This window comes from Pectinatus frisingensis (assembly GCF_014076555.1).
In the GTDB taxonomy this organism is placed as follows: Bacteria; Bacillota; Negativicutes; order Selenomonadales; family Selenomonadaceae; genus Pectinatus; species Pectinatus frisingensis.
In genome coordinates, this window is sequence record NZ_CP045424.1 from 560,172 (window position 1) to 617,842 (window position 57,671).

At 37.4% G+C, this 57,671-nt stretch carries 49 protein-coding genes, 1 tRNA gene and 2 pseudogenes (2 of these 52 cut by a window edge); 33 read left to right on the top strand and 19 right to left on the bottom strand.

The genetic code is table 11. The features are described 5' to 3' along the window. The 15 genes from F8M42_RS02720 to hypE form a co-directional block, all read left to right on the top strand. Window positions 1-143 carry the 3' portion of an anaerobic glycerol-3-phosphate dehydrogenase subunit C gene (locus tag F8M42_RS02720; RefSeq protein ID WP_182187857.1) on the top strand. Its footprint begins 1,072 nt before the window's first position, so only the last 143 of its 1,215 coding nucleotides appear in the window; its start codon lies beyond the left edge, outside the window; it ends in the stop codon at window positions 141-143. A 153-nt stretch (window positions 144-296) separates the two neighbouring features. Then, entirely contained in the window at window positions 297-1,292 is a 996-nt protein-coding gene (gene dhaK / locus F8M42_RS02725; protein WP_182187858.1) for a dihydroxyacetone kinase subunit DhaK, read from the top strand. A gap of 42 nt (window positions 1,293-1,334) precedes the next feature. Next, a complete protein-coding gene (gene dhaL / locus F8M42_RS02730; RefSeq protein ID WP_182187859.1) occupies window positions 1,335-1,955 on the top strand; it encodes a dihydroxyacetone kinase subunit DhaL in 621 nt (206 codons plus the stop codon). Between the two features lie 17 nt (window positions 1,956-1,972). Beyond that, a complete protein-coding gene (gene dhaM, locus F8M42_RS02735) occupies window positions 1,973-2,365 on the top strand; it encodes a dihydroxyacetone kinase phosphoryl donor subunit DhaM (RefSeq protein WP_182187860.1) in 393 nt (130 codons plus the stop codon). 270 nt (window positions 2,366-2,635) lie between these two features. After that, window positions 2,636-3,760, top strand: coding sequence for a hydrogenase small subunit (locus F8M42_RS02740; RefSeq protein ID WP_182187861.1), 1,125 nt, complete (start codon window positions 2,636-2,638; stop codon window positions 3,758-3,760). Window positions 3,761-3,768: 8 nt separating this feature from the next. Next, window positions 3,769-5,649, top strand: a complete 1,881-nt coding sequence (locus F8M42_RS02745) for a nickel-dependent hydrogenase large subunit (RefSeq protein WP_182187862.1) — start codon at window positions 3,769-3,771, stop codon at window positions 5,647-5,649. A 12-nt stretch (window positions 5,650-5,661) separates the two neighbouring features. Then, window positions 5,662-6,423: a Ni/Fe-hydrogenase, b-type cytochrome subunit gene (gene cybH / locus F8M42_RS02750; RefSeq protein WP_182187863.1), complete on the top strand. Its 762-nt coding sequence runs from the start codon at window positions 5,662-5,664 to the stop codon at window positions 6,421-6,423. Window positions 6,424-6,436: 13 nt separating this feature from the next. Next, window positions 6,437-6,679 (top strand): hypothetical protein, encoded by a 243-nt coding sequence (locus tag F8M42_RS02755; protein ID WP_182187864.1) that lies wholly within the window; start codon window positions 6,437-6,439, stop codon window positions 6,677-6,679. Window positions 6,680-6,747: 68 nt separating this feature from the next. After that, entirely contained in the window at window positions 6,748-7,089 is a 342-nt protein-coding gene (gene hypA, locus F8M42_RS02760) for a hydrogenase maturation nickel metallochaperone HypA (protein ID WP_182187865.1), read from the top strand. Further along, on the top strand, window positions 7,089-7,760 hold the full coding sequence (gene hypB / locus F8M42_RS02765; protein ID WP_182187866.1) for a hydrogenase nickel incorporation protein HypB: 672 nt from the start codon (window positions 7,089-7,091) through the stop codon (window positions 7,758-7,760). Before hypA ends, hypB begins: the two co-directional genes overlap by 1 nt. Next, window positions 7,760-8,242 carry a HyaD/HybD family hydrogenase maturation endopeptidase gene (locus F8M42_RS02770; RefSeq protein ID WP_182187867.1) on the top strand — a complete coding sequence of 161 codons (483 nt, stop codon included), beginning with the start codon at window positions 7,760-7,762 and terminating at the stop codon, window positions 8,240-8,242. Before hypB ends, F8M42_RS02770 begins: the two co-directional genes overlap by 1 nt. Continuing rightward, window positions 8,226-10,532: a carbamoyltransferase HypF gene (hypF, locus tag F8M42_RS02775; protein ID WP_326832817.1), complete on the top strand. Its 2,307-nt coding sequence runs from the start codon at window positions 8,226-8,228 to the stop codon at window positions 10,530-10,532. Before F8M42_RS02770 ends, hypF begins: the two co-directional genes overlap by 17 nt. Then, entirely contained in the window at window positions 10,532-10,756 is a 225-nt protein-coding gene (locus F8M42_RS02780; protein WP_182187868.1) for a HypC/HybG/HupF family hydrogenase formation chaperone, read from the top strand. The genes hypF and F8M42_RS02780 overlap by 1 nt, the downstream gene beginning before the upstream one ends. Continuing rightward, complete coding sequence (gene hypD / locus F8M42_RS02785; protein ID WP_229711413.1) at window positions 10,743-11,840, top strand: hydrogenase formation protein HypD; 1,098 nt, start codon at window positions 10,743-10,745, stop codon at window positions 11,838-11,840. Before F8M42_RS02780 ends, hypD begins: the two co-directional genes overlap by 14 nt. Next, window positions 11,830-12,837 carry a hydrogenase expression/formation protein HypE gene (gene hypE / locus F8M42_RS02790; RefSeq protein WP_182187869.1) on the top strand — a complete coding sequence of 336 codons (1,008 nt, stop codon included), beginning with the start codon at window positions 11,830-11,832 and terminating at the stop codon, window positions 12,835-12,837. Before hypD ends, hypE begins: the two co-directional genes overlap by 11 nt. A 71-nt stretch (window positions 12,838-12,908) precedes the next feature. Here the strand turns inward: hypE and F8M42_RS02795 are convergent, their stop codons facing one another. The 4 genes from F8M42_RS02795 to alsS form a co-directional block, all read right to left on the bottom strand. Further along, complete coding sequence (locus F8M42_RS02795; RefSeq protein WP_182187870.1) at window positions 12,909-14,795, bottom strand: type I glutamate--ammonia ligase; 1,887 nt, start codon at window positions 14,793-14,795, stop codon at window positions 12,909-12,911. Between the two features lie 455 nt (window positions 14,796-15,250). Then, window positions 15,251-16,021 (bottom strand): SDR family NAD(P)-dependent oxidoreductase, encoded by a 771-nt coding sequence (locus tag F8M42_RS02800; protein WP_182187871.1) that lies wholly within the window; start codon window positions 16,019-16,021, stop codon window positions 15,251-15,253. 139 nt (window positions 16,022-16,160) lie between these two features. Beyond that, window positions 16,161-16,886 carry an acetolactate decarboxylase gene (gene budA / locus F8M42_RS02805; RefSeq protein ID WP_182187872.1) on the bottom strand — a complete coding sequence of 242 codons (726 nt, stop codon included), beginning with the start codon at window positions 16,884-16,886 and terminating at the stop codon, window positions 16,161-16,163. A gap of 31 nt (window positions 16,887-16,917) precedes the next feature. After that, window positions 16,918-18,630 (bottom strand): acetolactate synthase AlsS, encoded by a 1,713-nt coding sequence (alsS, locus tag F8M42_RS02810; protein WP_229711414.1) that lies wholly within the window; start codon window positions 18,628-18,630, stop codon window positions 16,918-16,920. Between the two features lie 222 nt (window positions 18,631-18,852). Between alsS and F8M42_RS02815 the strand changes: the two genes are divergently transcribed. The 4 genes from F8M42_RS02815 to F8M42_RS02830 all read left to right on the top strand — a co-directional run bounded on the left by F8M42_RS02815 (window position 18,853) and on the right by F8M42_RS02830 (window position 25,579). After that, entirely contained in the window at window positions 18,853-19,734 is an 882-nt protein-coding gene (locus tag F8M42_RS02815; RefSeq protein WP_182187873.1) for a LysR family transcriptional regulator, read from the top strand. A 131-nt stretch (window positions 19,735-19,865) separates the two neighbouring features. Continuing rightward, entirely contained in the window at window positions 19,866-21,242 is a 1,377-nt protein-coding gene (locus F8M42_RS02820) for an amino acid permease (protein ID WP_182187874.1), read from the top strand. A gap of 516 nt (window positions 21,243-21,758) precedes the next feature. Continuing rightward, entirely contained in the window at window positions 21,759-24,611 is a 2,853-nt protein-coding gene (locus tag F8M42_RS02825; protein WP_182187875.1) for an FAD-binding and (Fe-S)-binding domain-containing protein, read from the top strand. Between the two features lie 266 nt (window positions 24,612-24,877). Further along, window positions 24,878-25,579 carry a type 1 glutamine amidotransferase gene (locus tag F8M42_RS02830; protein WP_182187876.1) on the top strand — a complete coding sequence of 234 codons (702 nt, stop codon included), beginning with the start codon at window positions 24,878-24,880 and terminating at the stop codon, window positions 25,577-25,579. A 271-nt stretch (window positions 25,580-25,850) separates the two neighbouring features. Here F8M42_RS02830 and F8M42_RS02835 read toward each other — a convergent pair whose 3' ends face one another. Continuing rightward, complete coding sequence (locus F8M42_RS02835) at window positions 25,851-26,744, bottom strand: LysR family transcriptional regulator (RefSeq protein WP_182187877.1); 894 nt, start codon at window positions 26,742-26,744, stop codon at window positions 25,851-25,853. A gap of 130 nt (window positions 26,745-26,874) precedes the next feature. On the opposite strand from F8M42_RS02835, the gene F8M42_RS02840 reads away from it, so the two are divergent. Together F8M42_RS02840 and F8M42_RS02845 are read left to right on the top strand one after the other, a co-directional pair. Then, window positions 26,875-27,063, top strand: a complete 189-nt coding sequence (locus tag F8M42_RS02840; RefSeq protein WP_182187878.1) for a hypothetical protein — start codon at window positions 26,875-26,877, stop codon at window positions 27,061-27,063. A gap of 14 nt (window positions 27,064-27,077) precedes the next feature. Beyond that, window positions 27,078-27,539 carry a DUF441 domain-containing protein gene (locus F8M42_RS02845; RefSeq protein WP_229711415.1) on the top strand — a complete coding sequence of 154 codons (462 nt, stop codon included), beginning with the start codon at window positions 27,078-27,080 and terminating at the stop codon, window positions 27,537-27,539. 107 nt (window positions 27,540-27,646) lie between these two features. Here F8M42_RS02845 and F8M42_RS02850 read toward each other — a convergent pair whose 3' ends face one another. Continuing rightward, window positions 27,647-28,273: a TetR/AcrR family transcriptional regulator gene (locus F8M42_RS02850; protein WP_229711416.1), complete on the bottom strand. Its 627-nt coding sequence runs from the start codon at window positions 28,271-28,273 to the stop codon at window positions 27,647-27,649. 79 nt (window positions 28,274-28,352) lie between these two features. On the opposite strand from F8M42_RS02850, the gene F8M42_RS02855 reads away from it, so the two are divergent. Both F8M42_RS02855 and F8M42_RS02860 read left to right on the top strand, forming a co-directional pair. Next, window positions 28,353-28,940 carry a cysteine hydrolase family protein gene (locus F8M42_RS02855; RefSeq protein WP_182187879.1) on the top strand — a complete coding sequence of 196 codons (588 nt, stop codon included), beginning with the start codon at window positions 28,353-28,355 and terminating at the stop codon, window positions 28,938-28,940. Further along, window positions 28,940-30,316, top strand: coding sequence for an MFS transporter (locus F8M42_RS02860; protein ID WP_229711417.1), 1,377 nt, complete (start codon window positions 28,940-28,942; stop codon window positions 30,314-30,316). The genes F8M42_RS02855 and F8M42_RS02860 overlap by 1 nt, the downstream gene beginning before the upstream one ends. Before the next feature lie 33 nt (window positions 30,317-30,349). On the opposite strand, the gene F8M42_RS02865 is transcribed toward F8M42_RS02860, so the two are convergent. From F8M42_RS02865 to F8M42_RS02905, 9 genes are all read right to left on the bottom strand, one after another. Beyond that, complete coding sequence (locus F8M42_RS02865) at window positions 30,350-30,949, bottom strand: hypothetical protein (RefSeq protein WP_182187881.1); 600 nt, start codon at window positions 30,947-30,949, stop codon at window positions 30,350-30,352. A gap of 257 nt (window positions 30,950-31,206) precedes the next feature. After that, the gene (gene folP, locus F8M42_RS02870; RefSeq protein ID WP_182188607.1) at window positions 31,207-31,998 is read right to left on the bottom strand and encodes a dihydropteroate synthase; all 792 of its coding nucleotides are present in this window, start codon (window positions 31,996-31,998) and stop codon (window positions 31,207-31,209) included. Window positions 31,999-32,125: 127 nt separating this feature from the next. Further along, the gene (locus tag F8M42_RS02875) at window positions 32,126-32,719 is read right to left on the bottom strand and encodes a cyclase family protein (protein WP_182187882.1); all 594 of its coding nucleotides are present in this window, start codon (window positions 32,717-32,719) and stop codon (window positions 32,126-32,128) included. A gap of 151 nt (window positions 32,720-32,870) precedes the next feature. Then, window positions 32,871-33,878 carry a glycosyl hydrolase family 18 protein gene (locus F8M42_RS02880; protein WP_182187883.1) on the bottom strand — a complete coding sequence of 336 codons (1,008 nt, stop codon included), beginning with the start codon at window positions 33,876-33,878 and terminating at the stop codon, window positions 32,871-32,873. A gap of 42 nt (window positions 33,879-33,920) precedes the next feature. Further along, a complete protein-coding gene (locus tag F8M42_RS02885) occupies window positions 33,921-35,783 on the bottom strand; it encodes a polysaccharide deacetylase family protein (protein ID WP_182188608.1) in 1,863 nt (620 codons plus the stop codon). Next, window positions 35,758-37,608 (bottom strand): glycosyltransferase family 2 protein, encoded by a 1,851-nt coding sequence (locus F8M42_RS02890; protein ID WP_229711520.1) that lies wholly within the window; start codon window positions 37,606-37,608, stop codon window positions 35,758-35,760. The genes F8M42_RS02885 and F8M42_RS02890 overlap by 26 nt, the downstream gene beginning before the upstream one ends. Before the next feature lie 88 nt (window positions 37,609-37,696). Continuing rightward, window positions 37,697-40,390, bottom strand: coding sequence for a polysaccharide deacetylase family protein (locus F8M42_RS02895; protein ID WP_182187884.1), 2,694 nt, complete (start codon window positions 40,388-40,390; stop codon window positions 37,697-37,699). Between the two features lie 26 nt (window positions 40,391-40,416). Further along, window positions 40,417-42,150: a hypothetical protein gene (locus F8M42_RS02900; protein WP_182187885.1), complete on the bottom strand. Its 1,734-nt coding sequence runs from the start codon at window positions 42,148-42,150 to the stop codon at window positions 40,417-40,419. A gap of 50 nt (window positions 42,151-42,200) precedes the next feature. Beyond that, window positions 42,201-43,517: a nucleotide sugar dehydrogenase gene (locus F8M42_RS02905; protein ID WP_182187886.1), complete on the bottom strand. Its 1,317-nt coding sequence runs from the start codon at window positions 43,515-43,517 to the stop codon at window positions 42,201-42,203. Window positions 43,518-44,342: 825 nt separating this feature from the next. Here F8M42_RS02905 and F8M42_RS13590 point away from each other — a divergent pair. Beyond that, window positions 44,343-44,630: a transposase gene (locus tag F8M42_RS13590; RefSeq protein ID WP_196593149.1), complete on the top strand. Its 288-nt coding sequence runs from the start codon at window positions 44,343-44,345 to the stop codon at window positions 44,628-44,630. A gap of 76 nt (window positions 44,631-44,706) precedes the next feature. Then, window positions 44,707-45,471, top strand: coding sequence for an IS3 family transposase (locus tag F8M42_RS02910; RefSeq protein ID WP_229711521.1), 765 nt, complete (start codon window positions 44,707-44,709; stop codon window positions 45,469-45,471). A gap of 276 nt (window positions 45,472-45,747) precedes the next feature. On the opposite strand, the gene F8M42_RS02915 is transcribed toward F8M42_RS02910, so the two are convergent. Then, a tRNA-Arg gene (locus tag F8M42_RS02915) sits at window positions 45,748-45,822 on the bottom strand. Window positions 45,823-46,169: 347 nt separating this feature from the next. After that, entirely contained in the window at window positions 46,170-47,447 is a 1,278-nt protein-coding gene (locus F8M42_RS02920) for a dicarboxylate/amino acid:cation symporter (RefSeq protein ID WP_182187888.1), read from the bottom strand. A gap of 724 nt (window positions 47,448-48,171) precedes the next feature. On the opposite strand from F8M42_RS02920, the gene F8M42_RS02925 reads away from it, so the two are divergent. From F8M42_RS02925 to F8M42_RS02960, 8 genes and pseudogenes are all read left to right on the top strand, one after another. After that, window positions 48,172-49,872: a solute:sodium symporter family transporter gene (locus F8M42_RS02925; protein ID WP_182187889.1), complete on the top strand. Its 1,701-nt coding sequence runs from the start codon at window positions 48,172-48,174 to the stop codon at window positions 49,870-49,872. A gap of 52 nt (window positions 49,873-49,924) precedes the next feature. After that, window positions 49,925-50,539: a cytidylate kinase-like family protein gene (locus F8M42_RS02930; RefSeq protein ID WP_182187890.1), complete on the top strand. Its 615-nt coding sequence runs from the start codon at window positions 49,925-49,927 to the stop codon at window positions 50,537-50,539. A gap of 82 nt (window positions 50,540-50,621) precedes the next feature. Further along, on the top strand, window positions 50,622-51,791 hold the full coding sequence (locus F8M42_RS02935; RefSeq protein WP_182187891.1) for a galactokinase: 1,170 nt from the start codon (window positions 50,622-50,624) through the stop codon (window positions 51,789-51,791). Window positions 51,792-51,947: 156 nt separating this feature from the next. Then, on the top strand, window positions 51,948-52,937 hold the full coding sequence (galE, locus tag F8M42_RS02940) for a UDP-glucose 4-epimerase GalE (RefSeq protein ID WP_182188610.1): 990 nt from the start codon (window positions 51,948-51,950) through the stop codon (window positions 52,935-52,937). Between the two features lie 19 nt (window positions 52,938-52,956). After that, window positions 52,957-53,484: pseudogene (locus F8M42_RS02945) on the top strand (UDP-glucose--hexose-1-phosphate uridylyltransferase); the annotation flags it as partial. A gap of 95 nt (window positions 53,485-53,579) precedes the next feature. Beyond that, on the top strand, window positions 53,580-54,821 hold the full coding sequence (locus tag F8M42_RS02950) for an IS256 family transposase (protein WP_182185656.1): 1,242 nt from the start codon (window positions 53,580-53,582) through the stop codon (window positions 54,819-54,821). A gap of 30 nt (window positions 54,822-54,851) precedes the next feature. Then, a pseudogene (locus tag F8M42_RS02955) lies at window positions 54,852-55,826 on the top strand (UDP-glucose--hexose-1-phosphate uridylyltransferase); the annotation flags it as partial. A 23-nt stretch (window positions 55,827-55,849) separates the two neighbouring features. Further along, the gene (locus tag F8M42_RS02960; protein WP_182187893.1) at window positions 55,850-56,869 is read left to right on the top strand and encodes a LacI family DNA-binding transcriptional regulator; all 1,020 of its coding nucleotides are present in this window, start codon (window positions 55,850-55,852) and stop codon (window positions 56,867-56,869) included. Between the two features lie 134 nt (window positions 56,870-57,003). Here the strand turns inward: F8M42_RS02960 and scpB are convergent, their stop codons facing one another. Beyond that, window positions 57,004-57,510: an SMC-Scp complex subunit ScpB gene (scpB, locus tag F8M42_RS02965; RefSeq protein ID WP_182187894.1), complete on the bottom strand. Its 507-nt coding sequence runs from the start codon at window positions 57,508-57,510 to the stop codon at window positions 57,004-57,006. Further along, window positions 57,500-57,671, bottom strand: the final stretch of a protein-coding gene (locus F8M42_RS02970) for a segregation and condensation protein A (protein ID WP_182187895.1). Its footprint extends 566 nt past the window's final position; 172 of the gene's 738 nt are visible here — the last part of the coding sequence; its start codon lies beyond the right edge, outside the window — the gene reads right to left on this strand; the stop codon is at window positions 57,500-57,502. The genes scpB and F8M42_RS02970 overlap by 11 nt, the downstream gene beginning before the upstream one ends.

Consider the following 57,671-nt stretch of genomic DNA (forward strand, 5'->3'; position numbering starts at 1 on the left):
CTAAGCTGTTCGCCAGAATAAAAAATTCACATGCGGATTTAGGTGTTTCAGAATGTGGTACATGCCGTTTGCAAATGGAAAATGGCAGTGGTGTTCATGCTATTCATCCACTTACGGTTTTTAGAAAAGCATATGGTTTGTAAAAGCAAATGAGTTTGAATAAAATAGCATCTTTAAGGTGCTATTTTATTTTTTTATCATTGAGAAAAATAGAAGGTTTTTCTCTTAAATAGTTTAATTATACTATATATAGAATGAACATAGAAAATCGAATTTATTGAGGAGGAGCAGTCAGTATGAAAAAGATCATTAATAATCCGGATAATGTGGTCGAAGAAATGTTAAATGGTATGGTTGTATCACAACCGCAGTATTTAAAGCGTTTAGAAGGTTTTGATGTAGTGGTGCGGGCTGATAAAAAGGATAGTAAGGTAGCATTAGTAAGTGGTGGAGGCAGTGGGCATGAACCATCACATGGCGGATTTGTTGGCAGAGGAATGCTTGATGCAGCAGTAGCAGGAGCAGTATTTACGTCACCTACACCGGATCAGATATATGAAGCAATAAAAGCTGTTGATACAGGAAAAGGAGTTTTGCTGATAATAAAAAATTATAGCGGCGATGTGATGAATTTTGAAATGGCGGCTGAAATGGCAGCTGCTGATGGTATTGAAGTAGAAAAAGTAATCACCAATGACGATGTTGCAGTAGAAAACAGTACTTGGACAACAGGCCGGCGCGGCATAGCGGGTACAGTTCTGGTTCATAAAATTGCCGGAGCTAAAGCAGAAAGCGGTGCAGCATTGGCTGATGTAAAAAAAGCGGCTGAAAAAGTCATTGCCAATGAACGTTCAATGGGAATGGCCATTGAACCGTGTACTGTACCGGCAGCAGGAAAATCAAGCTTTACCCTGGCTGACAATGAGATGGAAATTGGTATAGGTATACATGGTGAACCGGGAACACATCGGGAAAGCCTTAAAACTGCCGATGAAATTGCTCAGCAATTAGTAGATAAAATATTGGCGGAAAATATTTATGGAACAGGCGATGAAGTGGCTGTTTTGGTTAACGGACTCGGTGCAACTCCTTTGATGGAGCTGTATATTGTAAGTGCTAAAGTCCAGGCAATATTAAAGGAAAAGGGACTTAAAATGGTGAAAACATATATAGGCAATTACATGACATCGCTAGAAATGGCAGGCTGTTCAGTGACGTTGTTAAAACTCGACAATGAATTGAAAGAGTTGCTGTTTGCACCGGCAGATACTCCGGCATTAGTACAATTTTAATAAAATAAAAGATTATAATAGATTCAGGGAGGACCGATATTGATGACAACGGCTAAAGAAGCCTTAAGAGTAGTGGGACAGGCTGTTATAGATAAAAAAAGCTATTTGACAGATCTTGATCAGGCTATTGGGGATGGAGATCATGGTATAAATATGGCGCGTGGGTTTGAAAGTGTTTTTAAAAAAATTGCTGTATTGGATGATAATATTGATTTAACCACACTTTTAAAAACTGTTGGAATGGGACTTATTTCCAGTGTAGGCGGAGCAGCCGGTCCGTTGTACGGAACAGCTTTTTTGCGCGCGTCAGGTGTATGCGCGGGTAAAACTGAAATAGATGCAGTAACGGCAAAAGCTATGCTTGATGCGGCAATCAAGGGAATTCAAGATCGCGGTAAAGCTAAAAAAGGTGAAAAAACAATGCTAGATGCTTTAATACCGGCATCTGAAGCGATGGATATTGCCATTAAAGCAGGAAAAACAGAAGTAGAATGTTTAGCAGATGCTGTGCAGGCGGCGCAAAAAGGGGTAGAATACACAAAAACAATTATTGCTACTAAGGGCAGAGCCAGTTATTTGGCAGAACGCAGTATTGGTCATCAAGATCCGGGAGCAACATCATCTACTGTTATGTTGGAGGCTCTTTATAATTATTTGAAATAACTGGAGGAAAAACAATAATGGTAGGTATTGTAATAGTTTCACATAGTGTAAAAATTGCTGAAGGTGTAAAAGAGTTAGCATTGCAAATGGCCCGGAAGGATCAGTTGATCATTGCTGCCGGGGGTACAAATACTGGAGATATAGGCAGTGACCCTATGAAGATACAGGCGGCTATTGAAGCGGCAGATAAAGGTGATGGGGTTGCAGTATTTGCTGATTTGGGCAGCGCTGTAATGAGTGTGGGATTAGCTAAGGAAATGATTGATCCTCAACTGGCTCAAAGAGTTTGTTTAGCAAATGCACCAATAGTTGAAGGAGCGATTGCCGGTGCAGTTGAAGCTGCTATGGGAAGTCCTTTGGAAAAGGTTCTGGAAACGGCATATGGTGCGCGTAATATGGAAAAACAATGAGGTAAATTAGTTATCTGTACACCCCTGGAAAATATAATAACTTTGTTTTCCGGGGGGTATCTTTATATGATACTTTTAATAGTTGAATTGTAATAATTATCTATGACTTAAATATTATCAATAATATAATAATAGGCAGAATTTATATAATTTTACTATTAATGATAAATTTTAAAATTAATTTTGACTAATAAAATAAATAAGAGTTATAATGAAGTCAAATGTAAATTTTAATTTACAATATGGTGTGACATGTTTAGGGGGTTCAACATGGAAAAATATGATTCTATCTGGGACATGTACCAAAAAAAGGGAATGAGTCGCAGAAGTTTTATCAAAGCCTGCTCAGCGATGACGGCCCTGCTTGGTCTTGCCCCGGCAATGCTGCCTAAAGTAGTGAAAGCAGCAGAAAAAAGATTACCGGTTGTTATATGGCTGCACGGACATGAATGTACTGGCTGCAGTGAGTCTTTTTTGCGTTCATCGGCACCGATGACATCTGATGTCATTCTTAATATGATAGCATTGGAATATGATGATACGTTGGGTGCTGCTTCCGGTGAATTTTTTGAAGATCATTTGCAAGAAGTAATGAAGACTTATAAGGGACAGTATATTTTGGCTGTAGAAGGAGCCATACCTGCAGATCCGAGTGGTGGATTCTGTATGGTTGGCGGCAAACCGTTTTTAAATCAAGTAAAAGAAGCTGCCACAGGAGCTGCTGCAATCATTGCCTATGGAACTTGTGCTGCATGGGGTGGAATACAGGCAGCGCGGCCTAACCCGGCGCATGCATTATCGCTTAATGAAATTATTGGAAATAAACCAATAATCAATGTTCCAGGCTGCCCACCTATTCCGGAAGTAATGACGGGAGTAATTGCCCATTACGCAATGTTTGGTAATCTACCGCCGCTCGATAACAAAAACTGTCCAAAACAATTTTATGGAAATCGTATCCATGATACTTGTTATCGCAGGCCATTCTTTGATGCCGGCATGTATGCCAATGACTTCAATGATGCCGGGGCAAGAGCTGGCTGGTGTTTGTATAAACTTGGCTGTCGTGGACCAGAAACCTATGCATCATGTGGTAATATGCGCTGGTGGAACGGACTATCTTATCCTATTCAATCGGGACATGGCTGCATTGGATGCACTAGTAAAAATTTTTGGGATAATGATCCGTTTTATCGTCGTTTACCAGAGTTTGCTGGTTTGGGGTTGGGAAATATCGATAAAATAGGAGCGGCTGTGACTGGTGCTTTGGCAGTAGGGATAACGGCTCATTTGGCGACTTCAGCTGTGCAGAAAAAGAAACGAGACCAAAAGGAATTGGAAGAAGAAAAGAAAAAAGCTGAAGCTGCGGAACGCAGGAGCAGAGGAAAGGATTGATTTGATAAATGAAAAAAGTTATAGTTGATCCAGTTACCCGTATAGAAGGTCATTTACGTTTAGAAGTCGAAGTTGATGAGGCGACAGGCAAGGTAAATGATGCATTGTCCAGTGGAACGGCATGGCGTGGTATTGAAACCATTGTAAAAAATCGTGATCCACGTGATGTGTGGGCGTTCGTACAGCGCATATGCGGTGTATGTACTACAGCGCATGCATTGGCTTCTGTTCGTGCTGTTGAAGATGCACTCAATATAAAAATCCCTAAGAATGCCCATTATATTCGTAACATCATGGCAGCTACACTAACTGTGCATGACCACACAGTTCATTTTTATCATCTGCATGCATTGGATTGGGTGAGCCCACTGGAAGCCTTACAAGCTGATCCTGCTGCTACTGCGGCTTTGCAGGAAACTGTACTCAAAACTTACACAATACCGGTAAAGGGACCTCAGGGGTTTGATTTTAGTGCTTATCCCAAAGAGTATCCAAAAGCATCCGCATCTTATTATAAAGATATCCAGGCCAAAATAAAGCAACTGGTTGACTCTAACCAATTAGGAATTTTTGCTGCTAATTGGTGGGATCATCCGGCTTATAAAGTGTTGCCGCCCGAAGTTCATTTGATGGGGATAGCTCATTATCTTAATATGCTTGACAAACAGCGTGAAATAGTCATACCGCATGTTATCTTTGGCGGGAAAAATCCGCATCCGCACTATGTCGTTGGCGGCATGTCCTGTGCTATATCAATGAATGATATGAATGCACCGGTGAACAGTCAGCGATTGGCAGCTGTTGAGACGGCTATTGCTACGGCACGTAATTTGACGGATTCTTTCTATGTGCCGGATGTATTAGCAATAGCGCATATTCATGCTCAGCATGGCAGCGCAATTGACGGTGGCGGATTATCCAAGGTGCGTGTACTGGGATTTGGAGCTTATCCTGATGAACCATTTGCTACCCATAGGGATTTTGCACCTGAAGCATTAGTACGCTGCGATGGTGTAGTGGAAAATTTTGGTCAGGGAGTGGACAAGGCGGAATATATCCCGCTTACTGGCAAAGACTTAGAAGATAGTGCTGTAGTTACGGAAAGTGCTGAGCATGCATGGTATAAAAATGATGAGGCACTTCATCCTTGGGACGGAGAAACGGATCCTGATTATACCGGTGATGCCAATGGTAATAAAAAGGAATGGGATACATTAGGCAAGGATAAAAAATATTCGTGGGTAAAAACACCAAAATGGCGTGGGAAAGTTTGTGAAGTAGGACCCTTAGCCCGTTATATAATCATTTATACGAAAGTAAAAAAAGGCATCATTCAACCTACCTGGGCGGAACAAATTATGATGACCCAGATCGAAAGTGTATCAAAAATTTTTGGACTGCCACCGGAAAAATGGTTGCCATCAACTGCAGGACGTACTGTTGCCCGTTCTCTCGATGCACAACTGGCATCTATCATGGAAAAATATTTCTTTGATAAGTTAGTAAAAAATATTGGCACAGGTGATACTAATATCGCTAATACATTGAAATGGGAACCATCTTCTTGGACTGATGGAGAATTCAAGGGTGTTGGGCTGTATGAAGCACCGCGCGGCGCATTGTCACATTGGATAGTAATAAAAGATAAAAAAGTGAAGAATTATCAGGCTGTCGTACCGACCACCTGGAATGCTTGTCCACGTGATGATAAGGCCGGACAGGGAGCCTATGAGATGAGCATGATGGATACACAGCTTGCGGTACCGGATAAACCACTGGAAGTGGTCAGAGCTGTGCGTTCATTTGATCCGTGTCTGGCGTGTGCAGCGCACGTATATGACAGTAAAAAGCGGACTTTGAGCATGGTCAATACCGATCCGTATATGTAAGGGGTGGCAAATATGGCGGTGAAACAAAAAGAATTTATTGAAACATCTATACCTGGAGGCAGCCAGCAGCACTTGACCAGATACTATATTTTTAGTCCATTTTTGCGGATTTTTCATTGGACGATGGTACTGTGTATAATAACTTTGTTTGCGACCGGTATAGTTATAATGACACCGATGTCAATGGGAGAGGGGCAGTATGTAACGCTCAATGAATGGCATTTATCGGTTGACTGGATAAGGAACCTTCATTTTACAGCAGGTTTTATTTTGTCGGCAGCATTTTTATTCAGGATATATGGTTACATTATAAATAAAGGTGACAGATTGCTGCCCAGATTTTTTCAGATGAAATTCTGGGATGATTTTATTGAAGTTATGATGCATTATTGTCTGCTTAAATATTCACACAAACAATTTTTGCGCAATCCGATGGCAAGAATGTCTTATGTAGCAATTTACGGATTGATAGTAGTGGAGATTTTTACGGGATTTTCTATGTACTTTCAGGTTAATCCCAATGGGGTAGGTGCATTCTTATTTAGCTGGGTAGCGCTTCCCTTTGGTGAGATGGGACTGCATGTCATTCATCATATTGTAGCCTGGTGTATTTTCCTGTTTGCGGCAATGCATGTTTATATGGTAGTGCGTGCTGATTTTATGGAACGTGAGGGAGAAATTTCCAGTATGATTTCAGGAACGAAGATTTTAGCACATTTACCTGATGATATAAATGATATAAGAGACAGTAATGGTAAAATAATAAAGGGTTGAGGGAGGTTTCATTATGTGTGCAACATGTGGCTGTTCAGGACATGGGAGTGGAACTCAGATACAATTTTTTGTGACTGGGTATAATGGTGATAATGCTAAGATAATTGAAGAAAAACTTTTGGGATTGGCAGGAGTGTTACACGTTCATATTCATGCGCATGATGGTGAAACGACGATCAATTATGATCCGGCCAAAACGCGTTTAAGCGAAATCACGGCTGTTTTTGAACAGAAAGGTTTGCAGGCAGCTATATAAGTTAATAATTATCACAAAAAGCTGCTGCAAAATATTGTAGCAGCTTTTTGTACAGGCAGGCGAAAGATATGCATGAAATGGCAATGGCCCAGGGGATAATGGATATAGTTGAAAGCTATGCCAGGAAAAATGATGCTAAAAAAGTACGGGTAGTATCATTGATAATTGGTGAAATGGCCGGTGTCGTTTTTGAATCTTTGGAGTTTTGTTTTAAGGCACTGGCAGAGGGAACTGTTGCAGAAGATGCTGAATTAAAGTTACACCGGACGCCCTTGCTGGGACAATGTAATGATTGCGGCTGGCAGGGACATATTGTAAAGTACAATTTTTTTTGTCCAAAGTGTAATTCAGCTAAAGTCGATATTATTTCAGGCAGGGAACTGCGTGTCGAATATTTGGAGGTGGATTGATGGAAGTTCCGGTAATGGAAAATATTTTGGGCAGTAATGATAAACAAGCGCTTCAAAATAAAGAAATTTTTGATAGAAATGGAATATTTGTATTAAATTTAATAGGTTCACCGGGGTCAGGAAAGACGTCATTATTAGAAAAAACTATTGGCAGTCTTAAAAATTCATTGAAAATGGCAGTAATCGAGGGAGACTTATTTACTAATAAAGATGCTGATCGTATAGCCGGCTGCAATGTCCCGGTAATACAAATAAATACAAGTGGAGGTTGTCACCTTGATGCCATGATGATAAAAAACGTCATAGGGAAATTGAATCTGGCGCAGCTGGATTTAATAATCATTGAAAATGTCGGCAATCTTGTCTGCCCGGCAGAGTTCAATATTGGTGAAGATAATAAAGCTGTTGTTTTGAGCATTACCGAAGGTGATGATAAACCACTTAAATATCCATTGATTTTCAAGGAAGCAGCAACGGCAGTGCTCAATAAAATTGATATATTGCCATTTACTAATTTTGATATGAAAGCAGCTCGGCATGATATTACCTGCTTGAATCCGGCTGTTAATATTATTGAAACATCATGTCGCACGGATATTGGAATTGATAAATGGACTGAATGGCTTAAAAATGCCGTACAGATAAAACAGAAACGGATAAATGAAAGATAATGGATAAAATAACTATACTGGGTGTTGGCAATATACTTATGCAGGATGATGGCTTTGGCGTGCGGGTTATTGAAAGATTGCAGCAGATGGTTTGGCCGGAAAATATTAAGATAATTGACGGCGGAACTTTGGGGATGGTTTTATTGCCTTATATCGAAGGTACGACAAAATTACTCATTGTCGATGCGATAAATGCAGATGGCAGGGCAGGTGATTTTTTCTGTTATAAGGGAAATGATGTAAATACATATTTTTCTAATAAAATATCAATACATGACCTGGGAATCAACGATTTACTGGCATCGTTAAAAATTACCGGAGATCCCGTACAGGAGATAATAGTAATGGGGGTAAAACCGGCTGTAGTGGAACTTGGCATGGAACTGACAGATGCTGTTGCAAATGAAATGGAATCTACGGTGAATAAAATCATTGATTTGTTGAAACAATGGCAGACAATGCCCATTGCCACGGTCGACTGATATGAAAAGACTGGCAATACGAGTTAGGGGAATAGTGCAGGGAGTTGGTTTTAGACCTTTTGTGTATCGGCTGGCACAGGAAAGTTCAGTCACAGGTTTTGTTTTTAATGATGAAGATGGTGTTTTTCTTGAAGTACAAGGTACAGATGAAATATTACGGATAATGGTGAAAAAAATTCATGATACACCACCACCGGCGGCTTTTGTAAGTGAAGTGGTTGTGAAAGAAAAAAAGCTTGTTGCGGAAGAAAAATCTTTCGTGATAAAAAAAAGTCCGCCGGCAAAAAACAGACAGGTATTTATTTCACCAGATCTGGCTATTTGTGCACAATGCCGTGAGGAAATGTTAAATCAGGACAATCGACGGTATCATTATCCTTTCATTAATTGTACTAACTGTGGACCGCGTTTTTCGATAGTTGAGGATGTTCCTTATGATCGTGCCAAAACTACTATGAGCCCTTTTAATATGTGTGAGTCTTGTCGGGCTGAATATGAGGATCCGCTGGATCGTCGTTTTCATGCACAACCTAATGCTTGTGCTATCTGCGGTCCTCACTATGAATTATTAAATAATAATGGGAAATTATTGACGCGTGATAACGAGACATTATTGCAGAAAACATATAATTTGATTAAGGCTGGTAAAATAGTTGCCATAAAGGGAATAGGCGGTTTTCATCTTGTTTGTGATGCCTATAATGAGGCTGCTGTATATAAATTGCGCAGGCGAAAAAATCGATTTGATAAAGCTTTGGCAGTGATGGCCGGTTCGATTAGTATGGTCAGGAAAATTTGTGAAATAAATCCTCTTGAGGAGATATTGTTAAAAAGCCCGGCAGCACCAATTGTATTATTGCGCAAAAGAAATAAATATGATCTGGCAGAGTCTGTCGCACCAAATAATGTATATCTTGGTGTAATGCTGCCGTATGCACCTGTACACTGCCTGCTTTTACAGGCTGAGGATGTTTTTGTAATGACTAGTGCGAATATAAGTGAGGAACCGATAGCCTATTTAAATGATGATGCCGTTGACCGACTAAAAAATATTGCCGATTATTTTTTATTGCACAATCGTCGGATTAATATGCGGGTGGATGATTCTGTCTTGCGTATTATTGGTAATAAACCTTCCTATATAAGACGCAGCAGAGGATTTGCTCCAACACCGTTAAGATTTCCTTTTAACAAAAATAATTTGTCAGTTTTAGCTGCTGGCAGTCAGCTAAAAAATACTTTTTGTTTGTTGAAAGAGGATAAAGCTTTTTTGAGTCATCATATAGGGAATTTGGCCAATAGTGCGGCTAATAATGCTTATAAAGCTGCAATAGCGCATTATGAGAAAATTTTTGCCGTAAAGCCTCAAATTGCTGCCTGCGATCTGCATCCGGAATATTTTTCCACTAAATATGCATGCAGTCTGAATTTACCATTGATAAAAGTTCAGCATCATCATGCCCATATAGCATCTGTACTGGCGGAAAATACTATTAAGGAGAAGGTTATTGGCATTGCTCTTGATGGTACCGGTTATGGAGATGATGGAAAACTGTGGGGAGGAGAAATTTTCCTTTGTGATTGTTTGTCTTATGAACGTGTTGCACATTTTTCTTATTTACCGTTGCCCGGGGCAGTTGCAGCTATAAAAGAACCGTGGCGTATTGCAGCGTTTATTATGGACAAACTTTATGGAAGCACTGCTGTGAACGTACCCTGTGGTCTGTGGAATCTGGTTCCGGATAACTGGCAAACGGCTGTGCAGATTGCCAGACAGCAATTTAATTCACCCTTGAGTTCAAGTGCCGGCAGATTATTTGATACGGTTGCGGCATTATTGGGGATAAGAGGTAAAATAAATTATGAAGGACAGGCGGCTATTGAGTTGGAGCAGCTTGCAGCCGATAGTAATGGCATTGTTTTCCCGTATGATATAAGTTTGCATCGTCAGTATGAAATAGATTTTTTACCGGTTTTTGACGCAATGCTGCTAAGTAATATGACTCTGCCTCAAAAAGCGATGTCGTTTCATATGACAATGGCAGATGCCGTTATACAAATGGCAGAAAAAATTAAAGAAGAAACCGGAATAGATGAGGTGGTTTTATCGGGCGGGGTATTCCAAAATATTACGTTATCAAGTTTAGTAATAAAATCATTACAGAAGAGATTCACCGTATATATAAATAGAAAAGTTCCGACTAATGATGGTGGTTTATCATTTGGGCAGGCAGCTGTTGCCTGTGCAGTTATTAATGAAAACAGGACTAAAGAAATGGGGCGATATTAATGTGTCTGGCTGTTCCAGCAAAAATCATGAAGAAAGATAATGCTATGGCGACGGTTGAGGTCGAAGGAATACGGCGCAAGATAAGTTTGATGTTGCTGCCGGAAGCGAATCAGGGAGATTTTGTATTAATGCATGCCGGATTTGCAATTCAGATAATTGATGCGGCAGAAGCTGAACTAACAATGCAATTATTGAAAGAGGCAGCGCAAAATGATGATGCCTGAAGAAAGTAGAAGGGCAGCGGCATTTTTTATCAACCAAATAGATGTTCTGATAAAAAAACCGGTGCGTTTCATGGAGGTATGCGGTACACATACTGTATCTATTTTTCGTTCAGGGATACGGCAGCTTCTGCCGGAAAAAGTGGATCTTGTTAGTGGTCCAGGCTGTCCTGTTTGTGTGACACCTAATGATTATATGGATATGGCAATCGCTTATGCTAAAAGAAAAGATACAATTATTGCAACTTTTGGTGATATGCTAAAGGTGCCAGGCACTAGTTCCAGTTTAAATGAGGCTAAGGCACAAGGAGCCGATGTACGGATAATTTATTCACCGCTTGACGTTTTACAAATATCTCAGGAAAATCCACAAAAACAAATCATATTTCTTGCAGTGGGATTTGAAACAACGGCACCACTTACGGCGGTGACGGTACAAACAGCCATGGCACAGCATATCAATAATTTTTTTATTCTATCATCACATAAATGGACGAATGCTCCTATTGATGCACTGCTTAGTGACCCGCAGATAAAAGTCGATGGATTTTTATTACCCGGACATGTATGTGTAATAACCGGAGAAAAACCATTTGATTTTGTTGCTGATAAATATAGGAAACCGGCTGTTGTGACAGGTTTTGAAGCGTTGGATATTTTACGGGCTGTGTATATGCTGGCAAGGCAGGTCAGTACTGGACAGATACAAATAGAAAATGCGTATAAACAGGTGGTTAAACCAGAAGGAAATCGCGTGGCCCAGTCAGTTATCAAAGAAGTTTTTGATAGTGTACCGGCAAAGTGGCGCGGTTTTGGTACAATAGAAGCATCAGGAATGATACTTAAGGATAAGTATGCTCAATATGATGCCTTGCAGCAAATACCGGTAGAAAAAGAAATATCACGAGAAAATCCGGCTTGTCGCTGTGGTGAAATATTAAAAGGGTTGATAAAACCGACACAGTGTCCGCTGTTTAAAAAAACCTGCACTCCGGATAAACCGGCCGGTGCATGTATGGTCTCTGTTGAAGGAACTTGTCATGCATGGTATAAATATGGACAAGGAAGGTATCATTATGGACGATAGTTTTATTACAATGGCACATGGTGCAGGCGGTTTGAAGAGCCGTGAACTGGTAGAAAAAATGATGCTGCCGGCATTTGATAATAAATATTTGCGCCAGATGCATGATGGGGCAAAGCTTTTGTTAAAAAATAATATTGCTTTTACAACCGATTCGTATGTCGTAAAACCATTATTTTTTCGTGGCGGAAATATTGGTAAGTTAGCTATTTGCGGGACGGTCAATGATTTATCAATGACCGGAGCAATACCTCGTTATTTGTCGGTCGGTATGATAATTGAAGAGGGGTTCCCTATGGTTGATTTACAGACTATTGTCAATACGATGAAGAAAGCAGCTCAGGAAGCAGGAATATATATTGTGACCGGTGATACTAAAGTAGTCGATAAAAACAGCGGGGATGGTATCTTTATTAATACGGCCGGTGTTGGTGAATTAATTGAAGGCAGTAATATTGCGCCGCAGAATGTACGCCCGGATATGGACATAATAGTCAGTGGTTATCTGGGAGATCATGCTGCATCGGTAATGGCAGTAAGGCATGGCTTAGAATTGCCGGACAATATTAAAAGTGACTGTGCACCGCTTAATGGATTAGTAAAAGAAATACTTCAGGCAGCACCGCAAGTCGCTGTGATGCGTGATGCTACCCGTGGCGGAGCGGCGGCGGTACTTAACGAAATAGCTGGGCAGGCGCAGGTGGGTATTATAATCGATGAAGAAAAAGTTCCGGTGAGAAAAGAAGTCAGGGGTTTTTGTGATATATTGGGATTCGATCCATTGTATTTGGCTAATGAGGGGAAATTGATTGCCTTTGTTAATAAGAAAGATACTCCTATAGTATTGCAGACTATGCATAAAAACAAATATGGTAAAAATGCCTGTATGATAGGGACAACCAATGATAAGAGCTGTGGAGAGGTCGGCCTGCGTACAATTATCGGTGGAATAAGAATTGTTGACATGCCGGCTGGCGAACAAATACCAAGAATATGTTGAGATTGAATTCAATAAAAAAGACAAAAGCAACAGGTTTTATCCTGTTACTTTTGTCTTTTTTATTTATAAAATTAAATCATGTTCATTTTGTAAGCGGCATAAAGTGCTTTTAATTCTTCCATTTTATCATACATTTCAATCTGCAGACCGGAAGCCGTAGCAAAATCATTTTCATTTAATGCTTTGATCAAAAGGGTAAACAATGATTTTTCATCAATGCTGTCCTTGGCAAGATAACAACGGATGTCATTGATTTTATTCCAGTTATAAGCATCTTGGTCAGTTACATAATTGGAGGCAATTTCTTTACAGGTACTTACAATTGCCCGGTTTTCCGGAATTATACGACTGATAAGTTCAGTTTTCCAGCGAACGAGTTCACCGGCAACGAAAGCATCAACAATCTGGTCACATAATGCATTGGCTGAAGTGACAACAGAGCGTTTTTCAGGATAATTTTTAAGAGCCTGCATATTTTCCCAGACAGTAGCAGGGGGAACAGAGAATAAATGATCACGTTCTTCTTGACTGTAGTCTTCAAATACATCTTCTTCACTGCGATAAGCACGATCTTTTTCTAAATAACCGGCAGCTTCACCTGCTTCTTTGGACAATTCGGCGAGCAATGCGTCAGTGGTTTTATTTACAGCGTATTTTACACCGTCTAAGATGGCTGAGTAAATAGCAGCCAAAGCGATATAAGTATTAGTATAAGGATTGCAGGCACGCAATTCAAAACGTGTAGCCATCGGACTGTTGATGTCACGTACAAGGCCTGCTAAAATTGTGCGGTTACGTGAAGGAATAGCCGGATTGTGCCCCAGTGAGGTGACTATGCAGACCGGTGCTTCAAAACCGGGTTTTAAACGATTTAAAGAATCATTGGTGGATGATACAAATGGATTTATTACTTCATAGTTTTTCAAAAGGCCCATGATGGCACCATAGCCGATAGAACTCATGAAGTCTTTTGTCATTTCTTTAGGGGAGAAAAGATTGATAACTTTACCGCTTTTTAATTTTGCAGCCATACCGATATGAGTGTGTTCACCATTACCGGCAAGTCCAATCATTGGTTTTGCTTTGAAATTTACTTCCAGACCATTGGCGCGGAATACTTCTTTAGCTAATGTACGGACTAATAATTCATTGTCGGCTGCTTGTACGGCATTTGCAAATTTCCAGTCAATTTCAATCTGTTCGCAAACATGGCTAAGGTTGCCGTTGGAGTCCATCTGGCCTTTCATGCCGCCGACTTCCTTATGTCCCATTTCTGGTTCCAGACCATAGTATTGCATAGCGAGGATTGTCTGTTCCAAAGCTGAACGAACTGCACCGCGTGTACGTTGCCAGTATTGTTCCTGCATGACCTGAGAAGCGCTCATTTCAGGGATATCTGCTTCCTCAAGCGGTGTCTTGACCCAAAATTCAAGTTCAGTCGCAGAAGTGAAGATAATATCTTCAACATCGCTGCCTTTGATATGTTCAAGGCCGGATATAGTATCATGAGCAGCAAATAGTGCCATAATTTCTTTTTTTGCAAATGCTAAAGTATCAGTTAGTACAGCGCGTGAATCTACACGTTTGCCTTCATGAATGAGAAAAGCCGGAATGCGCAATGTACCGATTGGTTTTTCTGCTTCTTCATCAAAGTTTTCCATGTTATAGTCGATAAACCAGTTTACAGATGGATCAATGGGCATATCAACTTTAGCATTGTTCAAAGTTGCGATATTAGTCAATACCACCGAAGAACCATCAGTCTGGACTGCTGAACCTTCATAGAATTTATCTATGTCGTCCAGGAAAATTTGTACAGGAATTTTTTCATCGGTATCATTACCTGCCAAATCAATCCCAACTAATGAAACAAATTTGATTTCTGGGTGTTCTTTTAATTTGCTGAGAATGTCCTCTTTTTTAGAATTAGCGGGGATAACAAAAAGTAAATCATCCATAAGAAAACCACCTTTAAATTTTAAAAATTTAAGCAATAAAAAAACCACATGAATAAACCAATCCCTCATGATACATGTAGAAATTAGGTAATCATATGGCTCCATTGCCTTGTTAACATCTTTACGTTCATATATTAGCATATCTGCATACTTTTGTCTAGGGGGTTATCATATATTTTAAACGTAATTGCTAAAAAGTCATAATAATATAAGAAAAAATATAAAATATACTAATTATATTAAAAAAATAAATTGCTGTACCGATAAACATTATAAAATTGACACTTTTAATGATATAAACCATGTTAATTATTTATTAAACCTGTGGTTGAGTATTTTAATAAAAAATCTATCAGATAATGGTATACAGTCTGGAATCTAAAATTTTTTTAAGTAGAATTAAACGTTTTTGTATTGTATTATATGGAAGGTATTATAAATTTGCTTTGTAATGATTATAACTTCCTGACAATGTTCCAACCATGCATCATTATACTAAAAGGAATGAATTTGGCGATAAAATGATGTATTGTACAAATAATACCTGGTGTGGAAACGCTGTGATCTCTTTTGGCATCACGCAAAGCTTTAATCGCAATTTTTTGACAGCGTGAAGCAAAGATAAATCGTTTTATATAAGTATTGTCGGTAGTTTTTTGAGCAGTGTCAATAAAATTAGTATCTTTTATCCAGTAAGGACATACGGCTGTGACCGATATGTGACGTGTAGTAAGTTCAATTTGTAATGCTCGGCTATAATAATAAAGAAAAACTTTACTTGCAGCATAAATATTGAAATAAGGAAGTGGCTGGAAAGCTGCGGTTGAACAAATTTGAAGTATATGGCTGTGAGGATGCATAAAGGGCAATGCAGCTTGAGTGAGCAGCATTGCTGCCCGACAGTTTAAATCAACGATAGTTGAACAATCTGATAGGGAAATGTCATTATAGCTGCCAATTTTACCAATACCGGCAGCGTTGATCAAACATTTGATATTGGGTTTTTCTTTATTTAAGGCAGTTTGTATTGAATCAATAGAATTTTTGTCGGTAAGGTCGAGAAAAAATAACTGCAACGGCATGGTCAGTGATTTTTTCATAGCAAGCAATTTTGGCTGAGAGCGGGCTATGCACCAAATGGCGTCAAGAGAACCTTCTTGCGAAAGCAATTTGACAAATTCACATCCTAAACCGCTGGATGCACCACTTATTAAAGCAATATTCATAATATTCACCCCTGACTAATTGATATTAATCTTCATATTTTAAGCATAGGCTTATTGTTATCTGCTGTCAAACAAAAAGACTGTCACACGCGGTATATTCATATGTTGCGTGTGACAGTCTTTTTTACTTATTACAGCGTTATCCTTCAGCAATTTTTATTTCATTCATTAAATCATTGCGTGATAGTTTTGCATTGAGAAAGGATTTTATATCAGGTGTGTATAGATTCATATGAGTTTTTTGATCAATGGAAATTTTCACGTCATCTACTGTATAGTCAAATACATGACCGCCTTTTTGTAAAGCATCATCAATAAAATGAAAATGGTAGCCAGAAACGGCAATTCCCTGGGCATAGAAGGGTGTCCAGAATCCGACAATTTTTCCTTTTACATTTTTGAAATTGATTGTCTGTTGTGAATTTACTGCTTCAGTCATTGGAATATATTTTTCCTGATAGCTGACAGTACGGGTATTTACTTCCTTAAAGATACCATCGATACATACAGCATAAAATAGATTTTCGCTTGGTACAAGTTTCTTCAATAATTTTTCGAAGGTAATCTTATTCATTGGTTTATCAACTGTATAGGTAATTTGCGGATTAAAATAAGTCACGGTACAAAATGGCGTACGGTCCTGTGATACCATTGGAACTGCACAACCACCGCGCAACCGATAAAAGTTGCCATCGAAACCAATTAACTCACCATCCAGGTGAGAAAAAGTACCAATACCAAAATTACCATGTTGTTTTATCTGATCGTAATTGAGAACACCATCATAGACACCGTCTAATAGTGCCGTCATGGTCGATACCTGATATATTTCACCAGGTTTGTATAAACGAGATTTTACGTCCATTTATAACACCTCTTTCAAAATGAACAATTGATTAATTAAGTTGATTTGGCAATATTTGCATGCCAAGTTTAATATTATCGCGGTAATCTATCGGAACATCGACAACTACAGGACCATCGTTATAAGATAATGCTTTATTTAAAACGGTATTCAGTTCATCAGGTGAATTGACACGTAATCCCTTAGCGCCAAATGCAGCAGCATACTTTACCACGTCAACAGAACCAAAATTTATACCCGAGGTCCTATTGTACTTCATCATTTGTTGAAAAGCAACCATATTGTAAGTTCCATCCCTCCAAACGAAATGGACAATCGGCAGTTTCAAACGGACGGCTGTTTCCAATTCCATGGCAGAAAATAAGAAGCCACCGTCACCGGAAATAGCAATAGTTTTAGCTTTGTTGTTGACAAGGCTGGCAGCTATTGCCCAAGGCAGGGCAACGCCAAGTGTCTGCATACCATTGCTGAACAACAGTGTTTTTGGTTCATAAGTCCGAAAATGACGGGCCATCCAGATATAATGCGAACCAACATCGCAGGTTACTGTCGTGCTGTCACTGATTGCACTGCGTAGTTCATGGATGAATTGCAGGGGATGGACTAAGTTGGTAGAATTATTTCTTGGAGGGATATCATTGGCAGATAATTCATCACGCATGATATCTAAAAAGTGCAGATTTTCCGGGGCAATACTTACTTTATCCAAGCGTTTGGTAATTTCGTTGACAGTTGCTTCAATGTTGCCAATAAGTTCTATATTGGGTTGGTAGCAGTTGTCGATAGCAGGAGAGTTCTCATCTAAATGAATGATGATACGGTCTGTATTATCATTCCAATATTTGGGATCATATTCTACAGGGTCGTAGCCTATAGTAAGTAATACATCGGCTTTTTCAAGAACATGGTCACCGGGCTGATTGCGGAATAATCCGACTCGGCCAAGAAAATTTTCTTCCAAATTCCGAGAGATAAGACCGGATGCCTGAAATGTTTCGATCACGGGGATACTGCATTTTTTTAATAAAGTTCGTACCGCTCTTACCACAGAAAAACGATTTGCCCGTATACCTGCCAAGATTACAGGCATTTTAGCATATTTTAAAGCGGCTATCGCTCTTTCGACAGCATTTTCCGGAGCACTGCCAAGTTCTGATCTGGTAAAATTATTTAGCGGTCTTGCCGATGTAGTTTCACCCAGCACATCCTGTGGAAAACTTACTACAGCAGCACCTTGCTTAGAAGATTCGGCTGCACGGAAAGCATTCATCATAACTTCAGGAACAGTACTGGGATGAATTACTTCCGCACTATATTTGGTGATAGGCTTGAATACTGCAATATTATCAAGTGCTTGGTGGGTTTGTTTTAGTTTGTCATCACGGCTGACATTGCCGACTAATGCGACTACCGGATCATTTTCTGCGTTTGCAGTAGCAAGTCCTGTAACCAGATTAGTGGCACCTGGTCCCGACGTGGCAAGACATACACCGGGTTTACAGGTTAGGCGTCCAACTGCTGCTGCCATAAAAGCGGCATTTTGTTCGTGACGGCAGACGATGAGTTTTGGACCGTGGTCCTGCAGAACATCAAATACCTTATCAATTTTGGCGCCGGGGATACCGAAAATGTATTTTACACCTTGTTTTTCCAGACTCTTTATTACTAATTCTGCACCGGTAAGCTGTTTCGGAGCAGAATCTGTTTTTACGTTAACAGTTTTTTTCATTTCTAATTGTTGCATGATTATACCCTCTTTAATAAAGTATATATTTTTATAGGCTGTCTTTCATTAACAAATTTTTCCGGCCGAAAAAATACAAGAAATGAAAAAGCAGAAATTACTATAAATGATATTAATTGATTTAGTACCTTTCCATAAACACAATATAACACAGAGAAAATGATTGTTCAATTAATATTTTTCGATTATTATAATAGGTATAAACTATAATGGAGGTTAAAAATGGAAATAAGACATTTACAATATTTTATGGCAGTGTGTAAATATCGTCATTTTACAAAAGCGGCAGAAAGCCTTAATATAGCACAACCCACATTGAGCCAGCAAATACAAGTACTTGAACAGGAAATAGGGGCTAAGTTATTTGACAGAGTCGGTAAAACGGTTTTGATTACGCCTGCCGGGGAAATATTATTTAAACATAGCATGAGGATTTTTGATACAATTGAACAGGCCAGGACAGAGATAAGCCAGCTTAACGGATTGGCATTGGGGAGAATAAAGGTAGCATGCCTGGGGACTTATTTGATGATGGAAACAATAATTGAGTTCCATAAAGAATATCCTAAAATCCATATTGAACTACAGCAATTGTCAACAGAGCAGATATGTCATAGACTGGTACAAAATGAATTAGATTTTGGTGTGGTATTTTTACCGATTGTCAATAAGGAGTTGACTAGTGTTCCGCTATACCAAGAAGAAATGGTTGTGATGACGGCCAAAAATCATCCATTTGCAGGGAAAAAACAAGTAAAGTTCAAAGAGCTTGGCGATGTTCCGCTTATATTGATGTCGGAAAATTTTATAATAAGACGAATTTTTGATGAAGCTTGCAAAATAAAGGGTTGTCCGTTTTCACCAATACTGGAACTTAGTCAAATGGATGATTTACGTGAAATGGTAGAGCAAAACATTGGGGTGAGTGTACTACCGCATCTTTATGTACGCAGTATGTGTAATCGGCGCAGCATTAAAGCAATACCGTTTGCAGATACGGCAATAAAAAGGACTATTGGTATAGTTTATCGTAAGGGCCGCCATATGTCGGCGGCATCGCTTAAGCTCATTGAAAGTTTGCAGCAGTTTTTTAAAAAAATTTAAATTTCGCAATAAATTTGCGGAGAAAATTAAAAAACTAATATTAATCTATATGCTATGCAGAAAAATTAAAGTATAATTGTAAAGATGCAGAAAAATTTATGTCATAATATACTAGGAGAATGTGATGCGCTATGAATTTTTTTCGGACAAAAGATATTGAACAAATGAAGCAGATGGCCTTGGCATCGGGGATGGTCAAAAATCTGGGAGTTATAGACCTTATTTTATTGGGAATAGGGGGCGTGATAGGAACAGGAATATTCGTCCTGACCGGTGTGGCAGCGGCTAAGTATGCAGGTCCTGCAGTCATGTTGTCATTTGTTATTTCTGGTTTTGCCTGTGGGATGGCAGGGCTGGCTTATGCCGAATTTTCTTCAATTGTACCGATTTCAGGGAGCGCTTATACATATTCGTATGCTTCATTGGGTGAAATTGTAGCTTTTATTGTTGGGTGGAATCTGGTGCTGGAGTATACTGTCACATCAAGTGCTGTTGCTGCTGGCTGGTCCGGGTATGTTACCGGGCTTTTTCAGTCGGCGGGTGTGCAGCTTCCATTTGCTTTCACACATGTTCCGGCAGATGGTGGATTAATAAATATACCGGCAATTTTAATAACACTATTATTATCATTTTTTCTTGTACGTGGTACCAAAGAAAGTACAAAATTGAATCGTATTTTGGTAGGAGTTAAGCTGCTTGCTATTTTTATATTTTTGTTTTTGGCAGGACCTAAAGTTAATACAATGAACTGGCATCCATTTATGCCATTTGGTTTTTCGGGAGTAGCCGGTGGAGCCGCTATTGTGTTTTTTGCATATATTGGATTTGATGCTGTAGCCACTACTGCTGAGGAATGTAAGAATCCGGCCCGTGATTTACCGCGGGGGATGATCGGTTCATTAATAATTTGCACATTGCTTTATGTCGCAGTAGCAGGTGTTCTCACTGGAGTAGTACCATATACTTCACTCAATAATCCGGAACCGGTTGCCTATGCTCTGCGTTATATTGGTTATAATATCGGATCGGCATTAGTAGGAGTGGGGGCAATCTGCGGTATTACCACAGTGCTTTTGGTTTTATTATATGGACAAGCGCGTATTTTCTTTGCTATGAGTCGCGACGGTATGATTCCAGCCCAAATCTGCAAAATACATTCGAAATATAGGACTCCGTATATAGTTACCACAGTCGGCTGCATCGTAGTATCGGTTATTGCCGGATTTGCACCCATTGGAGTTATCGCTGAGATGGCCAATATCGGTACTTTGTCGGCATTTTTTGTTGCAGCGGTGGGAGTAATGGTATTGCGGCTGAGAAAACCCGATTTACCAAGAAAATTTCGCTGCCCGGCAGTATGGGCAGTGGGACCGCTGGCCGTATTTTCCTGTGGTTATTTAATGTATAATTTACCGATTGAAACATGGATACGATTTATAGTTTGGTGCACTATAGGATTATTTATATACTTTGGCTATAGTTGTAAACATAGTCTGCTAAATAAATAATATAAAGTGATACGAATAAAGAAGCATGATTGCCTGCAGTTGATTATATGATTTTTATTGCAGACAATCATGTTTTTTTATTCATGAAATCTGCTATGTTTTTATATTAAGCGGAAGTAAATACTTAATAATAGATGTAATTCAAAAAGAATCAATAAAAATATAAATATATTATAAATATAATTGCGGATAGCTTATATATAAGGCTTTTGGGAATATTGGAAAAGTTGAAAAATAATTGCTGAGTATTCAAGAAAATATCAAACAAGGAAAACTATAAAGTATATACTTATAAAAACAAATTTATTGATTATTCAAGGCAATTCGTACGGGTGTTGACGTGTTTTGATAATAAGTTATCATATAAATTGTATAAAATTGCTGACGGCACGGTAAAAATGTTTAAGTTTAGATTGCAGATATCTGGGACAGGGTTTTATGGTGGACAGTTTGCTGCAATAATTAATTATGCACTTTATGGATGCCGGAAAGTCAAATAAGGAGGGTGATTGTCTTATGGCACTAAAATATAAAGATAACAATAATGATTTGCCTGTATCATACCAAAATTTTTATCATAATATTCTGAAATATATACCTCGGGAGCGTATTTTTACAGATTTTGTCAGAAGATACGCTTATGGTGTAGATGCCAGTTTGTATAGAATAACGCCTAAAATTGTAGTACAAGTAAGAGATATTACAGAAGTTTCTTCTTTGATCAAGGAAGCGGCCGTACAGAAAATACCGCTTACATTTAGGGCAGCCGGAACAAGTTTATGTGGACAGGCTTTGACTGATTCGGTGCTGGTAGTTATATCTGAAGGCTGGCAAAATTATTCGATAGATGATGATGGCAGGCAAATCACTCTTCAGCCGGGAATAATTGGTTCAGCGGCTAATTTATATCTGAAACCATATTCACGTAAAATTGGACCGGATCCTGCTTCTATCGATCATGCGATGATCGGAGGAATGGCAGCTAATAACGCCAGCGGTATGTGCTGCGGGACTTCCGATAATAGTTATAAAACAGTGGAGGATATGAAAGTAGTCTTTGCTGATGGATCAGTATTGGATACAGCCGATGCACAGTCGCGAAAATCATGGGAAAGTGAACATAGTAAATTAGTTGAAGAATTGCAGACTATGCGAGATGAAGTTCAGTCAGATGATAAGCTTAGGGAATTAATAAAGCATAAGTTTAAGATAAAAAATACCACAGGTTATAGTTTGAACGCATTTGTTGATTATCATGATCCAATCGATATTTTGAAACATTTGCTAGTGGGTTCGGAAGGAACGTTGGCTCTTATAGCTGAGATAACATATCGAACTGTATTGGATAATAAGTACAAAGCATCATCATTGATGGTCTTTCCTGATATGAAAACTGCCTGTCTGGCAGTTATGAAATTATACAGACCACTGGTGTCGGCAGCGGAACTTTTGGACAGGGTATCATTGCGTTCCGTTGAAAATGAACCTGGAGTACCGTCCTATATAAAAACACTACCGGAGCAGGCTGCTGCTTTATTAGTGGAAATACGGGCTGAAGATAATGAGACGCTTTATAAACAAATAGGGCAGGTGAAAGAAAAATTATCGGATATTAAAGTGCTCGAACCAATTGAATTTACCGATATAAGAAAAGAATATGAACAGCTCTGGAAGATTAGGGCGGGAATATTTCCGGCTGTCGGCGGAATACGGGAAATTGGTACGACAGTCATAATCGAAGATATTGCTTTTCCAAAAGAAAAATTGGCGGACGGCGTAATGACATTACGTAAATGTATGGATGAACATGGATATGGTGATGGAATTATTTATGGTCATGCTCTAGATGGAAATGTCCATTTTGTATTTACACAGTCATTTAGTTCAAAAGAAGATAAACAAAGATATAAGGTATTTATTGAAGATATCTGCTCATTTGTTGTAGGAACATATAATGGTTCTTTAAAAGCCGAACATGGCACAGGTCGTAATATGGCACCATTTGTTGAGATGGAATGGGGTAAAAAAGCCTATCAATTGATGAAACGTTTAAAGACTGCTTTTGATGCGGATAATATATTGAATCCAGATGTAATTATTACAGAAAATGGGAATTTATTTGTTGAAAATATCAAAGCAATGCTGCCAACAGACGGAATAATTGATAAATGTATAGAATGTGGTTACTGTGAAGTCAACTGCCCATCACATAATCTGACTTTTTCACCGCGGCAGCGAATTGCTACACAAAGGGAAATTACCCGCCTGACTGTCACGGGGGAAAGTCCGAATTTGCTGAACCAATTTAAAAAAGCTTATGAATATCTCGGTGAAGCAACCTGTGCAGCAGATGGATTATGTCAGCTGTCTTGTCCTGTTTCAATCAATACGGGTGATTTTACTAAGCATGAACGTTCATTGGCGGCTACTGACAGTGCTAAAAATACGGCAGATTTTATAACTAATCATTTTGCTGGTGTAAGTAGTTTTATGAAATTGGGATTAACTGGAGCCAATGCAGCTCATTCGGTATTGGGAACGACTGCTATGGAATATATTGCGAAAAAAGTCAGAGATGCCAGTGGCGGGAAAATTCCCCGCTGGACAAAATGGATGCCGAAAAAAGGTGCTACACCACAACAAACGACATCGGAAAACGATGCGCAGAAACCAAAAGTGGTTTATTATCCTAGTTGTGTAACACGAATGATGGGGCCTTCTAAATTGGATGATGATAAACGTCAGGTCAGTGATGTAATGTTATCCTTGTTAAAAAAGGCAGGCTATGCGGTGATCCTGCCGGAGAATATGGATAAATATTGCTGCGGTATGCCGTTTGAAAGTGAGGGCTTTTTTGAAGCGGCAGATCGTATGAGTGCTGAGTTGGAAAAACTATTGCTTGGCTGTAGCAATAATGGAGAATATCCTATTTTATGTGATACCAGTCCTTGCGTTTATCGTATGAAAAAAGTCATGGGGAAGAATTTGCAAATTTATGATACAGTAGATTTTATTCATGATTTTCTTTTACCTAAGTTGAATATAAAAAAATCGTCAGAAACTATTATGATCCATGTTACATGCAGTTCCAGAAAGATGGGGATGTTTGAAAAATTTAAGGACGTTGCTGAAGCGTGCGCCGATAAAGTAATCATTCCGGAAAAAGTTCATTGCTGTGGCTTTGCCGGTGATAAGGGATTTAAAATTCCTGAACTGAATGAATCGGCTTTAGAACACTTGAATGAAGCAATTCCGGCTGGCTGTAAACATGGCTATTCAAATAGTCGAACCTGTGAAGTGGGACTTGCAGCGAAAAGTGGCATTTGTTACCAATCCATTGCCTATTTGGTTGATGAGTGCGCAAAATAATAAATGATTAACAAAAGTGCCTGTTGCTCTGCTTTTAAATAGTAAGTGACAGGTGCTTTTATTATTTTTCGATGAATAGTCGGTTTAATGAATGATGGGGAAATGTGTTTTTATTGTTCGTTAAATTTAGCTATGCTATAATTTCATTATGATAAAATATGTTGGCAGATGTTTTATCAAGCAAGGCAGTCGGCATTTTATCAGCGATTATGGTAAAATAATTTAAACTTTGCCGTCTGAAAAAAAAGATGAGAGGTAGGGAAAATATGAGAATACACTATTTGCAGCATGTACCATTTGAAAATCCCGGCAGTATTCTTACGTGGGCAGAAGAAAACAATTGCTTTGTGAGCAGTACAAAATTATATCAGAATGATTCTTTGCCGGGACAAAAAGATTTTGACTGGCTCGTAATCATGGGTGGCCCGATGAATATTTATGAAGAAAAGAATTATCATTGGCTTACTGAGGAAAAAATATTTATCAAGGAAAGTATTGCAGCAGGTAAGATTGTCATAGGACTTTGCCTTGGTGGTCAGCTATTAGCTGACGCGATTGGTGGTAAGGTGACTGCTAATCCTTGTAAGGAAATTGGTTGGTTTCCGATACGGTTGAGCGGAAGGGCAAGACAGTCTCCCTTGTTTTCTTTTTTCCCGGAAAATCCGATTGTTTTTCAATGGCATGGCGATACATTTAGTGAACTTCCTCAAGAAGCAGAGTGTATAGCATCAAGTGCCGCTTGTGAACACCAGGCTTTCGTTTACAAAAAACGGGTATTTGGTTTTCAATATCATTTGGAAAATACGGCTGAAATCGTCGGTGGACTTATTAAGAATTGTGCCGGCGAAATGATACCTGGAACTTATGTTCAGACGCCGGAAGAGGTAGCAGCACATCCTGAGTATATAAAGCAGGATAATAAATGGATGAATATGTTTCTTACCCAATTGAAAAAAATGTATGAATAATAATGGGTCTCCGATAAGTAAAATATGGTATGAAATAATTTGTACGAGTGAGTTTATACCTGCATAACAAATTTGGCATAGCTGCCGGATTGAAGCTGATGCCAATGAATCGTTTTGAAAGAGAGCTGTCACATAATACCATTGATCTCATAAAGATGCAAATCGCTGCCGTTTTTTAAGAACGGACGGGAAATGGAATACGCATATTTATGAATGAAATGTTTACATGCGGCAGCTCTTTTTGTGATAAGTCAATTCATTGCAAGTAATATTAATTATTGACATAGATTGTAGTATTATTAAAAAGGTTTTTGATAAAATTAATGATTAAACGTTCATCTGCGTAAATTTGCCTATTGCGTTTAGTGACTATGGCAGTCTCAAGATATAGTGGTTTTGCCAATGACAGAGGAATCAGATTATCCCCTGGGGAGACGGCATGACGCATCAGAAAGGTAGAAGCTATCTTGTGCTGTACAAGGCTTTTAATAGTAAATAGATGAGGAGAGTAATGGATTATTTTCATTTGAAGATTTTCTTTAGCAAATTCACGATAAATAAGATGTGTGATATTAAAACTGGTATCAAGCATAGCCAAAGGTTCGTTTTTTAATGCATTTATGGAAATGGAAGTTCGTTTTGTCAAAGGATGTCCTGTATAAGTGCAAAAACAGCATTCTGAAGTGGCAAGATGGTGATAAGAAAAATCATTGCTATTATGAGTATAATTGATTATAGCCATATCAATAGTTTCATTTTTGAGCAACTGCAGTGAATCAGCGGTGCTTATCTCGATAATTTCTAATATGATTTCTGAATGAGTTTGGCGAAAATCTCCTAGCAAAAAAGGAATAACGTAACTGCCAACCTGTGGGGGTAATGCTATCCTGATGTGATTGCGTCGGTGGGACATGTCATTGATCGTGTGTTGCAGTTGGTCCAATTCTTCCAGTAACGGACGTATTTTTGTTAGCAGCGTATTGCCATCTTTAGAAACAAAAAGTTTTTTACCGTTGCGTCGGAAAAGATTCAGACCAGTCTCAGCCTCTAAAGTCTGCATCGCGACACTTACAGTGGGTTGTGACACATGCAGATATTCTGCAGCTTTAGTAATATTTTGCCAGCGACATACTTCATAAAAATATTTCATTTGAATAATAGTCATAATACAGATACTCCTTAATAGCAACATTTATATATAGTGAAAAACTATATATAAATACTATAAAAGTATTTCCATTTAAAAGCAATTATTGCCATAATGAATGTGAGATAAATAATTGGAGATGATTATTATGCAGAGATGTTGGCCAATTAATATGAAAGAAATACTATTGAGACAGTTGAATGATTATCGCAATAAAAAAATGCAGCGTGCCAGAAAATGCTGTAAAAATTATGAATACTGTCATAAATATCCGCTTAAATTGGAGCATACTGATATTGTTTCATATAATGCGAAATTTTTTGATTATCTTGAATAAAAATCTATGGGGGAATGATGATGGATTCTGGTTATATAGTGCTGCTGGTTATTTTTATCAGCAGTTTTATAGGGAATAATCTCACTGTGGCATATGCTGCCGGTATTGTTATCGTGTTGAAATTGCTGGGTGTGACAGAATTTATGCATATTTTTGCTGTACATGGTTTGAAATGGGGAATAATATTAATGACGGCAGCACTTCTTATGCCAATTGCCACTGGTGATATCACTTTAAAAACCATAATAGATTCTTTTAAAACTCCTTTGGGACTTGCAGCAATAGCGGCAGGCATTTTTACGGCAGCAACAGCTGGGTATGGAGGCGGACTACTCCACGGATCACCCGAAGTAGTTGCAGCAATTGTCATCGGTACGATGCTGGGGGTATTTTTCCTTCATGGCCTGGCTGTTGGGCCGCTCATCGCGGCAGGTTTAACTTATTTTATCATGCAGCTTTTCGCAGTAGGAAATTAGCAAGCATAATCGTAAATAGTTTTAATAAAAAATTTTCTGCCGGTACAATGTCGTTTAAATAAAGATTATATATAAAAAAGCGGTGTTTGAGTTTACCGTATAACTCTTTAGTTATTCTTACTGAACATTAGGCAGAGCTGTTCTAAAATTTTACTGGGAGTGTATCCTCGCACATTTCTTTGAAAGCGATAAAAATCTTTGCTTAAGGCGGCTAATAACATATCCGCAGCAAAGATACTATTAGACGTGTGCGGATTATTCATCTCTTCAAATAAAGTAACAAATAATTGATGTAATTCGTTATATATAGGACTTTTATGTGTGTAGTTGTTCGATGCTGTCGGAGTGCTTTCCACACCTGCGAGCAATTGGGCTTTAGCTTCTCTGAAATGTATAAATAATTTCAATAATCCGCGCAATCGTTGTGTGGGAGGGGTGTTTTTATTAGCAGACAGATATTTGTCTATGTCGTTAAAAAGTAAGTCAACATTATCTTTTATTAAATCCATACACAGTTCGCTTTTATTATGGTACCGGCGATAAAGTGTACCCGGTCCTATTTGAGCAGCTATTGCTATTTGATTCATGCTGACCTGTTCAACACCGTTTTTTTTAAATAGTTCGACAGCAACATCTAGGATACGTTGGCGGTTTTGCACCGCGTCACGACGTTCCGGTTTGTTTTGGTTGATAGTTTTTTTATTCATGAGAAATCCTTTAATTTTTATTGACAAATGGAGACGTCTCCACTTATTATATTAATAAGGAGATATCTCCATTTAATAATAAACTATAAAAAGGAAGTAATCAAGAATGGAAAAACAATATGATAAAACGGTATTGCTAGTCATGGATATGGAAAATGGTATAGTGACACAGTTTATTAAAGACAAAAATAAATTATTGCCGGTTAAAAAAGCTATCACGGCAGCGCGGCAAAATAATATTCAAGTCATTTTTGTCAGGGTGGGTTTTAGTGCAGGATATCCCGAAATAGATTCAAATAATAGGGCTTTTTCAGAAATAAAGCAGACAGGAAAAATGTTGCTTGGTAACTTGGAAACAGACATTTGTGAAAGCTGTAAACCCAATTGTGGAGAATTAATAATAACAAAACATAGAATCAGCGCATTTACCGGCAGTACTTTGGAAATAATATTGCGTTCACAGCAGATTAATACTCTTATATGCTGTGGGATATCCACCAGTGGTGTGGTATTATCAACTGTACGTGAAGCTTTTGATAAAGATTTTAATTTAAAGGTAATCGAAGATGCGTGTTTCGATGCAGATTCAGAGGTACAGCAAGTACTTATGAAAAAAATATTTCCCCGACAGGCTGAAGTTTTAACGGCAGACGACTGGGCTGAAAGTTTATGCAGTGCAGGTGTGACTCAGTAATGGCTGGCAGTGGAGTGTACAAGGATAACCCTTTTCCATGGAAGTTTGTTATGCCGTTATATATGGGATCGACACTAAACCCAATAAACAGCTCAATAATAGCTACAGCGTTGGTACCAATAGCCTTGAGTTTGCATATTCCTGTATCAAAAGCGACATTACTTATAACAGTCCTTTATTTGACCTGTTCGATTGCTCAACCGACTGCAGGTAGGCTTTCTAAGCAATTTGGCCCACGCCGCATATTTTTATGTGGGATTGTCATGGTACTAATTGGCGGGTTATTGGGTGGAGTTGGTTATAATTTTGCCATGTTGATAATAGCACGTATTTTTATTGGTATTGGAACTTCAACTGCATATCCGTCAGCGATGTTGATGATTTGTGATCGCACTAAAAAAGCTGCGCTGCAGGATCCTCCAGGGAGGGTATTGGGATGGTTGCAAGTTACCAGTGCAGCAACAGCAGCAATAGGAATACCAATAGGTGGACTTTTGGTTGATAAGTGGGGATGGCGTATGACTTTTTTAGTTAATCTTCCTGTTGCCGTGACAGTATTGATTATAGCAATAGCGTGGATACCGCGGGATATTACTTTGTGTAAAGTAAAGAATGTAAAAGAAATTATCGGTGATATAGATATGATAGGAATAATGTGTTTTACATCAACTATTATTTTGCTGCTGATGTTTTTGCTTTTCCTGCCTGAAATATCAATGAAAATATTAGTGATATTGAGTTGTTTGATCATCGTTACCATAAAATGGGAAACAACAATTAAACGGCCATTTATTGACATAAAAATGTTTCTTTCAAATTTGGCACTGGCTCGTACTTATTTGCGCTTTATGCTGATGACATTATGTATGTATACAGTGTTATATGGAATTACGACATGGTTGGAATCAACACGCGCTGTTTCACCGGCATATATAGGATTATTGATGTTGCCAATGAGTGTGATATCTGCTTTGGTCATGGAACCTGTTTCCAAACGTAATTTGGTGAAAAAACCATTAATCATATCATCGATATTAACGATTTTTGCCTCGTGGGCGATATTATTAATAAATATGCAGACAGAATTATATTATATAATGTGTATTACATTCTTGTTTGGTATTGCTATGGGACTTATGCTCAGTGCTAATCAAACAGCATTGTATATGCAAAGTTCAGAAAATGATATCGGAGTTACAGCCGGTCTTTTCCGTACTTTTGGGTACGTTGGTTCAATAGGGTATTCAGCATTGATTAGTACGGTATTTACTCCGGCGGTAACAGACAGTGGCATGCGGGAAGCGGCATTATTGATGATTATAATAGGTTTTGTATGCTTAATATTGACGGTTATGGATAGAAAAATAAGCAGATAGCAATCAAAGTCAGAAATCCTTGATTTTGATAATTTAGTTTATATCAAATAATATGATGCCGCCTTTTTGCTTATAGCCGCTGTCCCAGAGCTTATTTAATGACAACCAGCGGAAAGTGCCGTAAGTAATCACTTTTACCATCGTGATATCGCCAAATTCTTCATAACCGGCTAACCAGAACCAATGCCAGACATAATCATTGAAAGCATGATTTTTATGTTTTAAGTTTAAATAAGGTACAGGAAGTTTTTGGTCAATTTGTTGGCGTACGGCAGTTTTGAATTCTAATAATGAACAGTTGCTATATAAACCTTTCATTTGTATAGATTGTTCACCGTGATTGAAAAGATATTTTTGCAGTCCGTTAATAAATATTTCCAATGTATTGATGCCATGAATACGGGGAGAAAGATAATCTTTCATGATTTGGGAAAATTTTATATAGTCATTTTTAGTCATATTTTTTAAATTGAATGGGTATAAATCAGTTTTATTGAAAAACATAGCAAAATAGATACAAATGTCACAAGCTGTGACAGCACCGCAGCCACCCAGCTTCATCCAGTAATCCGTGAACCATTCTTGGTCACCGCCGATAAAATTTTCTATTTTAAAAAGTGGTAATTCATTCATTGTATGCACCTTCCTGCCAGCAGTAAAAAATAATAAACAATGTATATATTATAAATCAAATAATAATATTTTTGTAGTATGTTTTTGGTTTTAATGTAAAAATTAAAAGACCGCCACATATAAATATTTTCATTCATAAATATGCGAATTGCCTTTGTTCATCATTGAAAAAGTAGTGGAAAATCGCATCTTTATGAGGTTAATACTAGTTGTGTGACAGTCCTTATAAAAATTATTTTGTAAGTTTAAGATAGCAATCAGATTAGGCAGTTGGTTATCTTAATGGCATTTACCAAGGCTTTGGCATCATGAGTCCTGATGTAATCAGTGCCGACTTTGGTTAAATAAAGTTCTGCTGCGAGTGTAGCAGGTCCCGTTTCATTTGTTTGGATACCGATAATGCGGCTCAAAAAAGATTTTCGTGAAAGACCAACCAATATGGGTAATTTGAAATAGTCTTTCAGTTTTGTTAAGTTTTTTAGTACATAAATAGATACTGCCGGATCAGCACCAAGGAAAAAACCCATACCAGGGTCAAGGATAATGCGTTTAGAGGATACGCCGGCTTTTTCCAGGGCAGCAATACGCTGTGTGAAAAAGTCAAGCATGCCAGTGTACACTTCTTCAGGGCTGGTTTCCATGACAGTCGCCGGTCCAAGGCGCTGTACGGAGTGCATGACAATTAATTTGGTATTTGATTGGGCAAGCTGCGGATAAATTTCTGGATGGGGGAATCCTTGTATATCATTAATATAATCGACACCGGCTTCTAAGGCATATGATTGAACTTCTGGTTTGAAAGTATCTACTGAGATAGAAATGTTTTGACTTTTTAGATATGTGATTACTGGTTTTAAGCGGTGTATTTCCTCTGCGGGATTGACTGCGGTAGTATTGATATTGCTGGATGCTGCGCCCAGATCAACTATATCGGCACCAGATTGATAAAGCTGTCGGGCTTTCTTGATAGCTTTGGCAGGATCAAGATACAGGCCGCCGTCGGAAAAACTGTCTTCAGTAATGTTAACGATACCTAGTATATGAGGGATTCTGTATGGCAAAATGGTCACTCCTTGATAAGAATTTTAGCGTAATTTGCTTAAAGTTAAATTATACCCTAATATACCGTAATGTATATTTTGAAATGTGTCAAAAATGATTGTTTATATATTTTTTTTATTGTGCAGCGTTTATTTCTGCGACAACACGGCACGGTAGTCCTGTGAAACCTTCGTAGTTCAAGGGATAAGTGTGTATAATGAAAGAAGACTGCCGGGAAATTTGTGCTAGTTTTTCCAGATTAAACATGTTTTCTATGATAAAGATACCATTATCTGCACAGTATTGATCGGTTTTTGCGTGTTCAGAATGGTTTCTGACACCACAAAAATCAATACCGATCATACTTATTTTTTTCTGTATAAGAGAGTCGATTAGTTCATTTGATAATTGAGTTTCAGCTTGAAAATATTCCGGTGTGCCATATGTTTTTTCCCTCAAACAGCCACTGTAGAAAATGATAAAATCATTTTTTCTTATAAGTGTCATATCAATGTCGTCAAGCACTATATTCCGCCCTGTTATATGGCTGATATCAAATAATATCCCTCTCCTTTCCGTATTGTCGAGAGAAAAATGCTTATTCATTACATCAAAGTGAGTACCGATATGACCAAGCGCGGCAGGACAAAGAGGTGATTTGCCATTGATAGAGTTCAGTATGGTATTTAAAATATTTTCGTCAATTGGTAGGGATAAATCTATTTTCATTGTTGTGTCCTTCTTTTTATTTACTATAAAAATAGTAATATTGATAAACTATGTTGATGAATATTTGAAAAATTGCAGTGTTAAGTAAAAAAATATCTCACTGAAATTGAATAAAATTTAATTTCAGTGAAATATTTTTATAAGATGGATTTTAATTATCACCTAACCGCCAAATACTGATAGAATATAATCCCATTGCAGCGGCCTTTTTTATCCAACTTTCAAGTGTATTCTGATCGGCATACCAAACAGTGTAATTTACGTTGTCTTTTGTAAATGAAAAATAAATATCATTACTTTTAGCATCACGCTTTTGAGATACATGATTTTCCTGCGCCAGAGATTTAGCTTCCTGGGCAGAAATAAATCTTTTTTGTCCATTGTCTCCCCAGATGCATCCACCCGTTGAAAAAGCCACACCTATCGGAGCCGGCAGCGATTTCATTCGTTCAGCTGTATTTTCAATAAAAGAAAAGTCGGCTTTGGGACCGGGACCGCTGTGCAATCCATACAAATTGTATAACATGACAATATATTGAGGACCTTTAGGAAAATCATAGTTAGAAAATTTGACTGATGGTTCTAAAATGACACGTAATTTTATGTTTTGGGCAGAAGCCTTGTCATAAAGTATTTTTATGAATTTAATATAATCGCCAGCAGCTGTTTGGTCTTTAAAAATTTGTTCGTAATCGAGATCGATGCCATTACAATGGTTAGCCTGTGCTAATTCAATAATCTCTCTGGCGTGGATTATTCTTTTTGCATCACCATCAAGTACTCTTTTTACCACATCGATATCCTTGAATGAGTTTTTATTTTTACCGGCTATATCATTGACTATTGTCAGATATTCATATTGAGGCTGAAATTTGGTGCGGTTCAGTGTTTGTTCCTCTTTAAATCCATCGGGAATAAATAGAGTATCCTTGTCATTAAAATAAGCGGCAAAATATGAAATGCCGGTATATTTATTATCAGTGGCACTTAGCTCTTGTGTTCCGCTTTGTGCATCCCAGTAAACAAGCCACGCTGTTTTTTCTGGTGGACTGTATGGCATGGGTCTGGTGGCACACCACGCCGTGTAGCCAAAAAATATGAGGCTTGCACAGCAAATTGAACCTATAAAATATTTAAATTTGGTTTTGGAAAAACTCATCTTATTTCACCACCACTTAATAAAACCGATATGATAATAAACTTATAAATATTTCACAAACCAGCCTATAAGGACATTGATATAATTTTTAATGTTATATTCTATCTTATCGATTCCTGTGTATTTTGATGTAAATAGAATATTCTCATTAGGTAGATTTGTTATGGTTAAACCACTAAATACAGCATCATATACGTCATCGGTCAAATTTCTTTGATCAAAACCATGACCTGACCAGGTTGAAATTAAGAATATGCTGCCTTCGTTTGTTAAGGAAACCGCAGTTGAAATAACCTGTCTGCCATTTACCGATACACTTATATTGTTCCCTAGCAAAGTTAAAGAAATTTTTTCAGCGCCTTTTTCATTGGCGTTTATCGTTGGAATATATTCCTTGGCTCCATCGGCAACTGACGGGACACTTTCTTCACTTTTTTCTTTGAGACGTTTGGTGTATACTTTACCCTGTCCTGTGGACAACGAATACCGAGAGAATGCCTCTAATGCCTTTTCCTCTGAATTGTGCTTATCCTGTGGGATAGAAATTATTGGTAAATCATTTATTTTATCAAGATTTTCTTTAGCCAGTTCTTTTTTTTCACCATTTAAATTTTCCTGGATAATTAAATCGCGGCCGCTTACTATAAGAGCTACGTAATTAGCCATATTGTCATCACTGCGCAATAATATTTCCTGTGTACCTTGTTTATTTCCCAATAGATCAACATTCAAATTTATATTTTTATAATTGTTGCTTTTCTTTAATCGTATAATGCCTTGGGCTTCAGGTAAAGAGGTTAAATATATTTTTTCATCGGTAAATTCACAGGCACCTTTTAATATGTTCCATTTGTCTGCCCGTTTTGTATTTCCAGCTTCAAAATTTACATCTTGTTTTGTGTCATATTTTATGCGCATTAGCAGGTGATTGACTGGCCACCATGCCTGTGGCTGCATTCTGGTTAAATCGTAGATACTGCTATTTTTTACATTCAGACTATATCCTTCACGGTTGAAATTCATTTTGAATAAATTTTTTAACCAATAGGCATTTACTGAACTTACCTGTGGATTATTACCAAAGCTGCCGGTGTTCGCGTGCATTAGTACACTGACCGGCGGGACATAGCCGATTTCATTCATATAAGTATTTTCCAGTTTTTCATAATCATAGCTTATGCGATCTTTCATCCGTTGGTAGCTTTCCTTGGGAACGCCATATTTATCACGGATATAATCCATTAAATAATGATTGTATCGTCTGCCCAAATATTGATGTACCATGCCGAACATCAATGGATTCATTTCACCTAGGTAATTATCATATCGATCAAAAACATTAATATAATATAATCTGTAACCATTGGTACCAAGTTCCCAATAAGAACTTTTGGTTAAATCTTTTAAATCATTTGGAGTTAAAAATTTATTGTCTTTTTTTGAAAAATTTTCCGGATAAGTAAAAATAGTGGCTTTATAATTAAGGTCTTGTAAGATATCTTTGGAAAAAATAGCTGTATCGCGTCGTCCGTCCTCAAACATTAAAAATACGGCTTTGGGTGGTAGTTTACCACCGTTTTCATAATAATTGTATATATCTTCTTCAGTTATTGTTTCGTAACCTTGTTTTTTTAAAGCTTCGAGCTGCTCGCGCAGCCTGTCCTGTGAAATAAGCAATTGACTACCGGCGGTTTTTTGTACACCAAAATAAGATAACGCAATAAATCCATCTTGAGATTGTGTTTTATCGGTATAAGGCTGGTAGGTTTTTGTATAAAAGAGATTGTATACGACAAAAATGCATAACACGAGTAATATTAATAATTGTAAAATGGTTCTTGTGATTTTTCTTCTGTTGCGTGTTTTAGAAAATTCATGTTCATATACTTGTTCCTTTTTTGTCATCAACCATACCCTCCTTCTTCTTTTCTTTGATGATTTCTTTTATATCAGCATTAGTCATACGGGTGCCCCATGTGGACTTCCAAAAAGTCACCCAGGCAACTGGCATCTGCCAGAGTAATACTGCTTCATAATAAAGACAAAACCATACCCCATAGATCCATGTGGTGCTGCGGCGCAGAAATAATTGTGCTACACTCATCAGTAATGCCATCATCAATATACCAACCATAAAAGTCAATGGGAAAACACGATGTGTGAGCGGGATATAAATGAGATTATATACTACAATTACAGGAGCCAGCATGGGAACCAGTAATCCCATATAAAAGGATAATGCCATGAATGGTTCTTTTTTCCACATAAATGTTGCGGCAATGAGCGATTCTCTGAGCCATGAACGTTTCCACCGCATTTGCTGGCGCAAAAAAATTTTATATGTGTTAGGGACTATTGTGGAACATACGGCAGTATCCTGATAGTCAGTCCGATGGGAGCGTAATATAAAGTTCGTCATTGATCTGTCATCACCAAAAGTTGCCTTTTGCCCTAAAAATTTTTGAGTCAGCCATGCATTACTGTATTTCAATACTAAATCTTTCCGATAACAAGATAATGGACCAGACAGACATGTAACAGCATCAAATAGTCCCTCAGCGGCTTTTAAAATTCTAAAAGCAATATAATAGCGCACAGATTGCATCTTAGTCAATGTATTAGTGAACGTATTTGCTACATCTGTGCGCCCGGACACACCGCCCATTTTTTTATCCTGGAAAGGTTGTACTATATTTCTGACAGCGAAAGGATCGAGGAAACTATCTGAATCCACGAATACCAGCAGGTCATTTTTTGCCAGTTTGGCACCTACTGCCAATGCTTCTCGTTTTCCCATATTTGCCGGTTGTATGTGATAACGGATTCTGTCTTGGAGATCATACCCTTTCTCATTATGCAGAATATTTATTATAGCTTTTATTTGTTCGACCGAATTATCATTGGAACAATCATCGACAACAATTACTTCTAGTTTGTCGATTGGATAATCTTGGTTAATGCAACTCAAAATAGTTTTTTTTATCCATTTTTCTTCATTGAAGCAGGGAATTATAATTGTCACACCTGGTGTAAAGTTTGGATTTATTGGTGTGGATTTGTAAAATGCACCAAATAAGTAGCGTGTCAGGAGAAATGTTGCAGCTAAAATGCTGTACAAGTAAAGCACTTTATTGAAACTGAAATATAAAATGCTTGATGATCTCATTAATACTATAAAAGCGCAAATAAAGAACATAAATGCTGATGCAATGGACAGCATATAGACCTGCCGGTTTTTATAGGCATATTGTGCCAATAATTGGTCAAAGTGAAAAGCACAGCAAAAGTCTTTATTTTCATCAACATAAGAGCGTACCCATTTAGCTCTTATGTTTTTTATTTTCATTTCATAACCTTCCGGCATGGTTCCAGCTTCAATTTTGAAACTTAGTTTAATACCCGTTGAGTTTTCTATATAATTTTTGTATTTTATTGGTATTTTACAGGATATGCCTGAACCCGACAAATCAACAGCCTTACCAGTAATTGTAGTTTTTACGCCATTTTGATCAATGATTTGTATTTTTATGGCGTAATCCACCAAATAACGTCGTCCTGTTTCAACTTTTTCTTTGCTGATGGCATAATTTTCCTGATATTCATTATTACTTATACCGCGTCGATCAACATTCGTTCTTTTGCTGTCTTTATCCGGTACATTGGGTAATATCCGTCTGTCGCTTGTAGAATGAAGTAAGATATCTTCTTTAGGAACTACGGCATTTTTTATAGCACTTGCGATAGTTTCATCATTTTGCGTATCTGGTGGTAAATTATTTTGTTGTCTGTTAAAAGATTTTTTATTTTTATCATTCACTTTATTCATCACCTATATTGTATCCGGAATTTTTATACAAATATTTATTATAATCTACAGTTGGTGATAATTCTTTGTCAAAAACTGGATTTGATTGATCATAACCGTCTTTTAAATAATCGGACAATCTTGCTGGGATGAATTTGGCAGGATCATTGTCTTTCCTTTGGTCATTAGCAGTAAGTATCATATCTAAGGCGACTGCGGTGTATTCACCGGAATCACTCATATGCATTACTAAAATAGCTCCGTTTCTTACTTTCCCGTTTTCATCGAATATTGCTGCTTTTATAGAGTTAATCATACCCTGCAGATTAGTTTGATCGTAGTCGTGGGTACTGTAAGAACCATCAATAATATAACTGAAACCGTTATCATATAGGCATTCAAAGCCCATTTTACTAATCGTAAGTTGCGGCGGCCTAAAATAGCGTGTAAGTGCAGGATGACCATTAATCGATACATCGCCGGTTATTGTTTCGAGTTTTTTGTAACAACTGGAAAGATCCTGCATATATTCTTGTCTGGATTGTACAGAAGGACGCATAGTATTATTATGGACGTTTTGTGTGGTCATGGGTTTATGCATATCGCTATGGGCACCAATATCATTGCCCCCTACGGCTATTGCGCGCAATAAGTTAGGATTTTTGAGTACATTGTGAGTCAAAATGAAAAATGTAGCATTGGCTTTATGTTTGCGTAAAACATAAAGAAGTTTATTTATCGATGCATCTGTTCCCCAGTCATCAAACGTGAGAAAAACTACTGGTTTATCAGTATGAATTTGTCCGACAGTATCAAGTGTGTGAAGTTGTGCAATTGAAAAACCTAGGGTATTGCTGTCTGCTCCGATAGCCGGATTCCCGATATAACGTTTTTTGATGTAGTTTTTAAAATCAATGTGTTCATTTAATAGAGGATTTTGACTGCTTCTTAATTGTTCAGGCACTTTGTTTTCTGTAGCAAATTTATAACGATAAGTTTTATTGAAAAGTACTGAGCTGACCGATTTTATGGAATAAGCCGAATCGTTATTGGGATTGATCCGTGGATCGTCATAAAAAGAATTGTAGGCTATATTATTGATTTTATCACGTTTAATTAAGTCCATAACTTTACCGGCAAGAGAGTCATCTGTGTAATAATCAAGCCGGAAATATACGATCCAACCACGTCCCATAGAATAGACGTATTTACCGAATAATTCCTGCATTACTTGCTGCGGTGAGGTATAATCTTTCATATTTGATTTTACAACGGATACATAAGATCCGATCATAGTCAGTCCCATAGCAGACACTGCTTCACGAGTGTCATCAGTAATGCCGCCCCAGGGCTGCATGGCAAGCTGTGGTGTTGCTCCCATTGATTTTAGTCTGTTTTGGACATAATCAATTTCTGAACATGTTGAATAAAAATCAGCATTTTTTAAAGAGCGTATACCAACACCAACTTCATTGCCGCTATTTATAATGGTTTGTATTAATTGAGGATTTTTATCTATATCATTTTTCATAACAAAAAATGTTCCGGTTGCATTCATCTGTTTTAACTGTGCCAAAATACTGTAGACTACCGATGGTTTACTGAGCCCGGCGAAAGTGAAGCAAACTGCTGGTTCTGTGGTTAAAATTAAATTTATAGGAGCAGCTTTTATACTGTTGTTGTTTTGACGAATAACTTGGTAATCCTGGGCAGCTGCAAATGCTTTTTTAAAAAATAATTTGTCGGTCAAAAAAACCATTTTTTGTGTGAATGTTTTTACTGCATCAAATGAAGCAGTATCATTTAGTGAATATTTATTATTTAATTGGTTTACCAGACGAAAATCTGTTATATATTCTGTGGGCATAGAACGTTTTTGTAATGCTTTTAGTAAACGTTCTGTCACATCAACAATGTTTTGATGTTTATTATCATCGCTCATGTTAACGTTAAGACCCGGTTGTTTATCAAAGGCAGGTTTTTCGTCTGTTTTGCCCGGTTCATATTTTACACGATTTACAGGAGTGGCTATCGGTACTGAAACTATGCTTCCCGGAATTATCTGATTAACAAATGATTCCGCAGCCGCGTCAGTTGTTAAAGTATCTGGATTAACATATACATTAGTTTTTACTGCGGCGTTGAGACCGGCAACTGCAGCTATTTTTAGTAATTTATCAGTATAAATAGTTCGTGGAGCCTTGAAAATATCCGGAGCTGTACCGGTGGTTACCTTTATTACTTTTTGTGTTTTTAAAAGCTGTGCCAAGACTTCTTCGGTAGGAATTTTGTCGAGTTCTGCTAATCCGACATAAGTATAATTCCCTATAGGATATTTTCGTTGATATATTTTTTTTAATGAATCATTATCCTTGGCAGCTGTACTTCCATCGACAAAAAAAGTTGCCTTGATTTGATATTTGTCTAAAAGATCAAGCAATCGATCTGTTGTTGTCGGATCTGGCAGTCCGTCAAAAGTTAAAGCTATTGCATTTTTATCAAAAGAATCTACATATATTTGAGCTGGTTTTATGTCACTGTTAAGTTTTTGTTGAGCATCAGTTAATTCGTTATCAATATTATACTCATTATTTAAATCGGTAATATCTGCATATGTTGACTCGTTTGTTCCGTAAAAATATAAATAACCACAAATTGCTGCTATTATTAAAATAGTTATAGCTATAAGTAGTTTTTTCTTTGACATAAACTTTGTTCCTTTCTTTAAATGTTTTAAAAACTATAGGAAACTTGTCCCCACCATGTTTTTACGTTGTCCAAACTAGTTTTATCTTTTAAGTCATAATATTCTATGCCTAATAAAATATTTTTGGTTAATGTGTAGTACCATCCGGCACTATATCCCTTAAATCCATTCATATAACTGCCAAGACCTGACATTGTATGATTGATATAAGTCGTACCGGCCATATCATAGTAATGAGTGTCTATTTCATAGGTACCAGGTATCCATGAACGATTATAGCCATATTTTGCTGTTAATACGTAGCCATCTGATGAATTGCTTTTGTCTTGTTCGCTGGCCTTCAGGTACATGGCACCAAGTGTATAGTTGCCGATATAATAATCTGTGCCCAGGGTATAGATACTGGTTGGTGTCCCATAGTTATTCCAATGATAAAGGCCGGCCAGATAATCGATGTCGTTATTAGTAGTGTGATGGGCTTCTAGGTAAAATGTGTTTTGTGTATCATCGACTTTTCCATATCCTAAGGAATAAAGTGTAGATTTATTCCCTTGGTCAGGACCAAAAGTAGAAAGTTTTATGCCTTTAAAATCTGAGTCTAAGATATTACCTTCGGCTAAATAAGCACTTGTTTTTCCTGCATCAACATTAACAGGTAAATTGAATAAATAAGTTTTACCTGTTATATAATAGCGATCTAAAGAAATTTTACCATCTTTGTCCTCAGTGTAATATGAACTGTTTTCGTTTGAAGATGTAAGGCTTTTATCGCTTTCTAACATGCCATGGACAGTCCAATTGGAGTCGATCGGTTTATCCAGATATATACGTGTGCGGATTCTGTGATCATCCCAGTTATATTTAGGTGATGTGCTGCTGTTACTCATTATATTATAGCGAATTTCACCTTTTATTTTTAAAGAATTATCGAAGGGTTCTTTTGTTTTTTTGGTAAAAGCGTCTTTTCCCGATTCATAGCCTAAAGCCTGTATTTCAATACTAAATTCCTGCATTAGTGATTGAATATCTGCAGAAATTATTTGAGTGTCAATATTATTATCATATGAATCGCTATGCAAATAGGCGGGAACATTTATGATGTTGTTTTGCTTATTTAGATTGTATGCCCTTGCAGTCAGTATAGCCGCTTCACGTCTGTTCAAATCGTGATTTGATAAAATGGTTGCATCGTCAGGACTTAATAATCCAGCTTTGTTCATGCGTTCCAAAGGTTCATAAACCCATTCCGGGGCTGGTTCATTAAATCGTTGCAAAAGAGGAGGAATGGAAGATGACGATTTATTTATGGTGCTAACCGGCTGGTTATTGAAGTTTTTCTTTGTAATTGCAGGGGTGTCATCGGTTGTAACAGTGGAGTTTATTTCGGGATTTGCAGCTGATTTTACAGTATTGTCATAGGTGGGAATATTACCGGAGGTGTTTTTCGAGTTTTTTGAAGAAACTATGGTATTGTTATTTTTTATTACAAGATTTTTTTCTGTTGCTAAAATTTGGGCTATTTTTTCGATCCTTGTTTGTTCACCTAAAGATATATCAGATGTATCAGAGGGTGATGTATCTGATGAAATCAAAAAATTTGCCAACTCATCTACGGTTATGTTTTTATCGGCAATTAAACCACTTTTTATTAGTTTGTCGGCTGCATTATAAGCCCATTTTGATATTTGAGAAGATTGTGCCTGTACTGGAAAAGGGTCTAATAATAATGCAAGACAAAGTATGGGTATGATTTTGTTCATGAAATGAATCCTGTTCCTTCCGTTATATTAGAAATTGGATTTGCATAAAATTACAGACCCCAATAAGCAAAACCCGCATTTTCTAAATGTTCTTTGTTAAAAATATTTTTCACGTCGATGATGACTGTTTTATTGCCGGAAAAAGAATCTTTAGACATTGCCTTTAAAGTATCAATTGTAAACTCCCTGAATTCTCTGTGGGCGACTGCAAAAATAAGACAGTCGGCGTCGGTTATAGTGGCAGAGTCAATAATATCAAAATCGTAGTTATTCTTAATTTCGGTTTTATTGACATGCGGATCCACTGCCCGAATAGTTATACCGTATTCTCTAAGACGGTTTATTATATCAATGACCTTTGAGTTTCGCATATCCGGACAATTTTCTTTAAAGGTCAATCCTAAAATATAGATATTGTCATTTTTTATAGCATGTTTTTCTTGAATTAATTTTCGGATAATATTCTCACCAATAAAAGGGCCCATATTGTTATTTATTTTGCGTGCCAAACTTACTAATTCCGTATCAATATTATTCATTTCTGATTCATAGACAAGATAATATGGATCTATGCCTATGCAGTGGCCACCTACAAGACCTGGGCGAAATCCTAACGCGTTCCATTTGGTATCCATTGCATCTATTACGGCTTTTGTGGATATGTTTAATTTATTAAAAACTGTTGCCACTTCATTGATAAAAGCTATATTTATATCTCGTTGTGTATTTTCAATTAATTTTGCGGCTTCGGCTACTTTTATATTCTCTGCTTCATAAAGTTTGTTTATTACGAGAGCGTATACTTGTTTTATTTTTTCACGTGTTTCGTTGTTCATACCAGAAATTATTTTTACGATGTTGTTTAAACGATGTACTTTGTCACCGGGGTTTATTCTTTCGGGAGAATAGCCTATATAAAAATCTTCACCACATTTAAGATGGGAATATTTCTCTATTTGAGGTACACATATTTCTTCAGTTACACCCGGATAAACAGTAGATTCAAAAACTACTATAGCCCCCTTAGAAATATTTTGGCCGACAATTTTACTTGCTGAAGTCACTGGAGTCAAATCAGGTGTATGGTCATTTTTTATAGGAGTTGGAACTGCAACTATTATAAAATCAGCACGTTTAATTTCCTCAGCGTCATTGGTATAAAGAATGTCGCATTGTTGTAAAGCAGTATTACCGACCTCTTGTGTAGGATCAATGCCATTTTTCAGTGTATTTATTTTATTTTTACTTATGTCGTAGCCAATTACGTTTACTTTTTTCGAAAATGCAGCTGCCAATGGTAATCCCACATAGCCTAATCCGACTATGGCAATTGTATAGCTTTTGTTTAATAGTTTAGATAAACTCAAAATGATTCTCCTTTATAAGTTGTTTTAAAACAATAAGAGACATTACTATTTAATAATCGGTTTTATTATACAAAAACTTAAATAATTTATTTCTTTTTAAAGAAATAAGTGCAGATTAAATTGTTTTTTATATAAAATTTATTTACTTTTATATTATCAAAAGATTCCTCGTCTGATACCTACCTTTAGTATAGTTGTGAAAAAATAAAAGTATAGTCAATACTATGCTTTTAGGAAATCGTAAGATAAAATATGATTAGTGAAAGAGTATTAATGGATTGTTGCATGTAATTGTTTTTGCGCAGTATGGCGCGTCCTTTGTCTGCCCTTAAAAAGGTAAAGAATTTGAGCAGTGGTGTGCGTTTTTATGAGGTCGATGCTGTCATATGGCAGTTTTATTTTTGTGCGATAGGCCTATAAAAAAAGCAATATATATAATAAATTTGCATGAAATACAAATTTATTATATATATTGCTTTCCCATCCACCCACCATAATGCCTTGATGCATTACTTATTCAGTATATCATAATGTTGTGAATAGTAAAAACAAATTTTTGTTAAGTTTTATAATTATTTAATAATAATTATAAAAGACATATTTTTAAAATAAAAAGTAATAACTTTTACAATTAAAGACACACTTTACCATGACTAAAATTTTAATTTCAATCATGGTAAAGTGTGTCTTTAATAAAGTATTATTATAAATGTAAAACGTCAAAAAAAATTATATTAAGGTATAATGAACCCATAAATTAAGACAAAAAATCAGTTGTTTTTAAGTTAGGTATTGACTAATATTTTAGATGAAGGAGACATTCTTATGAAACGTAATCCGCACACACCTAACGAAAAAGCGAAACTGGTTCTTGAAGTCTTAAAAGGTGAACGCACGCTCAACGAAATTGCTTCAGAACATGGCATTCATCCAAACATGCTTTCAAGATGGAAAAACGAAGCTATCGCTGGATTAGCGTCTGTTTTTGAAAACGATGCTGCCCAGAAACGTAAAGAGAAAAAAGAACACGAGGCCGAAATTGATGAACTCTATGCTCAAATTGGCAAACTAACTACTCAAAATGAGTGGTTGAAAAAAAAATCTGGTCTGTGATTTTTCTTCGACTGCCAGGCAATCGCTGGTAGATTGGTCTAGTGCAAATGTTTCTATTGCTGAGCAGGCCAGCCTGCTGTCCATTAATAGAACTACGTTATACTACAGACACAGATTACCGGATACTGATGATTTGGAAGTTAAACGACATATTGATGAAATATATACAGCACATCCAGAGTTTGGATACCGCCGCATATGCGCCTGGTTAAACCGCTATGAAAGTATTCACATTAATCATAAAGCAGTATTGAGACATATGCAGCAAATGGGCATACAGGCTATTTATCCTAGGCAGAATACCTCTCGGCCCAATCCGCAAAATCCCATATATCCGTATCTGCTGAAAGGCTTAACAATAGAACATCCTGATCAAGTCTGGAGCATTGACATAACATATATCCCAATTCGTTCTTCATGGTTGTACCTGACAGCCATTATTGACTGGTATTCACGGTACATCATCGCTTGGATGTTAGATGACACAATGGATATCGGTTTCGTACTAGAAACTAGTCGCAAAGCGTTACAGATAGGAACCCCAACGATTATGAACAGTGATCAAGGCAGCGATTTTACCAGTCCGCGATACACTAAGATTTTTATTGATGCTGGTTGCAAAATAAGCATGGATCACCGTGGACGTGCCTATGATAATATTTTCATTGAACGCTTATGGCGTACCGTAAAATATGAGAATGTGTATCCGAGAGAATATAGATCTCCAAGAGAAGCTCGTATCGGCATCAATGAATATATGAAATATTACAACGAAAAACGGCTGCATCAAAGCCTGAATTATAATACCCCACAGGAAATATATTTCACATCTGGCAGGTGATATTTATAAAATTTAATTTTCAAAAACCTAACTTATTTTTATAAAAAATCTGTCTTGACAAAGGGGTTCACTTTATGTGAAGCTGTCACGTATAAAGAATAGTAAAAATATAGATGTCAGCGAAAACACAATTAAAAAATATATCAGTAAATTTTTTGAATGTATAAAAATAGACGATTACAAAGCAAGAAAAATCCTTATAGCAGAATTTCTTGACAAGGTAATCGTCAGTGTTGACAAGGTTAAAATCTATTTCAACATAAAGTTTAGTTTTAATGGTGCGCCCGGTGAGAATCGAACTCACGCCTTCGGCTCCGGAGGCCAACGCTCTATCCACTGGGCTACGGGCGCATAAATAACCAATAATCATAAAGAACAGCTAATATTATATCATAGATTTCCAGATATTTCTATATAGACCTCTAAATATTGATGAATTAAGCATTATATTTTCATTTATGCTCTAGTTTAGAGGCAGATATTTGTCAGAATATGAAAATAGTAAGGTAATAAATTTATAAAACTAATGTTATCTATTTAACAGAACCTTATATTTAATCGATAAAATAATTGATCAAGTGCTCTGTGAGAGTAATATTATTGGAATAAGGTACCGAAACGAATGAATTATTACGGCACCTTATTCTAATAATATTTTATGGACATTATAAAATTAATTGCATATTATTTAACGATGTTTAATGAATTTTGGGAATGGGATTTAATTGGAAATTTTCGGTATAAGATTTATCGAAAGTTTCTTTTGTGAGTTCTTTCTCCCAAAATGCTACGATGACAGTAGCAACACAGTTGCCACAGACGTTACAGGTTGTACGGATCATATCAAGAATACGATCTATACCTAAAATAATTGCGACACCGTCTGCCGGTAAATTAAAGGCCGTTGCTGTAGCGGCAACAACAATAAAACCTGCCCCGGGAACACCGGCAATACCTTTAGTGGAGAGCATTAAGGTCAGCATGATTAAGATTTGTTGCCCAATGGTAAGAGGAATGCCGTATATTTGGGCTATAAATAAGATTGCAGCTGAACTGTAAAGTGTAGACCCATCCAAATTAAAAGAGTAACCGGTCGGCATAATAAATGTGACTATGTTTTTAGGAACGCCTAGTTGTTCAAGGCGCTGCATGGCAATAGGCAAGGCGGCTTCACTGCTGGCGGTTGAGAATGAAAGAAGCAATGCTTCTTGTACGGCTTTAAGTACATGAAAGAAATTCATATGGGTTATAAGACTGGCTACAAGCATCAGAATAAAAATAAAAAGCAGTGTTGCAAAAAGTACTGACAAAATCAGTTTACCAAGTGGAATAAGCATTGCGATACCAAAACTGGAAACAGTATAGGCAATCATGGCGAAAACGCCAATAGGTGCAAGGCTCATGACATAGCCGGTAACTTTGAACATAGTTTCGGCCACACTGCGGCAGAGTGAAACAATCTTTTCGCCTTCTTTACCTATATGGGCAACGCCCACACCAAAGAAACATGCAAAGAAAATTATTTGCAGCATATCATTGCGGGCAAAAGCATCGACAATATTTGTCGGTATGATGTGTAAAACATAATCGACCATATTGATCGTTTTGTGGGCAGCTTCTGCTGCCTTTGCTCCCGCATCTGCAGTTACCGGAATGTTCACACCGACACCAGGGTGAGCCAAATTTATAACGATGAGTCCGATGGCCAGTGCAACTGTTGTAGCAAGTTCAAACCAGATAATTGCCTTGCCGCCCAAACGACCTAGTTTTTTAAAATCACCTGTGCCGGCTATGCCCATAATTAAAGTGCTGAAAATCAAAGGAACAATAATCATTTTTATCATACGAATAAAACCATCACCGACAGGTTTTAGGTTTTTACCTATTTCTGGAAAGAAATAACCAAATGCAGCGCCTAAAATGAGTCCTATTAAGATTTGTGTACTCAATCCAGGTAATTTTTTTCTTAATTTCATAACAAACTTCCCTTCATAAATGTATTTAATTGCTGTAAATAAAATGCAAATGTATACTGTCTATAATAATCAGTTAAACTGCAAATAATAATTTATGTAAATTTGTAGTTTGAATTAATAAATACAGATTATATTGCATTTTGACCTTTATAATAACATGAAACATGATAAAATAATTTATAATACACAAATAAATATTTTATTACGTTTTTTTAAAATATGCAAGAAAAAATAGTTTGTATTATGTATACATTAGAAATAAATTTTTTATAGTAAAATTAGAGATTACTGCACAGTATAAATCTGGCTTGTTCTTGTTACGCGAATACTCGCCTTTTTAAAAGTGGATAATGAGAATAGAATATCACAGATATTTATAAATAAAAATGGTCATACATGACACCACATTGATCTTTGCACAAGTGGGGAAAATTTAGAAATTATTAAATTATCTTTACTTTTATTTTAATAAAAGATATAATAGGTTATAAAGTAAACGTTTACAAAAAAGTAAAACTCAAAAAATTAGATTTAAAGGGATTATCGCCCATGAAAATCGTGTATTATGAATTTATTCATAGCTGGCAGATTTAGATTTTCGTATGGCTGGTTTTGTTAATTGATATGGAGTGATTATTATAAGAAATATTAGTATTCAGCAATAAATAAAAAATTCTATAATATGGTATTAGTTTAGATAGGTCTTTTTGAAGGAGGATTAATTATGCAATATTTAACAATAATTACTTTTGTCCTTGCGATAGCAATAGTAGGTGTATATACTTATCGCAAGATGAAAAAAGGACAAAGTGCTTCTGGATCAGAGGATAATTATTTTTTGGGAGGCCGCAGTCTTACTTGGGGCGTAGTAGGTATGTCGCTTTTACTTACAAATATGAATCCAACGCAATTTGTTGGTATGAGCGGGCAGGCTTTTAGCCAGAATATGAGCAATATGGCATATGAAGTGACTTCAGGATTCGTTTTGGCTTTGGTGGCACTTCTTTTAGTACCGCGCTATCTTAAACAAGGTCTTACGACTATACCGCAGTTTTTGGAATATCGTTATGATAAGCAGACTAAATCGATAGTTTCCATATTATTCATGATATTATTTATCATTAATATTATTCCTACTACTTTATATGCCGGCGCTATTGCGTTAAGTCAGATATTTAATGTTCAGGAGCTTTTTGGCATAACTTTTGCCCAGGGAATATGGCTTACTGTCTGGATCGTTGGAATAATAGGATTTTTTTATGCAATTCTGGGCGGCTTGAAAGCTGTGGCAATTTCTGATACATTTAATGGTATTGTACTTGCCATTGGCGGGGCACTGGTTCCTATATTTGCCTTGATCCAAATGGGGCATGGACAATTTTTAACAGGGTTGTCACAATTTTTGTCTACTTCCCCAGAAAAATTTAATGCTATTGGTGGAATAGGTGATGCCGTTCCTTTTAATGGTGCAATAATAGGGTTATTACTGGTTAATTTCTATTATTGGGGGACAGATCAATCTATTATACAACGGGCTTTGGCGGCAAAGAGTCTGGAACATAGTCAAAAAGGTGTTATGTTATGCGGTTTATTGAAAACGTTTACTCCGCTATTGGTCATTATTCCGGGGATTATGGCATTTCAGATGATTGGGAATGACGGGTCGCCGGCGGACACTATGTATGCAAAATTAGTTTTGCGGGTATTACCTACCTGGCTCATCGGTTTGTTTAGTGCAGCGATGTTTGGTTCAATATTAAGTGTCTACAACGGTGTTTTGAATAGTGCCGCGACTTTATTTGCCATTAATGTTTATAAACCACGCTGGGGGCAGGGAAAGACGGATAAACAAATAGTAATTGTCGGGAAAAAGTTTGGTATTTTGATAGCTATTATTTCAATGATCATTTCACCGATGATAATGTATGCACCAGCAGGTTTATTTCAGTTCACGCAGACTTTATCGGGATTTTTTAATGTGCCGATATTCACAATTATTTTTATGGGATATGTTACGAAAAGAGTACCAGCCATTGCTGCTAAGGTAGGCTTGTTTTTCTTTATTTTAGTTTATGGTATATTGCAACTTATCATCCAGCCGGAAATGTCATTTCTATATCAGTTATTGATTTTGTTTATTATAACTTGTTTTATAATGATGATTATCGGAAAAATAAATCCCCGCAGGGAAGATTTTGTTTTGGAAACATATAATGTTGTCGATTTGAAACAATGGAAACATCGCTATGAAGCAGCCTGGTTTATAACTTTCTTAGTCATATTCTGGTATGTAATATTCTCACCGCTGGGACTGGCAAGTGCACAGGGACTAGGTACGCATACATTAGGCTGGTTAGGTGTGGGTGCTGTGGCATGTATTCTGGGGTGTGTTATTACTAAGAAGAAATTTGCTGTGGAAGAATAAAACAATGGTTAATGGGAATAATATAACTAAGTAATAAAAAGGGGATATTTTTATGAGTGAAAAACCGCTCATCATCACAATAAGCAGACAATATGGTTCAGGAGGACGAGAAGTATCACAAAAACTTGCAACTAAACTTCAAATTCCACTTTTGGATAGAAAGATAATAGATACGGCTATAGAAAAATTAGGTGTACAAGAATTGCCACCGCATTATTTGGAATCTCTGGAGCACAATGTCGGCGCAGGCTATGAATTTGTACCTTTTGTTCCATTCGGGGTAAGTGGTATGCCCAGCAGTACGGATATGTTTTTTGCTGAAGTAAAAGTTATATATGAACTGGTCAAACAAGGTCCATGTGTGATATTGGGCCGATGCGCTGATGTAGTATTAAAAGATTATCCCAATAAATTTTCTTTTTTCATTTGTGCCGATGCAAAATTTCGTGAACAGCGCGGTAAAACTGTTTATGGTGGTAAGACGCTGAAAGAATTAGATCAGGAAGATAGTAAACGCGCCGAATATTATTATCGTTTTACCGGACACAAATGGGGGCGCGGTGACAATTATGATTTATCTATCAATACATCTAGATTGGGTATTGATGGAGCTGTTGATTTAATTACTAAATATATTAAAACCGTAGAAAAGCAGCCAGAAGCGTGATGGAAATTGTTGTTTTGTGAAAGTATGCCATTAGATTATGTTAAGACAATAATTTAGTCATTGATTATAGGAGTGTAGATAAATGGATATTGTAGAAAAAGTAAAAAGTGAGTATAAAAAACACTATGAGTCTGATGCAGAAAAATTATTCTTTTCACCGGGCAGAGTAAACTTAATAGGTGAGCATACTGATTATAATGGGGGACATGTATTTCCCTGTGCAATTTCGTTAGGTACCTATGCGGCGGCGGCTCCGCGAACAGATAGTAAAATTTCTTGTTATTCGCTCAATATGGCGGAAAAAGGTATAATTACTGCTGATATAAATTCTATTACCAATAAGAAAGAACAAGATTGGGCTAATTATTTGTTAGGTGTCATAAAGATATTCCAAGAGCACGGTTTTGTATTCGGACATGGTTTTAACGTGGTTATATATGGTAATTTACCTGGCGGGGCAGGGCTTTCTTCATCAGCATCATTGGAAGTCTTGACAGCAATGATATTAAAAGAGTTTTATGGACTGGCTATTGATAGGTTGGAAATGGCTAAGCTGTGCCAAAAGGCAGAAAATCAGTTTGTCGGAATGAATTGCGGTATTTTGGATCAATTCGCAGTGGCAATGGGGAAAAAGGATTATGCCATGTTTTTGGACTGTAATACTTTGAAATACCGTTATGTAAAATTGGAGTTAGCAGATTGCTGTATAGTAATAACCAATACAAACAGCAAGCATAGTCTGGTTGATTCAGCTTATAATGAAAGACGCAGTCAATGCGAACAGGCACTGGCTGATATTAAGCAATTGAAAAAAGTAGATAGTCTGGGAGAACTTAATGAAGCAGAATTCAACCAGGTAAAGCCGGCAATCAAAGATCCGATATGTGTGAAACGGGCACGCCATGCTGTATTGGAAAACCAAAGAACAATAAAAGCCGTGGCGGCACTGGAAAACAGTGATATAGCATTGTTCGGTAAGTTGATGAATGAATCACATGTGTCGCTGCGTGATGATTATGAAGTTACTGGCAGGGAACTAGACACCTTGGCAGAACTTGCATGGCAGCAAAATGGTGTAATTGGGTCGAGAATGACTGGCGGTGGATTTGGTGGTTGTACTGTCAGTATTGTAAAAAATGACTGTGTGGAATCATTTAAGCACAATATAAGTGAAAAATATACGCAGATAATAGGTCATAAACCGGATTTTTATGTGGCAGACATAGACGATGGTACAAAGATCATAAAATGATGGAGTTTAAGTGTTTTGATAATTGTAAGACAAAGCCGGTAAAATTATAGGCAGTTTATATGTAATTATTATCTGTCCTGCGAAATGCCGATATGTTTTAGGGTGTTTTGTCAGGGCAGATGATTTTATATGGAAAATAAAAATGAGGGTGAAAAAATGGCAGTATTGGTATGCGGCGGGGCAGGTTATATTGGTTCACATATGGTAGATAGATTGCTGCAAGAAGGAGAAACACCGATTGTCGTTGATAATTTGCGTACAGGACACAGACAAGCTGTACCGCAAAATGTGAAATTTTATCAAGGGGATATCCGCGATGCACTTATTTTGGATAAAGTATTTACTGAAAATAAAATAGAGGCAGTGATTCATTTTGCTGCATGTTCATTGGTAGGAGAAAGCGTAGAAAAACCATTACTGTATTTTAATAATAATGTATATGGAATGCAGGTACTGCTTGAGGGCATGGTTAAATATAAAATAGATAAAATAGTTTTTTCTTCTTCGGCAGCAACTTATGGTGAACCTCAACGGGTGCCGATAGAAGAAAGCGATCCGACTGAGCCAACTAATCCATACGGAGAGTCAAAGCGCATCATGGAAAAGATGATAAAATGGGTAAGTCGGGCACATGATATCCATTATGTTTCACTGCGTTATTTTAATGTGGCAGGGGCGGCAGAAGATGGACATATTGGTGAAGCACACAATCCAGAAAGTCATCTTGTGCCGATAATATTGCAAGTACCGTTGAAACAACGCTCGGTGATAACTGTTTATGGTGACGATTATCCGACTAAGGATGGCACATGTATAAGAGATTATGTCCATGTGACCGATTTGGCAGATGCACATATGCGGGCCTTGAATTATCTGCGGAAGAAAAATCCCAGTGATATTTTTAATCTTGGCAGCGGCAACGGATTTTCTGTAAAGGAAATGATTGAAGCGGCAAGAAAAGTTACAGGTGATCCGATAAGAATTTTGATTGGCAAGAGACGTGCCGGTGACCCGGCACAACTTGTGGCATCCAGTGAAAAGGCAGGTAAGATATTGGACTGGCGACCGCATTATACAAATATGGAGGATATAATACGAACTGCATGGAATTGGCATAAAAATCATCCGAATGGTTTTGATAAATAGTTGTATATGAGGGGTTTGTATGGACATAAATCATGAAATAAACAGATTACTTAATTTTGCACTGCAGAAAAAGCTCATAAAAAATTTTGATGTAGTATATTCGGTTAATCTTCTGCTTGACGTGCTTGAAATAGAAGAATACCTACCGGAAAATATAACTGAGCAGCTAGCTGAAGTATCCCCCATATTGGGGGAAATGCTTAATTATGCAGTAGGCCGTCATATTATTGAAGATACGGCGGCACAGCGGGATTTGTTTGATACGCGGATAATGAATTGTGTGATGATGCGTCCGGCAGAAGTTATTGCGCAGTTTAATGAATATTATACTCAGTCACCGCAAGCAGCAACCAAGTTTTTTTATAATATGAGTGTAGCATCAAACTATATAAGAAAAGCCAGAGTGGATAAAAATATCATTTGGAAAACCCATACAGATTATGGTGATTTGGATATTACAATAAATTTGTCAAAACCGGAAAAAGATCCCCGGGATATAATGCGGGCAAGAGCGGTTAATTCAACGGCTTATCCCAAATGCTTATTATGGGGAGTGTATAATAAACTGTGTAAATAGGAAAGAAACAGTTTAGATATACACCCCAGTTGGGGAAGTCAAACACATGCGGAGGTAATAAATTTATGTCAAAGAAACAACCCACACGTGGCGAATCCCTGGCTAAAGCGATTATCAGTGAATATAAGCCAAAAAACGTCGAAGATATGCAAAATGCGCTTAAAGATGTTTTTGGGCCTATGTTCGAGGCCATGCTGCATGGTGAAATGGAAAATCATCTCGGCTATGACAACAATGAACGTGGTGAAAAGGAAACCGCCAATCGCCGCAACGGCTACAACCATAAAACTCTCAAAACATCCGCAGGTGAAGTCCCGATTAATGTCCCTCGTGATCGTGACGGTTCTTTTGAGCCGCAGGTTGTGCAGAAGCGGCAGACCGATGTTTCCTCGATTGAGGGCAAGGTGCTTGCTATGTATGCTCGTGGCATGAGCCAGCGTGACATTTCATCGACGATCGACGACATCTATGGATTCAAGCTATCAGCTGGACAAATTTCCAACATCACAGATTGTGTCTTAGATGAATTGAATGAGTGGCAGAATCGACCGCTGAAAGCTTTTTATCCCTTTATCTTTGTGGATTGCATATACGTTTCTATGCGTACGGAGCAGGGCGTTTCTGACCAGGCTGTCTACGTTATTCTGGGGTATGATCTAAACGGCGGGAAAGATGTACTGGGCTTATGGACGGGCGATACAGAAAGCAAGCATCGCTGGATGCAGGTGTTCGATGAAATAAAATCCCGGGGTGTTCAGGACATAGGCTTTATTTCTATGGACGGTGTAAGTGGTCTTGAAGATGGCGCTAAAGCGATCTTCAAAAATGTTGTGGTGCAGCGCTGCATTGTACACCTCATCCGCAACTCTCTGAAATACGTACCCAGTAAGGATTACAAAGCCTTTACAGCGCAGCTAAGGAAAATCTATGGTGCCATCAACCTGAAAGGAGCACAAGCTGCATTTGAACAGTTCTGTGACGCGTGGAGCAAATATCCTGGTGCCATCCGCGTGTGGAAGGATAATTTTCGGCACGTGGAACAGCTTTTTAACTATGGTAGTGATGTGCGTCGGGTTATGTACACGACCAATGCCATAGAAAGCGTTAACTCGAGCTTCCGCAAGGTTACGAAACAGGGCGCTTTCAGCAATGAAACAGCTATTTTTAAAGTGTTTTATTTACGGATTAAGGAACTTTACCAAAAATGGCGCGGTCACTCCATTCGCAATTGGGCCATGGTGATGAATCAGCTGGTTATTGACGAACGGATCGGCACCATGGTACAAAAATATCAGGCTTCAACTTAAAATCATTTACACACTTTACTTGACAATCCCTTATGCCGTGAAAATGAAGGATTTGCCGGTTATGTAGGGCATCCGGCAAGGCAGACACTTCGCCTTATACCGCTTAATCTGAATAATCATGAATGGTTTTTGCAGTATTCGCCATATACTTATTACAATGAGCATTGTATAGTATTGAATAAAGATCATATCCCAATGAAAATATCAAAAAAAACTTTTGAAAATTTGTTGGCTTTCGTTGATTTATTTCCACATTATTTTATCGGTTCTAATGCAGATTTGCCGATAGTAGGCGGATCAATATTATCACATGATCATTACCAAGGCGGGAATTATACTTTTGCTATGGCCAAAGCACCAATAGAACGGACATATCATATAAAAGGATTTGAGGATATAGCAGTGGGGCGGGTAAAGTGGCCGATGTCAACTATCAGAATAAGCAGCAGTGACAAAAAACGTTTGACGGAACTGGCGGTACGTATACTGGAAAAGTGGCGTAATTACTCGGATGAAACAGTTGATATTCTGTCCCAAACGGAAGGGATAGAACATAATACGATTACACCTATTGCACGCATGCAGGAAGATAAATATGAAATAGATTTAGTGCTGCGTAATAATCGTACGACTAAAAAGTATCCTTTAGGAATATTTCATCCGCATAGTGAAGTACATCATATAAAAAAGGAAAATATTGGTTTGATAGAAGTAATGGGGCTGGCTGTTCTGCCGGCGCGTTTGCAGGTCGAACTTGTCAAATTGGAGCAGGCGCTTATCCGGAAAACGGTGGATGTGAGCAATGATGAAATACTAGCTAAACATGCCGATTGGTATAAAATTTTATACAAAAAATATGCAGGTAATATTGACAAAAATAATATTACTGATATTGTTAAAAGTGAGGTGGGAAAAATATTTTTGCAAGTGCTTACTCATGCCGGTGTCTTCAAACGAGACGAAAAAGGTGTTGGGGCATTTGAGAAATTCATAGCCACTTTATAATATTGCTTAAGGATGATTAGTTGATGAAATCTACAACGATAATAGATGTGGCGAAGCAGGCAGGTGTGTCAGTGGCAACGGTTTCCCGGGTTGTGAATGGCAATTATCCGGTGAAGGAGGAAACAAAGAAAAAGGTAATGGATGCAGTTAAGGAATTGAATTATGTGCAGAATATTCAGGCACGTGAGCTTAATACGCGTCAATCTACTACCATAGGTGTAGTGGTTCCAAGCTTGTTCAACATGTTCTTTGCTGAAGTGTTTGATGGTATAGAAGAATATGTTAAGCATTATAATTATTCAATGCTGATTACCTGTGCAAAGGATAGTGCTATTAAGGAAAAACAGTGCATGCAGGAATTGTTGTCACGTAATGTTTGTGGAATTATTAATATATCACCGAATACTTATGCTGTTGAAATATCTTTTTATGATCAGATTGCCAAGAGAGTGCCGATGGTTTTTATAAATAGTTATATTAAACGTCCGGAGATATCATATGTTTCTAATAATGAAGCTGCCGGGGCAGAGATGGCAATGGAGCATCTTTTAAAATTGGGGCATCGCCAGATACTTTTTATTCGTGGTGTAAGCAGCGATTCTTACGAGATAAAAGAAGAAATTTATCGCAAAATGATGACCGGACACGGACTTAAGCCAAGTGTATTGAATATTGGTGAAGGTAATATTGAAAAAACTGTTGATAATACACTGTCAAAGGTTATGATGGCGATAAAGAGCGGAGTAAAAATAACGGCTATATTTGCCTGCAACGATTTGATGGCAGTGGGGGCGATAAATGGTTGTCATCGCCTGGGGTTGAAAGTACCTGCCGATATATCTGTAATAGGGTTTGATAATATAGCATTAAGTAGATTTATTGAGCCTAAATTAACTACAATAGATCAAAATATGGCTTTACTAGGGCAGTCGGCGACGGCGCTGCTGATAGAAAAAATCGAATCCCATAATACTACAAGTGATGAGATAATATTAGAAAATACTTTAATAGAGCGTAATACAACGGCATCGGTAAAGCATTGATATGTGTATATGGATGTGAGGGTTTTAATAATATTGAAATAATGGCGGGTTGCCTGTTTCAATATTATTTTTTTATAAAAAAAACGGCATAAGTGATAATCCTGTGAATGTAAATGGACTATTACTTATGCATATTAAGTTGGTAATGCTGGCAGCTGATCGATGTCACTTAAACCGAAACATTTTAAAAAAGTATTGGTGGTTCCATATAAAATTGGTCTGCCAACTACTTTTTTTCGACCGATTTCCTGAATGAGTTCTCGTTCTAAAAGTCTGTTAATGACATTATCAGCACGTACTCCGCGGATAGCTTCAACTTCCTGTTTGGTTATCGGTTGTTTAAAAGCAATAATAGACAGTGTTTCCAGAGCCGGTGCTGATAATTTTTTATCGGTCATTTCCGTTAATTTTTCCAGATATGGTGACATTTCAGGCTTAGTGCACATCTGATATGAATCAGCAATTTTTTTTATTGTCAAGCCACGTCCGGTACCGTTCATGTCATTTTGCAGTTCTGCAATCAATGCATCAATGCTTTCTTGATCAATTCCTAAAATGGAAGATATTTGATTGCAAGAAAGAGGATCACCGCAGATAAAAAGCATTGCCTCTAATGGAGCCTTTAATTTTTCATAAAACATTATTATCATTCCTTAAATAGATATAAATAGGAGAAAAGGAAAGAGCTTGTTTTATATTTATTCTTTTTAATTTTGCCAGTTCCAATACAGCTAAAAAAGAAACAATCATTTCACCTTTTGTACTGTCAATGGCAAAAGCTGCCGTAAACAGGATGGCCTTT

Excerpts from the sequence above, each read along its gene's own strand:
- F8M42_RS02755 (WP_182187864.1), top strand. The coding sequence starts at position 6,437 with ATGTGTGCAACATGTGGCTGTTCAGGACATGGGAGTGGAACTCAGATA.
- F8M42_RS02935 (WP_182187891.1), top strand. The coding sequence starts at position 50,622 with ATGGATATTGTAGAAAAAGTAAAAAGTGAGTATAAAAAACACTATGAG.
- F8M42_RS02925 (WP_182187889.1), top strand. The coding sequence starts at position 48,172 with ATGCAATATTTAACAATAATTACTTTTGTCCTTGCGATAGCAATAGTA.
- hypA (WP_182187865.1), top strand. The coding sequence starts at position 6,748 with ATGCATGAAATGGCAATGGCCCAGGGGATAATGGATATAGTTGAAAGC.
- dhaM (WP_182187860.1), top strand. The coding sequence starts at position 1,973 with ATGGTAGGTATTGTAATAGTTTCACATAGTGTAAAAATTGCTGAAGGT.
- F8M42_RS02835 (WP_182187877.1), bottom strand. The coding sequence starts at position 26,744 with ATGACTATTATTCAAATGAAATATTTTTATGAAGTATGTCGCTGGCAA.
- F8M42_RS02840 (WP_182187878.1), top strand. The coding sequence starts at position 26,875 with ATGCAGAGATGTTGGCCAATTAATATGAAAGAAATACTATTGAGACAG.
- F8M42_RS02820 (WP_182187874.1), top strand. The coding sequence starts at position 19,866 with ATGAATTTTTTTCGGACAAAAGATATTGAACAAATGAAGCAGATGGCC.
- budA (WP_182187872.1), bottom strand. The coding sequence starts at position 16,886 with ATGGACGTAAAATCTCGTTTATACAAACCTGGTGAAATATATCAGGTA.
- F8M42_RS02895 (WP_182187884.1), bottom strand. The coding sequence starts at position 40,390 with ATGTCAAAGAAAAAACTACTTATAGCTATAACTATTTTAATAATAGCA.
- F8M42_RS02770 (WP_182187867.1), top strand. The coding sequence starts at position 7,760 with ATGGATAAAATAACTATACTGGGTGTTGGCAATATACTTATGCAGGAT.
- F8M42_RS02950 (WP_182185656.1), top strand. The coding sequence starts at position 53,580 with ATGTCAAAGAAACAACCCACACGTGGCGAATCCCTGGCTAAAGCGATT.
- F8M42_RS02745 (WP_182187862.1), top strand. The coding sequence starts at position 3,769 with ATGAAAAAAGTTATAGTTGATCCAGTTACCCGTATAGAAGGTCATTTA.
- F8M42_RS02740 (WP_182187861.1), top strand. The coding sequence starts at position 2,636 with ATGGAAAAATATGATTCTATCTGGGACATGTACCAAAAAAAGGGAATG.
- F8M42_RS02900 (WP_182187885.1), bottom strand. The coding sequence starts at position 42,150 with ATGAACAAAATCATACCCATACTTTGTCTTGCATTATTATTAGACCCT.
- F8M42_RS02845 (WP_229711415.1), top strand. The coding sequence starts at position 27,078 with ATGATGATGGATTCTGGTTATATAGTGCTGCTGGTTATTTTTATCAGC.
- F8M42_RS02855 (WP_182187879.1), top strand. The coding sequence starts at position 28,353 with ATGGAAAAACAATATGATAAAACGGTATTGCTAGTCATGGATATGGAA.
- F8M42_RS02800 (WP_182187871.1), bottom strand. The coding sequence starts at position 16,021 with ATGAATATTGCTTTAATAAGTGGTGCATCCAGCGGTTTAGGATGTGAA.
- F8M42_RS13590 (WP_196593149.1), top strand. The coding sequence starts at position 44,343 with ATGAAACGTAATCCGCACACACCTAACGAAAAAGCGAAACTGGTTCTT.
- F8M42_RS02825 (WP_182187875.1), top strand. The coding sequence starts at position 21,759 with ATGGCACTAAAATATAAAGATAACAATAATGATTTGCCTGTATCATAC.
- dhaK (WP_182187858.1), top strand. The coding sequence starts at position 297 with ATGAAAAAGATCATTAATAATCCGGATAATGTGGTCGAAGAAATGTTA.
- F8M42_RS02885 (WP_182188608.1), bottom strand. The coding sequence starts at position 35,783 with ATGACAAAAAAGGAACAAGTATATGAACATGAATTTTCTAAAACACGC.
- F8M42_RS02920 (WP_182187888.1), bottom strand. The coding sequence starts at position 47,447 with ATGAAATTAAGAAAAAAATTACCTGGATTGAGTACACAAATCTTAATA.
- dhaL (WP_182187859.1), top strand. The coding sequence starts at position 1,335 with ATGACAACGGCTAAAGAAGCCTTAAGAGTAGTGGGACAGGCTGTTATA.
- F8M42_RS02930 (WP_182187890.1), top strand. The coding sequence starts at position 49,925 with ATGAGTGAAAAACCGCTCATCATCACAATAAGCAGACAATATGGTTCA.
- galE (WP_182188610.1), top strand. The coding sequence starts at position 51,948 with ATGGCAGTATTGGTATGCGGCGGGGCAGGTTATATTGGTTCACATATG.
- F8M42_RS02960 (WP_182187893.1), top strand. The coding sequence starts at position 55,850 with ATGAAATCTACAACGATAATAGATGTGGCGAAGCAGGCAGGTGTGTCA.
- hypB (WP_182187866.1), top strand. The coding sequence starts at position 7,089 with ATGGAAGTTCCGGTAATGGAAAATATTTTGGGCAGTAATGATAAACAA.
- F8M42_RS02875 (WP_182187882.1), bottom strand. The coding sequence starts at position 32,719 with ATGAAAATAGATTTATCCCTACCAATTGACGAAAATATTTTAAATACC.
- F8M42_RS02860 (WP_229711417.1), top strand. The coding sequence starts at position 28,940 with ATGGCTGGCAGTGGAGTGTACAAGGATAACCCTTTTCCATGGAAGTTT.
- F8M42_RS02780 (WP_182187868.1), top strand. The coding sequence starts at position 10,532 with ATGTGTCTGGCTGTTCCAGCAAAAATCATGAAGAAAGATAATGCTATG.
- scpB (WP_182187894.1), bottom strand. The coding sequence starts at position 57,510 with ATGTTTTATGAAAAATTAAAGGCTCCATTAGAGGCAATGCTTTTTATC.
- F8M42_RS02880 (WP_182187883.1), bottom strand. The coding sequence starts at position 33,878 with ATGAGTTTTTCCAAAACCAAATTTAAATATTTTATAGGTTCAATTTGC.
- F8M42_RS02830 (WP_182187876.1), top strand. The coding sequence starts at position 24,878 with ATGAGAATACACTATTTGCAGCATGTACCATTTGAAAATCCCGGCAGT.
- F8M42_RS02815 (WP_182187873.1), top strand. The coding sequence starts at position 18,853 with ATGGAAATAAGACATTTACAATATTTTATGGCAGTGTGTAAATATCGT.
- alsS (WP_229711414.1), bottom strand. The coding sequence starts at position 18,630 with ATGCAACAATTAGAAATGAAAAAAACTGTTAACGTAAAAACAGATTCT.
- cybH (WP_182187863.1), top strand. The coding sequence starts at position 5,662 with ATGGCGGTGAAACAAAAAGAATTTATTGAAACATCTATACCTGGAGGC.
- F8M42_RS02795 (WP_182187870.1), bottom strand. The coding sequence starts at position 14,795 with ATGGATGATTTACTTTTTGTTATCCCCGCTAATTCTAAAAAAGAGGAC.
- F8M42_RS02865 (WP_182187881.1), bottom strand. The coding sequence starts at position 30,949 with ATGAATGAATTACCACTTTTTAAAATAGAAAATTTTATCGGCGGTGAC.
- hypD (WP_229711413.1), top strand. The coding sequence starts at position 10,743 with ATGATGATGCCTGAAGAAAGTAGAAGGGCAGCGGCATTTTTTATCAAC.
- hypE (WP_182187869.1), top strand. The coding sequence starts at position 11,830 with ATGGACGATAGTTTTATTACAATGGCACATGGTGCAGGCGGTTTGAAG.